The organism is Aliidiomarina quisquiliarum (genome assembly GCF_023922585.1).
Classification (GTDB): Bacteria; Pseudomonadota; Gammaproteobacteria; order Enterobacterales; family Alteromonadaceae; genus Aliidiomarina; species Aliidiomarina quisquiliarum.
In genome coordinates, this window is sequence record NZ_JAMFTN010000014.1 from 228,254 (window position 1) to 285,924 (window position 57,671).

At 47.8% G+C, this 57,671-nt stretch carries 52 protein-coding genes and 1 pseudogene (2 of these 53 running past the window's edge); 30 read left to right on the top strand and 23 right to left on the bottom strand.

Annotation, left to right across the window (positions count from 1 at the left end):
* Positions 1–2,186 carry the 5' portion of a DNA mismatch repair protein MutS gene (gene mutS, locus M1L23_RS03790; protein ID WP_252625790.1) on the bottom strand. It extends 364 nt beyond the left edge of the window, so the window shows 2,186 of its 2,550 coding nt (coding positions 1–2,186); the start codon lies at positions 2,184–2,186; its stop codon lies beyond the left edge, outside the window.
* Between the two features lie 111 nt (positions 2,187–2,297).
* Between mutS and M1L23_RS03795 the strand changes: the two genes are divergently transcribed.
* The 4 genes from M1L23_RS03795 (at position 2,298) to rssA (ending at position 6,913) form a co-directional block, all read left to right on the top strand.
* The gene (locus M1L23_RS03795) at positions 2,298–2,783 is read left to right on the top strand and encodes a CinA family protein (RefSeq protein ID WP_252625791.1); all 486 of its coding nucleotides are present in this window, start codon (positions 2,298–2,300) and stop codon (positions 2,781–2,783) included.
* Positions 2,784–2,920: 137 nt separating this feature from the next.
* Entirely contained in the window at positions 2,921–3,958 is a 1,038-nt protein-coding gene (gene recA / locus M1L23_RS03800; RefSeq protein ID WP_252625792.1) for a recombinase RecA, read from the top strand.
* A gap of 166 nt (positions 3,959–4,124) precedes the next feature.
* Entirely contained in the window at positions 4,125–5,909 is a 1,785-nt protein-coding gene (locus tag M1L23_RS03805) for a DUF885 domain-containing protein (protein WP_252625793.1), read from the top strand.
* 8 nt (positions 5,910–5,917) lie between these two features.
* A complete protein-coding gene (rssA, locus tag M1L23_RS03810; RefSeq protein WP_252625794.1) occupies positions 5,918–6,913 on the top strand; it encodes a patatin-like phospholipase RssA in 996 nt (331 codons plus the stop codon).
* A gap of 85 nt (positions 6,914–6,998) precedes the next feature.
* Here rssA and putP read toward each other — a convergent pair whose 3' ends face one another.
* The 7 genes from putP to pspF all read right to left on the bottom strand — a co-directional run bounded on the left by putP (position 6,999) and on the right by pspF (position 15,107).
* Positions 6,999–8,540, bottom strand: coding sequence for a sodium/proline symporter PutP (putP, locus tag M1L23_RS03815; protein WP_256473585.1), 1,542 nt, complete (start codon positions 8,538–8,540; stop codon positions 6,999–7,001).
* 145 nt (positions 8,541–8,685) lie between these two features.
* A complete protein-coding gene (locus M1L23_RS03820) occupies positions 8,686–9,408 on the bottom strand; it encodes an ATP-binding cassette domain-containing protein (RefSeq protein WP_252625795.1) in 723 nt (240 codons plus the stop codon).
* Positions 9,405–10,445, bottom strand: coding sequence for an oligopeptide/dipeptide ABC transporter ATP-binding protein (locus M1L23_RS03825; RefSeq protein WP_252625796.1), 1,041 nt, complete (start codon positions 10,443–10,445; stop codon positions 9,405–9,407). Before M1L23_RS03825 ends, M1L23_RS03820 begins: the two co-directional genes overlap by 4 nt.
* Before the next feature lie 2 nt (positions 10,446–10,447).
* The gene (locus M1L23_RS03830) at positions 10,448–11,341 is read right to left on the bottom strand and encodes an ABC transporter permease subunit (protein WP_252625797.1); all 894 of its coding nucleotides are present in this window, start codon (positions 11,339–11,341) and stop codon (positions 10,448–10,450) included.
* Positions 11,331–12,356 carry an ABC transporter permease gene (locus tag M1L23_RS03835; RefSeq protein ID WP_252625798.1) on the bottom strand — a complete coding sequence of 342 codons (1,026 nt, stop codon included), beginning with the start codon at positions 12,354–12,356 and terminating at the stop codon, positions 11,331–11,333. The genes M1L23_RS03830 and M1L23_RS03835 overlap by 11 nt, the downstream gene beginning before the upstream one ends.
* Positions 12,353–14,029 (bottom strand): ABC transporter substrate-binding protein, encoded by a 1,677-nt coding sequence (locus tag M1L23_RS03840; protein WP_252625799.1) that lies wholly within the window; start codon positions 14,027–14,029, stop codon positions 12,353–12,355. The genes M1L23_RS03835 and M1L23_RS03840 overlap by 4 nt, the downstream gene beginning before the upstream one ends.
* Complete coding sequence (pspF, locus tag M1L23_RS03845) at positions 14,022–15,107, bottom strand: phage shock protein operon transcriptional activator (RefSeq protein ID WP_252625800.1); 1,086 nt, start codon at positions 15,105–15,107, stop codon at positions 14,022–14,024. Before pspF ends, M1L23_RS03840 begins: the two co-directional genes overlap by 8 nt.
* 225 nt (positions 15,108–15,332) lie before the next feature.
* On the opposite strand from pspF, the gene pspA reads away from it, so the two are divergent.
* From pspA to M1L23_RS03915, 14 genes are all read left to right on the top strand, one after another.
* The gene (pspA, locus tag M1L23_RS03850) at positions 15,333–16,025 is read left to right on the top strand and encodes a phage shock protein PspA (protein WP_252625801.1); all 693 of its coding nucleotides are present in this window, start codon (positions 15,333–15,335) and stop codon (positions 16,023–16,025) included.
* An 11-nt stretch (positions 16,026–16,036) separates the two neighbouring features.
* Positions 16,037–16,276, top strand: a complete 240-nt coding sequence (pspB, locus tag M1L23_RS03855; RefSeq protein ID WP_252625802.1) for an envelope stress response membrane protein PspB — start codon at positions 16,037–16,039, stop codon at positions 16,274–16,276.
* Between the two features lie 12 nt (positions 16,277–16,288).
* On the top strand, positions 16,289–16,723 hold the full coding sequence (pspC, locus tag M1L23_RS03860; RefSeq protein ID WP_252625803.1) for an envelope stress response membrane protein PspC: 435 nt from the start codon (positions 16,289–16,291) through the stop codon (positions 16,721–16,723).
* Positions 16,724–16,861: 138 nt separating this feature from the next.
* The gene (gene megL, locus M1L23_RS03865) at positions 16,862–18,058 is read left to right on the top strand and encodes a methionine gamma-lyase (protein ID WP_252625804.1); all 1,197 of its coding nucleotides are present in this window, start codon (positions 16,862–16,864) and stop codon (positions 18,056–18,058) included.
* Between the two features lie 39 nt (positions 18,059–18,097).
* The gene (gene phhA, locus M1L23_RS03870; RefSeq protein WP_252625805.1) at positions 18,098–18,916 is read left to right on the top strand and encodes a phenylalanine 4-monooxygenase; all 819 of its coding nucleotides are present in this window, start codon (positions 18,098–18,100) and stop codon (positions 18,914–18,916) included.
* Between the two features lie 29 nt (positions 18,917–18,945).
* Positions 18,946–19,287 (top strand): 4a-hydroxytetrahydrobiopterin dehydratase, encoded by a 342-nt coding sequence (locus M1L23_RS03875; protein ID WP_252625806.1) that lies wholly within the window; start codon positions 18,946–18,948, stop codon positions 19,285–19,287.
* 176 nt (positions 19,288–19,463) lie between these two features.
* On the top strand, positions 19,464–21,050 hold the full coding sequence (gene tyrR, locus M1L23_RS03880; protein WP_252625807.1) for a transcriptional regulator TyrR: 1,587 nt from the start codon (positions 19,464–19,466) through the stop codon (positions 21,048–21,050).
* A gap of 251 nt (positions 21,051–21,301) precedes the next feature.
* Entirely contained in the window at positions 21,302–22,378 is a 1,077-nt protein-coding gene (gene hppD / locus M1L23_RS03885) for a 4-hydroxyphenylpyruvate dioxygenase (protein WP_252625808.1), read from the top strand.
* Positions 22,371–23,504: a homogentisate 1,2-dioxygenase gene (locus tag M1L23_RS03890; RefSeq protein ID WP_252625809.1), complete on the top strand. Its 1,134-nt coding sequence runs from the start codon at positions 22,371–22,373 to the stop codon at positions 23,502–23,504. The genes hppD and M1L23_RS03890 overlap by 8 nt, the downstream gene beginning before the upstream one ends.
* Positions 23,504–24,529, top strand: a complete 1,026-nt coding sequence (locus M1L23_RS03895) for a fumarylacetoacetate hydrolase family protein (RefSeq protein ID WP_252625810.1) — start codon at positions 23,504–23,506, stop codon at positions 24,527–24,529. Before M1L23_RS03890 ends, M1L23_RS03895 begins: the two co-directional genes overlap by 1 nt.
* The gene (maiA, locus tag M1L23_RS03900) at positions 24,526–25,179 is read left to right on the top strand and encodes a maleylacetoacetate isomerase (RefSeq protein WP_252625811.1); all 654 of its coding nucleotides are present in this window, start codon (positions 24,526–24,528) and stop codon (positions 25,177–25,179) included. Before M1L23_RS03895 ends, maiA begins: the two co-directional genes overlap by 4 nt.
* Positions 25,180–25,272: 93 nt before the next feature.
* Positions 25,273–27,804: a S9 family peptidase gene (locus M1L23_RS03905; RefSeq protein ID WP_252625812.1), complete on the top strand. Its 2,532-nt coding sequence runs from the start codon at positions 25,273–25,275 to the stop codon at positions 27,802–27,804.
* Positions 27,805–27,918: 114 nt separating this feature from the next.
* Positions 27,919–28,248, top strand: a complete 330-nt coding sequence (locus M1L23_RS03910) for a type II toxin-antitoxin system PrlF family antitoxin (RefSeq protein ID WP_252625813.1) — start codon at positions 27,919–27,921, stop codon at positions 28,246–28,248.
* A 20-nt stretch (positions 28,249–28,268) separates the two neighbouring features.
* Positions 28,269–28,721 carry a type II toxin-antitoxin system YhaV family toxin gene (locus tag M1L23_RS03915; protein ID WP_420840627.1) on the top strand — a complete coding sequence of 151 codons (453 nt, stop codon included), beginning with the start codon at positions 28,269–28,271 and terminating at the stop codon, positions 28,719–28,721.
* Positions 28,722–28,843: 122 nt separating this feature from the next.
* On the opposite strand, the gene asnS is transcribed toward M1L23_RS03915, so the two are convergent.
* Positions 28,844–30,244 carry an asparagine--tRNA ligase gene (gene asnS, locus M1L23_RS03920; protein WP_252625815.1) on the bottom strand — a complete coding sequence of 467 codons (1,401 nt, stop codon included), beginning with the start codon at positions 30,242–30,244 and terminating at the stop codon, positions 28,844–28,846.
* 90 nt (positions 30,245–30,334) lie between these two features.
* Entirely contained in the window at positions 30,335–31,627 is a 1,293-nt protein-coding gene (gene bioA, locus M1L23_RS03925) for an adenosylmethionine--8-amino-7-oxononanoate transaminase (RefSeq protein ID WP_252626153.1), read from the bottom strand.
* Between the two features lie 87 nt (positions 31,628–31,714).
* On the opposite strand from bioA, the pseudogene bioB reads away from it, so the two are divergent.
* From bioB to bioD, 4 genes and pseudogenes are all read left to right on the top strand, one after another.
* Positions 31,715–32,653: pseudogene (bioB, locus tag M1L23_RS03930) on the top strand (biotin synthase BioB); the annotation flags it as partial.
* A gap of 138 nt (positions 32,654–32,791) precedes the next feature.
* The gene (locus tag M1L23_RS03935; RefSeq protein ID WP_252625817.1) at positions 32,792–33,988 is read left to right on the top strand and encodes an aminotransferase class I/II-fold pyridoxal phosphate-dependent enzyme; all 1,197 of its coding nucleotides are present in this window, start codon (positions 32,792–32,794) and stop codon (positions 33,986–33,988) included.
* Positions 33,985–34,860 carry a methyltransferase domain-containing protein gene (locus M1L23_RS03940; RefSeq protein ID WP_252625818.1) on the top strand — a complete coding sequence of 292 codons (876 nt, stop codon included), beginning with the start codon at positions 33,985–33,987 and terminating at the stop codon, positions 34,858–34,860. The genes M1L23_RS03935 and M1L23_RS03940 overlap by 4 nt, the downstream gene beginning before the upstream one ends.
* Before the next feature lie 14 nt (positions 34,861–34,874).
* Positions 34,875–35,588: a dethiobiotin synthase gene (gene bioD, locus M1L23_RS03945; RefSeq protein WP_252625819.1), complete on the top strand. Its 714-nt coding sequence runs from the start codon at positions 34,875–34,877 to the stop codon at positions 35,586–35,588.
* Between the two features lie 11 nt (positions 35,589–35,599).
* Here the strand turns inward: bioD and pepE are convergent, their stop codons facing one another.
* The gene (pepE, locus tag M1L23_RS03950) at positions 35,600–36,298 is read right to left on the bottom strand and encodes a dipeptidase PepE (protein WP_252625820.1); all 699 of its coding nucleotides are present in this window, start codon (positions 36,296–36,298) and stop codon (positions 35,600–35,602) included.
* Positions 36,299–36,439: 141 nt separating this feature from the next.
* Here pepE and htpX point away from each other — a divergent pair, with 141 nt between their 5' ends.
* The 3 genes from htpX (at position 36,440) to M1L23_RS03965 (ending at position 39,456) form a co-directional block, all read left to right on the top strand.
* A complete protein-coding gene (gene htpX, locus M1L23_RS03955; RefSeq protein ID WP_252625821.1) occupies positions 36,440–37,333 on the top strand; it encodes a protease HtpX in 894 nt (297 codons plus the stop codon).
* Positions 37,333–37,971 (top strand): flavin reductase family protein, encoded by a 639-nt coding sequence (locus M1L23_RS03960; protein ID WP_252625822.1) that lies wholly within the window; start codon positions 37,333–37,335, stop codon positions 37,969–37,971. The genes htpX and M1L23_RS03960 overlap by 1 nt, the downstream gene beginning before the upstream one ends.
* Positions 37,972–38,079: 108 nt before the next feature.
* Positions 38,080–39,456, top strand: coding sequence for a class II 3-deoxy-7-phosphoheptulonate synthase (locus M1L23_RS03965; RefSeq protein WP_252625823.1), 1,377 nt, complete (start codon positions 38,080–38,082; stop codon positions 39,454–39,456).
* Positions 39,457–39,482: 26 nt separating this feature from the next.
* Here the strand turns inward: M1L23_RS03965 and ppsR are convergent, their stop codons facing one another.
* Positions 39,483–40,289, bottom strand: coding sequence for a posphoenolpyruvate synthetase regulatory kinase/phosphorylase PpsR (ppsR, locus tag M1L23_RS03970; protein ID WP_252625824.1), 807 nt, complete (start codon positions 40,287–40,289; stop codon positions 39,483–39,485).
* A 120-nt stretch (positions 40,290–40,409) separates the two neighbouring features.
* Between ppsR and ppsA the strand changes: the two genes are divergently transcribed.
* Together ppsA and ydiJ are read left to right on the top strand one after the other, a co-directional pair.
* Positions 40,410–42,788, top strand: coding sequence for a phosphoenolpyruvate synthase (ppsA, locus tag M1L23_RS03975; RefSeq protein WP_252625825.1), 2,379 nt, complete (start codon positions 40,410–40,412; stop codon positions 42,786–42,788).
* A 19-nt stretch (positions 42,789–42,807) separates the two neighbouring features.
* Entirely contained in the window at positions 42,808–45,858 is a 3,051-nt protein-coding gene (gene ydiJ, locus M1L23_RS03980) for a D-2-hydroxyglutarate dehydrogenase YdiJ (RefSeq protein WP_252625826.1), read from the top strand.
* 76 nt (positions 45,859–45,934) lie between these two features.
* On the opposite strand, the gene M1L23_RS03985 is transcribed toward ydiJ, so the two are convergent.
* Positions 45,935–46,984 (bottom strand): Glu/Leu/Phe/Val dehydrogenase dimerization domain-containing protein, encoded by a 1,050-nt coding sequence (locus M1L23_RS03985; protein WP_252625827.1) that lies wholly within the window; start codon positions 46,982–46,984, stop codon positions 45,935–45,937.
* Positions 46,985–47,269: 285 nt separating this feature from the next.
* Between M1L23_RS03985 and M1L23_RS03990 the strand changes: the two genes are divergently transcribed.
* Positions 47,270–47,680: a DUF4826 family protein gene (locus M1L23_RS03990; RefSeq protein ID WP_252625828.1), complete on the top strand. Its 411-nt coding sequence runs from the start codon at positions 47,270–47,272 to the stop codon at positions 47,678–47,680.
* Between the two features lie 40 nt (positions 47,681–47,720).
* Here the strand turns inward: M1L23_RS03990 and M1L23_RS03995 are convergent, their stop codons facing one another.
* The 5 genes from M1L23_RS03995 to M1L23_RS04015 are packed head-to-tail and all read right to left on the bottom strand — an operon-like array spanning position 47,721 to position 52,930.
* Positions 47,721–48,932: a cupin domain-containing protein gene (locus M1L23_RS03995; protein WP_252625829.1), complete on the bottom strand. Its 1,212-nt coding sequence runs from the start codon at positions 48,930–48,932 to the stop codon at positions 47,721–47,723.
* 2 nt (positions 48,933–48,934) lie between these two features.
* Positions 48,935–50,323, bottom strand: a complete 1,389-nt coding sequence (gene purB / locus M1L23_RS04000; RefSeq protein ID WP_252625830.1) for an adenylosuccinate lyase — start codon at positions 50,321–50,323, stop codon at positions 48,935–48,937.
* Between the two features lie 21 nt (positions 50,324–50,344).
* Positions 50,345–51,031 carry a lysogenization protein HflD gene (locus M1L23_RS04005; RefSeq protein ID WP_252625831.1) on the bottom strand — a complete coding sequence of 229 codons (687 nt, stop codon included), beginning with the start codon at positions 51,029–51,031 and terminating at the stop codon, positions 50,345–50,347.
* Positions 51,028–52,146, bottom strand: coding sequence for a tRNA 2-thiouridine(34) synthase MnmA (gene mnmA, locus M1L23_RS04010; RefSeq protein ID WP_252625832.1), 1,119 nt, complete (start codon positions 52,144–52,146; stop codon positions 51,028–51,030). Before mnmA ends, M1L23_RS04005 begins: the two co-directional genes overlap by 4 nt.
* A 46-nt stretch (positions 52,147–52,192) precedes the next feature.
* The gene (locus M1L23_RS04015) at positions 52,193–52,930 is read right to left on the bottom strand and encodes a pseudouridine synthase (protein WP_252625833.1); all 738 of its coding nucleotides are present in this window, start codon (positions 52,928–52,930) and stop codon (positions 52,193–52,195) included.
* Positions 52,931–53,070: 140 nt separating this feature from the next.
* Here M1L23_RS04015 and M1L23_RS04020 point away from each other — a divergent pair, with 140 nt between their 5' ends.
* The gene (locus M1L23_RS04020; protein ID WP_252625834.1) at positions 53,071–53,901 is read left to right on the top strand and encodes a DUF2189 domain-containing protein; all 831 of its coding nucleotides are present in this window, start codon (positions 53,071–53,073) and stop codon (positions 53,899–53,901) included.
* Between the two features lie 32 nt (positions 53,902–53,933).
* On the top strand, positions 53,934–54,809 hold the full coding sequence (locus tag M1L23_RS04025; RefSeq protein WP_252625835.1) for a glucosaminidase domain-containing protein: 876 nt from the start codon (positions 53,934–53,936) through the stop codon (positions 54,807–54,809).
* Positions 54,810–54,868: 59 nt separating this feature from the next.
* Here M1L23_RS04025 and uspE read toward each other — a convergent pair whose 3' ends face one another.
* From uspE to M1L23_RS04050, 5 genes are all read right to left on the bottom strand, one after another.
* Positions 54,869–55,792, bottom strand: a complete 924-nt coding sequence (gene uspE, locus M1L23_RS04030) for a universal stress protein UspE (protein ID WP_420840621.1) — start codon at positions 55,790–55,792, stop codon at positions 54,869–54,871.
* 116 nt (positions 55,793–55,908) lie between these two features.
* On the bottom strand, positions 55,909–56,655 hold the full coding sequence (gene fnr / locus M1L23_RS04035; RefSeq protein ID WP_252625836.1) for a fumarate/nitrate reduction transcriptional regulator Fnr: 747 nt from the start codon (positions 56,653–56,655) through the stop codon (positions 55,909–55,911).
* A gap of 14 nt (positions 56,656–56,669) precedes the next feature.
* Positions 56,670–57,323 (bottom strand): sulfite exporter TauE/SafE family protein, encoded by a 654-nt coding sequence (locus M1L23_RS04040; RefSeq protein WP_252625837.1) that lies wholly within the window; start codon positions 57,321–57,323, stop codon positions 56,670–56,672.
* Positions 57,320–57,508 (bottom strand): cbb3-type cytochrome oxidase assembly protein CcoS, encoded by a 189-nt coding sequence (ccoS, locus tag M1L23_RS04045; protein WP_252625838.1) that lies wholly within the window; start codon positions 57,506–57,508, stop codon positions 57,320–57,322. The genes M1L23_RS04040 and ccoS overlap by 4 nt, the downstream gene beginning before the upstream one ends.
* Before the next feature lie 9 nt (positions 57,509–57,517).
* A protein-coding gene (locus tag M1L23_RS04050) for a heavy metal translocating P-type ATPase (protein WP_252625839.1) crosses the window boundary here: on the bottom strand, positions 57,518–57,671 show its final stretch. 2,249 nt of this gene lie beyond the right edge of the window; the window shows 154 of its 2,403 coding nt (coding positions 2,250–2,403); the start codon falls outside the window, past its right edge; it ends in the stop codon at positions 57,518–57,520.

Genomic DNA, 57,671 nt, shown 5'->3' on the forward strand with positions numbered 1-57,671 from the left:
GTTAGCTCAAAATAATGGGTGGCAAAAAGGGTAAAGGCGCGTAACTTTGCTAGTTCATGGGCGCAGGCCCAAGCAAGGGCTAAACCGTCGTAGGTAGACGTTCCCCGACCAATTTCATCCATTAGCACCAAGCTGTTTTCAGTGGCATGGTGCAAAATGTTGGCAGTTTCCGACATTTCCACCATAAAGGTTGAACGGCCTGAAGCTAAGTCGTCAGACGCGCCAATACGAGTAAAAATACGATCGATAGGGCCAATAACCGCCGCTTGTGCAGGTACAAAGCAGCCCGTGTGCGCTAACAGTGTAATTAAAGCCACTTGGCGCATAAAGGTCGACTTACCACCCATGTTCGGGCCGGTAATAATTTGTAACCGTTGCTGTTGGTTAAAGTTTACATCGTTAGCAATAAAGGGCTCTTGCTGCGCTACTTCCACCACAGGGTGGCGGCCAGCGGTAATGTTTATATTACTTTGCTGCGAAAATTCTGGGCGTTGGTAATTTAAGGTTACCGCACGCTCGGCAAAACAGGTCAATACATCAAGCTCGGCCAGCGCTTTGGCCAATGCTTGTAGCTCTGCTAGGGGCGTTAATAACTGCTTGAGCAGGTCGGCATAAAGCGACTTTTCTAAGGCCAATGCTTCGCTTTGGCTTTTTAATACTTTGTCTTCGAACGCCTTTAGTTCGGGAATAATATAACGCTCGGCATTTTTAAGTGTTTGTCGGCGTTGGTAATCGGTAGGAACCAACTCAGCAGCTAAACGGCTTACTTCAATATAAAAACCGTGCACGCGGTTATAACCCACTTTAAGCTGGGCAATGCCTGTACGTTCACGTTCACGCAATTCAAAGGCTTCGAGCTCGGCGGTGCCACCATCGCTTAAGGCGCGTAATTCGTCTAGCTCTTGGTTGTACCCCGGCGCAATAACGCCGCCATCACGAATAATAACTGGCGGAGCTGCAATCACCGCAGTGTGCAACAGCTGTTGTATAGGCGCAGCACAGGCTGGCACCGGTACTAAGTTTGGTAAGTCGGCCGTGTTTAACACATCAATAATGGCAGCTAGTTGTTCTAAACCCACTTTCAGCCGAACGAGGTCGCGGGGGCGAGCGCTTTGTAAGGCCACGCGGCCTAAAATACGTTCTAAATCACCTACCTGGTGTAACAACGGGGCAAGCTCTAAATAGCTTTGGTGGTTAATAAAGGCTTCAACCACCTGCAGCCGTTGTTCTATCGTAGGCCGGTGGCGTAATGGGCGATGCAACCAACGTTGTAATAACCTGCTACCCATTGGGGTAGCAGTGCGATCAAGCACACTACTTAAAGTAAAGTCAGTGCCACCGGCTAAATTATGGGTAATTTCCAAGTTGCGGCGGGTAGCGCGGTCAAGATGAATACTGTCGCTGTTCGACTCCAGTAAAATAGCTCGTAAATGCGGTAGGGCGGTGCGTTGGGTGTCTTTCACATATTGTAAAATACAGCCAGCAGCACCTAATTCATGTTGGTTGGCATGAATACCAAAGCCAAGTAAGTCTTTGGTGCTAAACTGGCGGCATAAAGCGGTATAGGCGCTGTCATGATCAAATTCCCACTCAGGGCGACGTCGCGCACCCGCATGGCGAGCCAACATAGGGGGTAGCTGCCAACCCTCAGGGTATAAAACTTCAGCCGGCTGTAGGCGCTCTAATTCGCTTAGCAGCTGTGCTTCGCTTTTAACTTCATGCAGCAAAAACTCACCACTGGCTAATTCTAAGCTGGCCACTGAATAACCAGCTTTAGTTGGGCTTAAGGCCAAGAGTACATTTCGCTCATGGGCTTGTAACAGGGCTTCGTCGCTTATAGTACCAGGGGTAAGAATACGCACTACTTTGCGTTCTACCGGGCCTTTACTGGTGGCAGGGTCGCCAATTTGTTCACAAATGGCAACAGAATGGCCTAACTTTATTAAACGGGCTAAATGATTCTCAACCGCGTGGTAAGGTACTCCTGCCATCGGTATCGGTTCACCTGCCGACTGGCCCCGGTGGGTTAGCGATATATCAAGTAATTCAGAGCCACGTTTGGCATCGTCGAAAAAAAGTTCGTAAAAGTCACCCATTCGATAGAAAAGAATAATATCCTGATGCTCAGCTTTAATTTTTAAATACTGCTGCATCATGGGGGTGTGGGTATCCGTTTTTTTACTCATTATCTCTTTCTGTCATTATGCTTATGGTAATAATGTACCTATGATCACGGTTTCACAGCTAAAAGCCAAGTGAAGTTCAGGTTTTGCCTTGTATTCTAATGGAGTTATATCATGCTCACCTCAGATCGCATCCGAGTTGCTCAAATCGCCGAACAGCTATTATATCGGAAATGGCGCTTCGGTACTGCCGAATCGTGCACCGGTGGTGGCGTAGCGGCTATTTGCACCAGTTTGCCAGGTAGCTCTCGCTGGTTTGAAGGGGGGCTGGTTACCTATAGTAATGCCATGAAAGTTAATTTACTTAAAGTACCGGAAACAGTTTTAGAAACTGTTGGTGCCGTGTCAGAAGACTGTGCCGCTGCAATGGCGCGGGGGGCACAGCAGGCAATGAACTGCGACGTTACCCTAAGTGTTACGGGAATAGCAGGGCCCGACGGCGGCACCCGAGAAAAGCCTGTGGGTACAGTTTGTTTTGGTTGGGCCATTGGCAAACAATTGTGGACAGAAACCAAACGTTTTACCGGTAACCGTACCGACATAAGAACTAAAGCTGCCAGCTATGCACTGGTTAAATTAGCAGTCTATATTCAAAGCTAACTTTCCATGCGGTTTTTAAATATTAAAATTCAACAACTTGCATTTATTTCACAAAGAAATAGCTGAACCACCTTGATACTGTATGAATCACCAGTATACTAAGGGCATTGATAGATATCGAACTGGAGCGTTCACCAATGAATGACAACAAGCAAAAAGCATTAACCGCCGCGTTAGGTCAAATTGAACGTCAATTTGGTAAAGGCGCAATTATGCGATTGGGCGACAATCGTGCCATGGACATTGAGTCGATTTCAACGGGCTCATTAAGCTTAGACATTGCCTTAGGCATTGGCGGCTTGCCCACCGGCCGAGTGATTGAAGTTTATGGCCCAGAATCGAGTGGTAAAACCACACTAACCTTACAAGTTATTGCCGAAGCACAACGCAAAGGTAAAACCTGTGCCTTTATTGACGCCGAGCACGCCTTAGACCCTGTCTATGCTGAGCGTTTGGGCGTTAAAATTGACGAATTATTAATTTCACAACCAGATACCGGCGAGCAAGCACTAGAAATTTGCGACATGCTCGTACGCAGCGGTGCTGTCGACGTGGTTATTATTGACTCGGTAGCAGCACTAACACCGAAAGCTGAAATTGAAGGCGAAATGGGCGACACCCACGTTGGTCTACAAGCACGCTTAATGTCGCAAGCGCTACGTAAGCTAACGGCTAATATTAAAAAGTCGAACACTATGGTTATCTTTATTAACCAAATACGCATGAAAATAGGCGTTATGTTCGGTAGCCCTGAAACTACATCAGGTGGTAACGCACTGAAGTTTTATGCCTCAGTTCGGTTAGACATTCGTCGTATTGGCGCGGTAAAAGAAGGCGATGAAATTGTCGGTAACGAAACCCGCGTTAAAGTGGTGAAGAACAAAGTTGCTCCGCCCTTTAAAGAAGCCATGTTCCAAATTATGTATGGCGAAGGTATTTCAAAAGAAGGCGAGCTTATCGACTTAGGTGTAAAACATAATATCGTTGAAAAAGCGGGCTCTTGGTATAGTTATCAGGGCGAGAAAATCGGCCAGGGTCGCGCCAATTCAAGCAAGTACCTGAAAGAAAACACTGAAACATCAAATGAAATTGAAGCCAAGCTGCGTGAACTCTTGCTGTTAAAACCTGTTATCGCAGCAGACGAAGCAGAGCCAACACCCGCTGCTGAAAAGTGAACTGCTTATTAATATAAACGCTATTTAACCATAGCCCACACACTTAAACCGCCAGTCATTTATTTATATGACTGGCGGTTTTTTATTTTCAATGGTATTTAAAGCACGCTACGGTATCATTCTACAAGGCTTCCCAGTTAAGAGACGATAGCGAATGAAGGTGTTAGTGAAACTTGTTTTAACCTTGGTGTTGTTAGTGGCGTGTACGCCAGTTGAAAAAGCAAGTGAAGTAGAATTACAAAAGTCCCATGCTGCTATGTTGCAGCAAATATTCACCGACTACTTCTATGCCGACTTGGCATTGAACCCGCTTGAAGCCACCTATGTGGGCGAATATCAATTTAACCACTTGCTGGCGAATACCTTTAGCGACGAATATCGTGCCCGTCGCCAGTTATTAGAAGAAGAGTTTTTAATGACTCTCGAAACGGTAGACTACTCGCTACTAACGCAAGCAGACCAACTGAGTTACGACTTATTTAAACGCGACAGAACGATTGCACTAGGTCAGTTAGAATTCCCTAGCCACCTTCTTCCCTTAAACCAAATGTATAACTTTGCTAATCAGTTAGCACGGTTAGGCTCAGGGCAAGGTGCGCAGCCATTTAATAACTATAAAGACTACCAAAATTGGCTGGCTCGAATGCAGTCTATTCCTAGCATTTTTGCGCAAATTGAACGCAACTTAAACAAAGGCTTAGAACTGCAAGTTACTCAGCCGAAAGTGGTTATGGAACAGGTGCTAGCGCAAATAGAAGCCCACTTAGTAGACGAGCTTGAAGACAGTTTGTTTTACCAACCTATTTTAAATTTTCCAGCCGGCATAAACGACAAGCAGCAAGTTCAACTAGCGACGTTGTATACAGACCTACTAACGGAAAAAGTTTTACCTGCCTATCAACAGTTAGCTACCTATATTAAGCAAAGTTATATTCCACAAACCCGTACCAATAGCTATGGGCTAATTGACTTACCCGAAGGCAGTCAGTGGTATGCGTTTGAAGTACAACGTCAAACCACCACCACTATGACCCCAAATGAAATTCACCAACTTGGCTTAGCCGAGGTAGCACGTATTCATCAAGCCATTCATGCAATCATGGCCGAGGTTGGTTTTAACGGCAGCTTAAAGGAGTTTTTTGCCTTTACCCGCGACGATCCACAGTTCCATTATTCCAGCCCAGAAGAAATGCTCGCCGACTATCAAGCCTTTGCGCAGCAAGTTGAAAAACGGGTGCTCAAGCTGTTTCATGCAGACATGTTACCCAAAGCCGGCTATGAAATACGCCGAGTGGAAGCATTTCGTGAACAATCGGCCAGTTCGGCCAGTTATGAAGTGCCCTCCGAAGACGGCACCCGGCCTGGGGTATTCTATTTAAACACCTACGGCTTGTCGGCACGCCCCAAATGGGCGAAAGGGCCGTTAACCTTGCATGAAGCCATTCCAGGCCACCATTACCAAGTGGCACTACAGCGGGAAATGACACACTTACCACGTTTTCGTCGTTACAGTATTGCCGTAGCATTTGCGGAAGGCTGGGGGCTATATACAGAAACCTTAGGCGACGAATTTGAACTTTACGACAGCTACGATCGCTACGGCCAGCTAATTGCCGAATTGTGGCGCTCTATTCGTTTAGTGGTCGACACGGGTTTACATGCCAAAGGTTGGTCGCGAGAAGACGTACTGAACTATATGTATGCTAATGCGCCGGTTAAAGAAGCCCGCGCCGTGTCAGAGGCAGAACGCTTTATGGCTTTACCCGGTCAGGCCTTGGCGTATAAAATAGGCATGATAAAAATCACTGAATTACGCCAGCGGGCAGAACAACAACTAGGTGATAACTTCGATGTGCGCGACTTTCACCGCGAAGTGTTGCGGCATGGTTCGTTACCACTGTCTATTCTTGAACGTGAAATTGACCGCTGGTTAAACAACTCCCATGGGTAAGGGCTAACATGAAAAAAGTAAAGGTTGCACTTGCGTTAGGCTCTGGTGCCGCCCGTGGCTGGGCGCATATTGGTGTTATTCGAGCACTCGAAGAGCTAGGAATTGAAGTTGATATTGTTACAGGTACCTCAATTGGCTCTTTAGTTGGTGGCGCCTATGCAGCAGGGAAAATCGACGATATAGAAGAATGGGTGCTTAACATGGACCGCTGGAAAGTGTTCAACCTACTCGACTTTGGGTTAACCAATGGCGGTATTATTTCCGGTGAAAAAGTATTTAATTTTGCTCGGGAAAAATTTGGCACCTTGCAAATTGAAGAGCTACCAAAAAAGTTTGGCGCTATTGCCACCGATCTTTATACCGGTCGCGAAGTGTGGTTGAAAAAAGGGGACTTGTTTAAAATTGCGCGGGCTTCATGTGCCATGCCTGGGTTACTTTCTCCGAAAGCCTACGACGGTCGTTGGTTAGTCGACGGTGCGCTGGTGAACCCGGTACCGGTTTCTTTAGCCCGCGCACTCGACGCCGACTTTGTTATTGCGGTGCATTTGAATTCGCAAGTTCACATCGACGATGGCGACTTTCCAGCCCATGATCAAGGGCCTGCTACCTTAGAACAAGCTGACACTACTAACTATCGTTTAAAGCCCAGCGAGGGTACAAAATCAGCGGTAACGGCTTTTAATAAGTTTTTAAGCCGTAGCCAGAACTATTTTGAACAAGTAAAGGGCAAGTTAAGCCGCTCGCCATCGTCACCAGGGGTATTTGGGGTAATGGCAGGCTCTATCGATATCATGCAAGAGCGCATTACCCGCGCCCGTTTAGCTGGCGACCCGCCCGACATTCTGCTGCAGCCTAAACTAGGCGAAATTGGCTTGTTGGAATTTGAGCAAGGTGAGAAGGCTATACAAATTGGTTACGAGTCAACCATGCGCATGAAGCTAATTATTCAGGAAGAGATAGCCTTGCTTCAGCGCCGAAGCAATAATGGTCCCGCTGCGAAATAATCAAGCTACTCTATAAACTAAAAGGCCTGATTCCGAACATTTTTCGAAATCAGGCCTTGCTAACCGTTTAGAAGTGAACCCAAAGTTAGCTAGTTTTACTTTCCACCATACGTTGTTCCATTTCCTCGAACTCAGCAGCAACTTCGGCACTTGGTGCAGCGGTAAAGCGGCTTACTAAGAAAATAACCAACGTGGAAATAAGCACGCCAGGCACCATTTCATATAGCTCAGAACTTAAAGTTTTACCGTCAAGGGCAGCAATAGGTACGTATATCCAGAGCAATACGGTTAACGCACCCGCCACCATGCCCGCTAAAGCACCCCAGCGGTTCATGCCTTTCCAGTACAAGCTTAAAATAACCAAAGGCCCAAAGGCCGAGCCAAAGCCAGCCCAAGCATTACCCACCAAGCCAAGAATGGTGTCGCGCGGCACCCATGAAAGGGCACTAGCAACAACGGCAACTAATAACACTGAAATGCGCCCGGTCATAACTTGTACTTTATCGCTGGCATTTTTATGTAAAAAACTTTTATAAAAGTCTTGCGTTAAAGCACTCGAAGTCACCAACAACTGAGACGAAATAGTACTCATAATGGCGGCTAAAATAGCAGCCAGCAGAAAACCACTCACAAAGGGATGAAAGAGTATTTGCGACAGCACAATAAATATAGTTTCTGCGTTCGCTAAGCTGCCGTCGGCATTCATATACACGTTATCTACCAACTGCATACCATTGGCTTGAACATACTGCGCGCCAACAATACCGGTAAGCATGGCGCCGGTAATGGCCACAATCATCCAGGTCATGCCAATGCGGCGGGCTTTGGTAAAGTCTTTTACTGAACGAATGGCCATAAAGCGCACAATAATATGCGGTTGGCCAAAATAACCCAACCCCCATGCCAGTAATGAAATAGCCCCAATTAGCGTCACCCCATAAAATGGGTTAAACATTTCTGGGGCTAATTGAATGGCTTCACTGCTAACAGTAGGGTCGGCATTAAGAATGTAATAGCCAGTAACGGGCACAATGATTAAGGCAAGAAACATAATACAACCTTGCACAAAGTCGGTCATGCTCACGGCCAAAAACCCACCAATGAGGGTATAGGCAACCACCACGCCAGCAGTTAGCATCAGGCCGTAGTGATAATTCATACCAAAGGCGTTTTCGAATAACGTACCACCCGCCACTAACCCAGACGACGTATACAGGGTAAAGAAAATAATAATAACCACGGCTGAAACCAAACGTAGCAAACGCGAGTTGTCATGAAACCTGTTTTCGAAAAAGTCAGGAATAGTAATGGAATCTTTAGCCACGTAGGTATAAACCCGTAACCGCGGGGCCACTACTAAATAGTTTATGTAGGCACCAATGGTTAGGCCAACAGCCAGCCAAACTTCAGAAAAGCCCGACAAATAGAAGGCGCCGGGTAAACCCATCAGCATCCACCCACTCATATCGGAAGCACCCGCAGAAAGCGCCGTAACCCCAGGGCCTAGCCGCCGCCCCCCCAGCATGTAGTCCGACAAGTCGCTGGTTGACTTAAAGTAGCCATAAACGCCAATGCCAAGCATAGCGATAAAATAAATTGCAAGAGAAAGTAGCGTACCAGTTTCCAAAATAAGGCTCCTGTTGTGTAGCGCATTGTTAGTTAAGAATTAAGTGAAAAGCACCTAAACGAATTATTTATTATTCTAATTATATTAATTGGGCTAGCTAAACTGTTGTTATCAACAATAGTGGCACAAACTAACAAATCGACCTTTACTTCTCAATAGCAGTGGTCGTCAGGCTATAGCTCTCTACCGCACCGTCTTTCAAAACCAGCACATGATCAGCCATGTGATGAGCTATTTCTGGGCTGTGGGTAATAAAAATGTAACTCATCTTAAAGTCGTCTTGTAAGTCTAATAATAAGTTCAGTATTTGTGCTCGCACCGAGGTGTCGAGGTTGGCCAAAGCTTCGTCGGCCACCAGTACTTTAGGGTTTAAAATAATCGCTCGGGCAATACAGGCTCGTTGCCGTTGGCCGTTCGACATCATATACGGATAAAACACCCGATGCTCGTCAAGCAAGCCCACCCGCAGTAGGGTGCTGGTTATTAAGTCGTTGCGCTGGGTTAGGGTTAGCTTGGTGTTAAACCACAAGGCTTCGTGCAGCTGCTTACCAATGGTTTTATGGGGGTTTAACGAGGCTTCCGAGTCTTGAAAAACCATGCGAATGTTTTGCGCTCTATTTTTAAAGTCGCCGCTGAGCAGCTTGGTGCCTTGAAAAAACAGCTCGCCACTGGTGGGGGCAATAGCGCCAGCAATAATGGCTGCTAAGGTCGACTTGCCCGAGCCATTGTTACCCATTACCGCCAGCGACTTGCCTTCATGCAATTCGAACGACACATTATGCAACGCCACCTGCGAATGCTTGCGAAACCAACCCATGTGGGTGTCGTAGGTTTTACTAATGGCTTCGGCACGAAGTAAGCAGCTCATAGTATATTTTGCTCCTTATTGTTCGCCCGTTGGTTTTTCGCCACTGGCTTTTTTTCCGGTAGGTTAATGGGGTAGTGACAATAAAATTCACGCTTGCCTATGGTTTGCATGTCGGGCCGCTGTACACACTTGCGTTTAGCATAGGGGCAACGTGGCCCCATTCGGCAACCAATGGGCATGTGCTGAAGGTTAGGCTCTAACTCGGGCAAGGTTTGTAAGCGTTGTTTAGGAGCCAGCCGGTCGGGTCGAAATAACGAGGTATAACCTAAGGCGTCGGTATAAGGGTGGTGGGGCGTTTGCATTAGTTCATTGCAGCTTCCGGTTTCCATTATTTGCCCAGAATAAATAGTAGAAAGGTGCGTGGTTTCTTTCATTAAGTCGGAAAAATCTTGGGTAATGAGCAATATCGACATGTGATACTGGGCATGCAATTGGGCCAATAAGCGATAAATTTGCGCCCGAGTATTGGGCTCCATAGCAGTGGTGGGCTCGTCGGCAATTAACAACAACGGCCGGTGGGCTATGGCGGTGGCTATCATTACTTTTTGCGCTGCGCCTTCACTGAGTTCAAAAGGGTACGACTTTAAAATTTGCTGGTGGTTTTTAACCCCCATCCGAATCAACAGGTTGGTTGCATACTCGTCGCGTGCCTTGCGCCGCTGCCAAAAAGAAGCCTTTATATCGCGGTTTAAAATAGCTTCTCGTAATTGTTGTAACACCGTGGCATTGGGGTCGAGATAGTCGGTAGGATCTTGAAAAATCATGGCAATATCAACACCGATAATGTTGCGCCGTTGTTTGCTGGTAAGGCGAAGCAAGTCGATCCCCTGAAACCATAAGCGGTCGGCTTGCATGCGCCAGTCGGGGTTAATAAAGCCCATAATAGCGCGAGCCACCAAACTTTTACCCGAGCCAGACTCACCCACCAAGGTGTGAATTTCACCTTCGGCAATTTGCAGCGACACCCTATCGAGTATTTTCACTTCACCGTGTGGCGCGTCGGCATAAATACTTAGGTTACGAATATCTATAAGCATGCTTAGTGTTCCATTCGTGCTTGTAAGGTCGAACGCAAGGTTTCGCCCATTACATTCACACTAATTAAGGTGATAAACAATGCCAAGCCGGGTAACGCCATAACCCAAGGGGTGTTGTAGGCAAATTCCACACTTAATGCTAGCATTGCGCCCCATTCAGGCACCGGTGCCTGGGCGCCTAAACCAAGAAAACCAAGGGCAGCAATATCTAAAATAGCGGCCGAAAAAGCTAAGGTAAATTGGGTTACTAAAGGCTTCACTATGTTGGGAAGAATAACTGCAACAAATAAATAGCGTGAGCTTACACCGTTTAATTGGCTGGCAATCACATAGTCTTTGCCTAGCTCTTCCACAATGGCGTTACGGGTGGTTAATAAAAATTGCGGCACAAACACTAAGCCAATGGCAAGTGCTGCATTAGGTAGGCCAGGGCCAATCACCGCAATAATAATTAGTGCCAATAGCAGTGAGGGAATTGAAAACAGCACCCCAAGTAAATGTTTAACTGCGGAACTAGCCACACCTACGTTCATGGCCACCATTACCCCAGCGCTTATACCTAGCAAAGCAGCCATGCACACCATAAGTAGCGGTAAACCAAAGGTAAAGCGGGCGCCATGTAAAATACGCGACAGCATATCGCGGCCTAGCGAATCGGTACCTAGCAAAAAGCGTAAGTCGCCGTGGTTAGACCATGCCGGTGGCAACGATAATAACTCGCTAAACTGCTCATTAGCGCCAAAAGGGGCAAGCCACGAGCCAAACAACGCAATAAACAACAAAAAGCAAAGCGTATAAAGCGACGCTCGCGCTAAAGGTTTGGCATAAAAATCAAGCCAAGCTTGCTGCAATGGCGAAGGGTTGCGCTCTTCGTAATAAAGGTCGTTAGGTTGCATTTAGTTCACGCCTTACCCTAGGGAAACGCCATGCATGGAAAATAGTTGTGGCCACATTCACCAACAATATTAAACTGGCTAACAGCAACAACACACCTTGAATAACTGGGTAGTCGCGCTCGTAAATACTCCGCACTAACCAACGACCCAAACCCGGCCAAGAAAAAATCATTTCAATAATAAGGGTGTTGGTAATCAGCAAACTAAAGGCAGTACTAATGTGCAGGGTAACTTCTTGCATAGTATTGGGAATAACATGTTTAAACAGCACTTCTGGGGTAGACAACCCCCGCGCATAAGCCCCCTTCACAAAATTAAGCCGCAACACGTCTACACAGGCGTTACGGGTTAAGCGAATGAGTAACACTAAAGGAACGGTGGCTAGCACAATTACGGGCAAAATCATGTGCTGCAATGCATTTAACAAGGCAATGCCACGGTAGGGCTGCTCGGCTAGCCAAATGTCTACCAAAATAGAACCGCTTACCAAGGGAATATCAAACAACGGGTTTACTTGCCCAGCAATAGGTACCCAACCCAATGCCACGGCAAAAATAAGAATACTTAACTGCGCCATCCAAAACACGGGAATAGAGTAACCCGACAAACTAAAAAAGGTAATTATTTGGTCAATAGGCTTGTTGTGGTGCATGGCCGCTAAAATACCAAGGGGTGGGCCTAATAGTAAGGCCAGCGCCATGGCTAACAGGCTTAATTCGAGAGTTGCAGGAAAACGTAACTTAAATTCTTGCCATACCGAGGCACCGTCTTGTAGCGACACGCCCCAGTCAAAGGCAAAAAAGTGCGCCATATAGGCTAGGTATTGGCTAATAATATTTTTATCAAAAGCCCGGGCGGTGGCCACGGCTTGGTAATGTATATCGGTAACCAGTACCCCGCTGGCATTGGTTATAGCATTACCTGGAAACCAAAAAGCCAGTGAAAAGGCCAGTACAGTTAACACAAATAGCGTTAGCGCCAGTACCGTGAATTGGCGCAAAATAATACGAATCATGGCACGCCCCCGGTATTTTCAGTAACGGTGCTGGTAACAGGGCCAGGCTCACTGCGGTCGATATACACCGGGTGCAGGCGAATACCGCCAAAGGTAGGCGGTAAAATGCCCTGTACATTTTTCCGCGACACCTGATAACGAATAGAATGGGCCAGCGGTAGCACGGGAACTTCTTCGGCTAGTAATTGCTGGGCGGCACGATATAAACGCTGGCGTTCACTTATTTCAGTGGTACGAATGGCCGCCGTTACTAATTGATCAAAGCCTTCATGGCACCATAGGGCCCGATTATTCACCGACCGTTTGGCGGCACAGGTAAGCAAGGGCCGAAAAAAGTTATCCGGATCACTATGGTCTGCCGACCAGCCAATTAACACCGAGTCATGTTCACCTTGGGCTAACCGGCGGCGAAAGCTACGCCATTCATAACTTACAATATTGGCCCGAATACCAACGAAAGCTAAATCAGCTTGCATTTTTTCAGCCATCATGCGGGCACTTGGGTTATACGAACGCTGCACCGGCAAAGCCCATATGTCCATGCTAAAACCATTGGGGAAGCCAGCTGCAGTAAGTAAGTTGCGGGCTTTAACAGGGTCGTAGCTGTAGGCTTCGGGTAGCGCCACATGGGCCCAACTGGTGTCAGGCAAAATAGACTCGGCAATAACCGCATGGTCGTAATACACGCTGCGTATCAGCGCTTCGCGATTAATAGCATGGGCTAAAGCTTGGCGCACCAACGGCTGATTAAAAGGCGGCCGTTCCGTATTAAAGGCCCAAAACGCCGTGTTTGGGCTAAGCGACTGTTGCACATTCACATCGTCGCGTTGTTTTAACCAAGCAATATCACGGGCAGGTGGGTAGGGGCTAATGTCGCAGTCGCCGGTTAATAACATTAGCATGCGTTTATGGTCGCTAGGCGTAATGCGAAACACCAAACTTTCAGACGCCGCAGGCCCCCGCCAATAGGTGTCGTGGCGCAGGTAATTCACACTGACGTCTTGGCGAAAATCGCGAAATTTAAAGGGCCCAGTGCCAATGGGTTGTTGATCAATACGATGGGGCTCATGCGCTAATAACAGTTGCTGGCCATATTCGGCCGACAAAATAACAGCGAAGCTCGAACTTAAGGTCGACATAAACGAGCTGTCGGGCTCTCGTAATTCGATACGAACTGTGTAGGGGGTTGGCGCTGAAATTCGTTGAATCAGTTGATCCAGCTTGGTGGCGCGAAAAAAAGGATAATGGCCACCGGAAACAAAATGATAAGGGTGTTCTGGGTCGAGCCAGCGCTGGAAGGAAAAAATCACGTCGTCTGCAGTGAATGAACGGGTTGGGCTAAAGTAGGGGGTTTGGTGAAACTGCACATTTTCACGCAAGCTAAAGGTGTACACACGGCCGTCACTAGTTACCTTCCATTCGGTGGCAAGGGCGGGCCGAAACTCTTGCTGCTGCTCGTTGTATTCTATTAAGGTATCGTATAACTGTAACGAAGTCATGTCTAGGGTGGTGGCCGAAGTAACCATTTGCGGGTTAAACGATTCGGGATTCCCTTCGGAACAATAAAGCACGCCACTGCTATTGGGTGGTAAGGCGGGGCTACAGGCTATTAGGCTTGTTGCCAGCAAACCTCCAACAATAGTTTTAAGCACCTTATTGAATTGCTTATGCATCGCGTTGCATGCCTTCAAGTAAGCCATATTTTTTTAAGTAGCCCCGCAGCTGATGATAGGTTAACCCCACCAGTTCGGCAGTTCTTTTCTGGTTAAACTGTGCTTCAGCCAAGGCTTTTTCTAACAAAGTAGTTTCAAAGGCTTGACTAACGTCTTTAAAGTCAAAGCCTGCGCTAAAGTCTGGCAGGCTTATATGTTCGCCGGTTATGGCTGTTGTCGCTTCGGTGGGGCCAGTGGTGTGCACCGGTGCGCTGGTAACAGCCGTAAGGGTTTGTTTTATGCGCCGAGTTGGGCGCCAAGGGCTAGCGAAGGGGTCGAGCACCACTTCATGCACCGGTAATTGATCGTTATTTAACCGGTACACACTACGTTCAACCACATTTTTTAATTCGCGCACATTACCAGGCCAGTCATGGCCTTCTAAGGTAGCTCGAGCGCGGCTGGTAAAACCACCAAAACAAGACAACTCGAGTTCGCGGGCCATTTGAATGGCAAAGTGTTCGGCTAATAGCAAAATGTCTTCCGGGCGCTCACGTAAGGGGGGTAAGGTAATTACGTCGAAGGCTAAGCGGTCGAGTAAGTCGGGGCGAAACTTATGCTCGGCGGCTAATGAAGGTAAGTCGTCATTGGTGGCCGCAATTAAGCGTACATCGGTGCGCACGGTTTTATTGCCACCCACCCGTTCAAATTCACCGTATTCAATAACCCGCAGTAATTTTTCTTGCACTAAGGCCGAGGTGTTGGCCAGCTCGTCAAGAAACAGCGTACCACCATGGGCACGCTCAAAACGGCCTTCATGTTTTTTATTAGCGCCGGTAAAAGAGCCCGCTTCGTGACCAAACAACTCACTTTCCAGTAAGTTTTCATTTAAAGCCGCACAGTTCAGCTTTAAGTAGGGTTGCTCCCACCGTTTCGACAAATAGTGCAAGCGCTCAGCAATAAGCTCTTTACCGGTACCCCGTTCGCCAATAATCAACACCGGTTTGTTCATTGGCGCAGCCTGTGAAACATGCTCGAGCACACCCAAAAAGCTGTCAGACTGCCCAATTAAATTATCTTCGTAGCGAAAACGGCTCATGGTTATAACTCATTCTTAGTCGGTAGGTCGGTTAAATAATTCAAATTGCGTAAAAGTGGTTAAATTCACTACTTGTTAGTGTATTTGTTTAATGTACTGAAAGCACTCATTTCTTTAACTAAGCGCATAAAACAAGTAAATACAGTAACTTACATAAAAAATAAAAGTTGGCAAGCATATTGTATAGCTAGTGGCGTGAACGTTACTATTAATGAGGAAAACACCATGAGTATTTTTTCACGCTTTTCAGACATCATCAATGCCAACTTAAATGCATTACTCGACAAAGCCGAAGATCCACAAAAAATGGTTCGGCTTATTATTCAAGAAATGGAAGACACCTTAGTGCAAGTACGCTCGGTGGCAGCACGCACCTTGGCCGAGAAAAAAGAATTAACCCGTCAGCTTACCCGCATGGAAGACGACGTAGTAGAATGGGACAACCGTGCCGCTTTAGCTTTAAGTAAAGACCGAGAAGACTTAGCGCGCTCTGCCTTAATTGAAAAGTCGAAAGTGCAAGACACTGTCAACAGCTTGCTAGAAGACATTGCCCGTACCGACGACCAAGTGGACCGCTTATCAAGTGAAATAGGCCAGTTGCAAGAAAAACTAAGCGACGCCAAAGCACGCCAGGCCTCTATTTTAATGCGCGAGCGTACCGTTAGTTCACGGTTGAATGTAAAACGCACCCTCGACAGCTCAAAAGTAGACGAAGCATTGCAGAAGTTCGACCGCTACGAAGCTAAAATTGACAATTTAGAGTCGCAAGTAGACGCATACGACCTCGGTAAGCGTACCTTGGCCGATGAATTTCGCGCCTTAGAAAATGAAACCAAGGTAGACGCAGAACTAGAAGCTTTAAAAGCACGTATGCAAAAGCAGTCATCCACCACGACCGCTAGCGACGACAACGCTTAAGGACCAAGCTGATGGAAACAGCAATTGTAGCAGTTTTAGCCACTCCTATTATTATTTTCATGGTAATAGTGGCGCCTATTTGGCTGGTACTGCATTACCGTAGTAAAAACAAAATGAGCCAAGGGCTAAGCGAACAAGAAGCCATACAGTTTCGCGAGTTAGTGCAAAAAGCCGAGCAATTAAAAGAGCGGGTGCGCTCGCTAGAACGAATTTTAGACCAAGAGCACCCCGACTGGCGCAAGTACAACTAGAAGGTAGCGACCATGTTTAAAGACAAAAAAAGGCTATATCGCGACCATCGCAATGCAAAAGTTGCAGGCGTATGTGCCGGGTTAGCAGAATACTTTGGTTGGGAAGTGTGGATTATTCGGATTATTTTCGTGACCACACTTATTTTTTCATCGTCGGTTACTTTAGTGGCTTATATCGTTGCTTGGGTTGTGCTCGACAAGAAGCCCGCGGAAAAAACTTATGCTGGTGGCAGTGGCCCAATACGTGAAGAAACCCGTTTCGAGCGTAATTCTGAAGGCCATACCATTGAAATAAAAACCCGCGTGTGGGAATCGGGCAAAGCACCAAAAGATGCCCTACAAGACGTTGTCCAGGAATTTAGTGACCTAGAAGACAGCCTTCGCGACATGGAACGCTGTGTTACGTCGAAACAATACCAACTACGCCAAGAAATAAATCGTCTGTAATTCCTTACAGACGATTTTATGGCAAATATTCGTTACATCCCGCAACTGGTCTGAGCTGTATGAACATATTGCTCTCGGCCAGTTCCCTTCGTAAGCTGAGTTCCATTCACATAAATATAACAATGGAATACAACAGCAATGAGTCAGCTTAAACAATCATGGCATCCGGCCACTCTTAGTATTCATGGCGGCGAGCCCATAGCCGACCCCCACGGGGCGCTTGTGGCTCCTTTGTATCAAACATCTACCTTTGTGTTTCCAAGTACCCAAGAAGGGGGCGCTCGTTTTGCCGGCGACCAACCCGGTTATATTTATACCCGCTTAGGTAACCCCACGGTGCACCAGCTTGAACAACGTGTGGCCGCCCTTGAGGGTATGGCCGCTGCTGCTGCTTCAGCAACCGGTATGGGTGCTATAGCCGCCACCACCATGGCGTTTTTAAAAGCCGGCGACCACGTTATTTCCTCCGACTGTATTTATGGCTGTAGCTTTGCCTTGTTTAACGACTTATTTGCCCGTTATGGCATTGAAGTGACTTTTGTCGACATGACCAACGTGCAAAACATTAAAGATGCCTACCGCGACACTACCCGCATGGTGTTTTTAGAAACCCCAGCCAACCCGCATTTGCGTATTATCGATATGGCCCCGATCGGGGACTTTTGTAACCAGCACGATGTGAAGTTTATTGTCGACAATACCTTTATGACGCCATTATTACAGCGCCCAGGCGACTTTGGCGCCCACTTAGTGGTGCACAGTGCTACGAAGTACTTAAATGGCCATGGCGACGTGGTGGCGGGCATTGTTACCGGTAGCGAAGAAGACATTCATTTAATTAAGTACACCACGTTAAAAGACATGGGCGCCACCATTTCACCACACGACGCTTGGCTAATTACCCGCGGTTTAAAAACCCTTGCGCTACGTATGGAGCGCCACTGCGAAAATGCCAATAAAGTGGCGAGCTTTTTGAATGAACACAACGCCATTGATAAGGTTTACTTTCCAGGTTTAACAAATCACCCGGGCCATGAGTTGGTCGGCGCCAATAAACAAATGAAAGCGGCTGGCGCTATTATTGCTTTTGAAATGAAGGGCGGTTATCAAGCCGCCGTCACATTGCTAAATAGCCTTGAAATGATTCGCCTTGCGGTAAGCCTTGGCGACGCCGAAAGCCTTATTCAGCACCCAGCGTCAATGACCCATTCCCCCTTAACCCCAGAAGCCCGTGCCATCGCAAATATTGGCGAAGGCTTAGTGCGCTTGTCGGTTGGGCTAGAGCATAGCGACGACATTTTAGCCGACCTAGCCCAAGGGCTTAACGCACTATGAAGCAGCGAATAACAATAGAATGGATAATGGAGGATCAGCATGAAAGCTAAGAAGCACAGCCAGTATGTGTCTAAAGAGCCTGATGCCAATGGACACATTGCTTGGAGCGATGAGGAAAACTCAATATGGCATAACTTAGTTGCGCGCCAATTAAACATTATTACGGGTAAAGCCTGTGACGAATACATGGCCGGTTATGAATTATTAAACCTGCCCCATAATCGTATTCCCCAGCTTGCTGAAATAAATACCGTATTAGCGGCCACCACCGGCTGGCAAGTCGCCCCGGTGCCGGCACTCATTCCATTCGACGAGTTTTTTCGTTTGCTGGCCAATAAACAATTTCCGGTGGCTACCTTTATTCGTAGCCGAGAAGAGTTTGATTACCTGCAAGAGCCCGATATTTTTCATGAAGTATTTGGCCATTGCCCGCTGTTAACCAACCCCGCATTTGCGCATTTTACCCACCAGTATGGCCGCTTAGGCTATGCGGCTACGCCAAAAGAGCGCGTGTATTTGGCGCGTTTGTATTGGTTTACGGTAGAATTTGGTTTGCTCGACACGGCACAAGGGCTGCGCATTTATGGTGGTGGTATATTATCGTCACCCGGTGAAACCCTTTATGCACTGGAAAGCGACACCCCAGAGCGGGTGCCCTTAACACCGCTTGATGCCTTACGTACGCCATACCGAATTGATATTATGCAGCCCATTTATTACACCCTGAAAAGTGTGAATCAGCTGTTTGAAATTTCCGATATGGACATTATGGCCTTGGTGCATGAAGCAATGGAGCTTGGCTTATTCGAGCCGAAATTCCAGCCAAAAGAAAAAGTAGCAACCGAATCAACAATGTAAATTATTATTTTCAAACAAGGGCAGTAAAAATGAGCGAATTAAAAAACCAAGAATGTGAAGCATGCCAAGCAGACGCACCCCAAGTGTCAGGCGAAGAGCTAAAAGTACTGATCAAAGAAATTCCAGACTGGGTACCTGAAGTGCGTAACGGCGTTATGCAACTAGAGCGGGTGTATAAATTTAAAAACTTTAAACAAGCCTGGGCTTTCTCAAATAAGGTTGCGCAGCTAGCAGAAGACGAATTTCACCACCCGTCGTTATTGTTAGAGTGGGGTAAGCTAACAGTAACCTGGTGGACCCACGCTATTGGTGGCTTGCACCGCAACGATTTTATTATGGCAGCTAAAACCGACGGTTTGCTAGACAGTTAACGGCTAGTACGACTGTAATAACCCGTTCTCAAGGCCTGGCTTCGTTATTTTATCGAAGCCAGGCCTTTTGTTTTACAATGCCACCAAATTCATGGCGGCACGGATTAAGTTAATGCTGCAAAACCTCGCTGTTGGCTGTATAATTTTATTTACATAACGCTTGGAGGCCCTTTGCAATGCGCCTAGAAATTACCTGTAGTGATCGCCTTGGTATTTGCCAAGAGGTGCTTACTATATTGCGCGAGTACGAAATAGACTTACGCGGCATTGAAGTAGACCCTGTGGGTAAAATTTATTTAAGTTTTCCCTCGCTTGAGTTCGACGAATTACGCATGCTAATGCCTAAAATTAGGCTGATTCCGAATGTGGAAGACGTTAAAACTGTGTCGTACCTGCCTTTTGAGCGTGAACACTTCGAATTTAACTTATTACTGAATGCGCTGCCTAATCCGGTGTTAAGTATTGACGACAAAGGGCGTATTGATATTGCTAATGCGGCGGTTACGGCGTTGTTAAAGCAAAGCAAAGAGCAGCTGCGGGGCGAGCTTATTGCCGACTGGTCGACCGGTTTTCCACGGCGCTGGTTAGAGCAAAAGCCCACCGAGCCCTTGGCAGAAAAAATACAACTTGGCGGTACTTGGTATCAAGCCCAAGTATTACCTCTGTGGCTTAACGACAAACAAGGTGAGCCTGCTTTTGCTGGTGCTGTTATTCATTGCCAAGCCGAGCCCATTCCACCAAACGGCTTAAGTAACGAAGAAAGCTCGGCATTTAATACGGTGCTTACCCAACATGCGGGTATTCGCCGTATTCTGCGCGACGCCGCCCGCATGGCGCAATTAGGCGCACCCTTATTACTGGAAGGTGAAACCGGTGTAGGCAAAGAGTTAATTGCCCGCGCTTGCCACCAAGCCAGCAGCCGCGCCAACGAGCCGTTTTTGGCGGTAAACTGTGGCGCCTTACCCGACAATGTGGCGGAAAGTGAGCTGTTTGGTTATGGCCCTGGTATTTTTACCCACCACCCACAAGGTAAAAAAGGTATTTTTGAACAAGCGAACGGTGGCACGGTGTTGCTCGACTCTGTAGCCGACATGTCGCAAGAATTACAAGCCAAATTATTACGTTTTTTAGAAGACGGTTCGTTTCGACGTATTGGCGAAGAGCAAATGGTGAGCGTAGACATTCGGCTCATTTGTTTAGCCCGCGGTGAACTATTAGAAAAAGTAGAGCAGGGCAGCTTTCGTGAAGACTTGTATTACCGGCTAAATGTATTAAGCCTTTACTTGCCGCCACTACGCGAGCGGAAGGGCGACATTGAACTATTAACCGAGCATTTTGTGTATAAGTTTTGTTCGGCCTTACAACGGCCAATGGCCCAGGTGTCGAAGGCCTGTATGAAGCATTTAGTTCAATACAGCTGGCCGGGTAATGTGCGCCAATTGGAAAACACCTTATACCGAGCGGTGTCTATGCTTGAAGGCAACACCCTTGAGCCGGGCCATATTTTATTACCCGACACCACCCCGTCGTTTGATCCACTTGCCATCGACCTAGGTGAAGAAAGCCTTGAAACGGCGGTGAAGCGGTTTGAAAGCTCGCTATTAAAACGACTTTACCCAAGCTACCCAAGTACCCGCCAACTCGCGGCAAAGCTGGGCTTAAGCCACACGGCCATTGCCAATAAGCTACGGGAGTACGGCATTGGTAAACAACGCCGCACGGCAAAGCGTACAAAAAACGATACAGACGGCCAAGCCGAGTAAAGAAATATTTCCACATTAAAGGCTGCATGGCATTAAAAAGGGCGTTTGTAACAAATTGGTTACACATGCCCTTTTTTCATACACCCGTATGAACTTTGCGAAAAGCTAGCCAAACACCCCCCGTACGCGCTACAAGAGATACCAACAAAGAAGTAACAAAACCATAAATTAAGAAGCTTGTGGTCTACACGAGTACGCTTTTGTACAACAACATGACACACAGGCCATTTATTACAACAGGAGTTGAATTCATGTCTGATCAAAAAATTAATCCAATGGGTACCGACGGTTTCGAGTTTGTTGAATACACTGCACCAGACGAAAAAGGTATTCAGGCACTGAAAGACTTATTCAAGCAACTTGGCTTTACTGAAGTAGCGAAGCATCGCCGTAAAGAAGTATGGCTGTATAAGCAAAACGACATTAACTTTATTATAAATGCCCAGCCAAGCTCGCAAGCAGAAACCTTCGCTTCAGCTCACGGTGCAAGCGTATGCGGTATGGCATGGCGGGTAAAAGACGCCGAGCACGCCTTTAAACATGCATTAGCAAACGGCGCCAAAGAATTTAAAGCCGACGTTGGTGTAATGGAGCTGAATATTCCTGCCGTGTATGGCATTGGTGAAAGCGCACTGTATTTCGTTGACCGCTACGGCCAGCACAGCATTTACGACGTCGACTTCCAGTTTTACGACAACTGGGAAGCCGAAATGTTGAAGAATGAATCGGGCATGGACTTAGTCGACCACCTTACCCATAACGTGTTCCGTGGCAACATGGACGTTTGGGCTGGATTCTATGAGCGCATTGCCAACTTCCGCGAAGTGCGTTACTTCGACATTGAAGGCAAGCTAACGGGTTTAATTAGCCGCGCCATGACCTCGCCTTGCGGTAAAATTCGTATTCCTATTAACGAGTCGCACGACGACAAGTCACAAATTGAAGAATACTTACGCGAATATAAAGGTGAAGGTATTCAGCATATTGCCATGAACAGTAACGACATTTATCACACGGTGCGTACCCTACGCGACGGCGGTATGGAGTTTATGCCTACCCCAGATACTTATTACGAAATGATTGATGAGCGGGTAGAAGGGCACACGGAAAACGTGGAAGACTTAAAAGACTTACGGGTACTGATTGATGGTGCGCCCTTAAAAGACGGTATTTTGCTGCAAATATTTACCAAAACAGTAATTGGCCCTGTGTTCTTCGAAATTATTCAGCGTAAAGGCAATGAAGGCTTCGGCGAAGGTAACTTTAAAGCTTTGTTTGAATCGATTGAAGAGGACCAAATACGCCGCGGAGTATTAAGCGATGCGTAAACCTATCTCGTTTCCGAAACAAGTGGGTACGGCTTCGCGCCAAGCCCACGCTGATTTCCCACCAGAAGCTATTTATGAACGGGAGGCCGGCCGAAGTGGATTCTTCGGCCCAGCCACGCACTTTCATCATACCCATGCGCCTACGGGCTGGAGTAGCTGGGAAGGCCCATTGCGACCACGGGCTTTTAATTTTCACCAAATGCAAGAGCTCAATACGGCCTCGCCCTGGATGGCACCTCACTTATTGCATAACGCCCACTGCAAGTTTCGTATTTGGCACGTTAGTGAGCCCATGAAAAAGCTAGCCCGTAACTCCGATGGCGACGATTTGTTGTTTATCCACGAGGGTGGCGGTGAGTTTTTTTGCGACTATGGCCATTTAACCTTGCGCGACGGTGACTATTTAGTTATTCCACGCTCAACCAATTGGCGCTTAGAGCCTAGTTCGGCCATGCAAATTGTCATGATAGAAACCACCAATGGCTCGTATCAGTTGCCCGATAAAGGCTTGGTGGGGAATCATGCTATTTTTGATCCGGCCTGTTTAGACGTACCAGAAATCAACCAAGCCTTTAAAGATCAATACAGCAACGACAGCTGGCAAGTAGAGGTGAAACGGCACGGCGAAGTGTCGGTGATTACCTTTCCTTACAACCCCCTTGATGTGGTGGGTTGGCATGGCGACTTAGCCCCCGTGCGGGTAAATTGGCGCGACTTTAGACCGTTGATGAGCCACCGTTATCACTTACCACCTTCGGCCCATACCACTTTTGTGGCCGAACGGTTTGTGGTGTGTACCTTTGTACCACGGCCGATTGAAAGCGACCCAGGGGCGTCGAAAGTGCCTTTCTATCATAACAACGACGATTACGACGAAGTGTTGTTTTATCATGCGGGCGACTTCTTTAGCCGTGATAATATTGCCAAGGGCTCGGTAACTTTTCACCCCGCTGGCTTTACTCACGGGCCGCACCCGAAGGCCTTTCAAGCGGGTTTAGAATATAAAAAGAAATTCACCGACGAAGTGGCACTGATGCTCGACACGCGCGATGCGCTTAGTGTTGGCGAAGCGGCCCTAGCTGTTGAAAACCCAGACTATGTGAATAGCTGGCAGGAGAAGAAATAATGAAATTGGCAACCTACCGCAATGGTACCCGCGACGGCTATTTAGTTGTTGTAAGTAAAGACTTAACCCGCGCCGTGGCCGTACCTGAAATTGCGGCTACCTTGCAAGACGCCCTCGACCGCTGGCAAGACGTTGAGCCGCAATTACGCGAAGTATATATTGCGCTTAACAACAACAAATTAGCCGACGCTGTGGCTTTCGATGAAAGTGCCTGCGAGTCGCCCTTACCACGTGCATACCAATGGGCCGACGGTAGTGCCTATGTAAACCACGTGGAATTAGTGCGTAAAGCCCGTGGGGCAGAAATTCCAGAAAGCTTTTGGCATGATCCCCTCATGTACCAAGGTGGCTCCGACGCCTTTATAGGCCCGCGCCAAGACGTACCTTTACCTAGCGACGAGTGGGGTATCGACTTTGAGGCGGAAATCGCCGTTATTACCGACGACGTGCCAATGGCAGTGAACTCAGCCACAGCTGGTGAGCACATTAAGCTACTCATGCTGGTGAATGACGTGTCGCTGCGTGGCCTTATTCCGGGTGAACTGGCTAAAGGTTTTGGTTTTTTTCAGTCGAAACCCTCTTCGGTGTTTTCGCCGGTGGCAATTACTCCAGACGAGCTAGGGGAACATTGGCAAGACACCAAAGTGCATTTGCCGTTAATGTCGACCTATAACAAGGCCTTGTTTGGCAAACCTAATGCGGGCGAAGACATGACCTTCAACTTTGCTCAGTTAGTGGCCCACGCGGCAAAATCACGCCCTTTAAGTGCGGGTACTATTATTGGCTCAGGTACCGTGTCGAACAAGCAAGGCACTGAACATGGCAGTAGCATCGCGGAAGGCGGTGTGGGTTATAGCTGTATTGCTGAAATACGCATGATCGAAACCATTCGCGACGGCAAACCAAGTACGCCATTTATGAGCTTTGGCGACAGCATTCGTATTGAAATGTTAGATGAGCAGGGCGCTTCCATTTTTGGCGCAATTGACCAAAAAATGGTGAAGTATCAAGGGCCAAATTCGTGAAACTGTACGGTTACTGGCGCTCGTCGGCAAGTTACCGCACCCGTATAGCGCTGCACTTAAAAGAATTGGCTTTTGACTATGTGCCGGTGCATTTAGTGCGCGGCGGCGGTGAGCAAAAACAAGCCGACTATAAAAAGCTAAATCCAATAGGGCTGGTGCCTACCTTGGTGGATGGTGATTTTACCATTAACCAGTCGCTGGCCATTATTGAGTACCTAGACACTTTACACCCAGACGTACGCTTGATTCCAACCGATCCGCAACAAGCGGCAATTGTGCGTATGTTGGCGCTTGATATGGCGGCCGAGCTACAACCCATTACCAACTTACGGGTGCTGCAGTATTTAACGGGCACCTTAAAGGTTACTGATGAAACACGCTTGGCGTGGATTCATCATTGGGTGAACACTACCTTTAGTGCCTTCGAGCAGCGCCTACACCAACACGCAGGCAGTTGCTGTGTTGGCGACACGGTAAGCTTGGCCGACATTTGTTTAGTACCACAGGTATATAATGCCAAGCGCTTTAAGGTCGACTTAAGCCCTTATCCGAAAATTATGGCGGTATATAAACACTTAGAAAGCCTTGCTGCCTTTCAACGGGCACGACCCGAAGCTCAACCCGACGCTGAACCCGACGCTAAAGGATGACCATTAAACGCAATCGCGCTCGCCACCAGCGGGCGCTTTTGCTTTAATAGGGCACAACTTTCAGTAGCCTAGAAATTTATATAGGAACGAAGAATGAAAAAAACACTCGTGTTAGCCATTTCAGCTGCACTGTTTAGCACCTCGTGTGCCATGACAGACAGCACAACTGCTACGGCGGCAGTTATTGTGCCGGCCGCCAAACTTAGCACCGCAGTGCAGGTTAATAAGCCCAGCCTTAGCCAAACAGCAGCGCAAACCTTTACCCTTGAACAAATTATGGCCGACCCCGACTGGATGGGCCGCAGCCCAGAGCGGCCATTTTGGTCGGTAGACGGCAGCAGCGTATTGTTTCAGCAGAAGCAAGCCGGTAGCCCTGTACGCACCTTGCAACGGGTTTCTTTAGCAGCCGAGCAGCCCTTGGTGAATGAAGTGGCATTAAGTGCCCTGCACCAAGAAGCGACTGATTCGCGGGTGTATAGCGCTGATCGCAGCCAGGCTGCTTATGTTTTTGAGCGTAATATTTTTGTGATCAATACCGCCAATGGCCAGATTCAACAATTAACCCAAGATCACCAAAACCGTTCAAGCTTGCAGTTTTTAACCGATGGCCGCTTAAGCTTTCGCCAAGGTAACGACTTTTTCGCTATTGACCCAAGCAGTGGCCGTACCCAGTTATTAGTTAGCTTAGCAACGTCAGACGCCCCTGAGCCGGTGCAGGCGCCAGCCGACTACCTTGCTAAGGAAGAAGTAGAGTTAATGCTGTACAACCAAGTACAGCGCCAACAGCGCCAGCAAAACCACGATTACCGCACAGCCGTACAAACAAATAACGCCGCCACAGCACCGGCGCCGTTTTATTTAGGTAAAAACAAGCAAATAGCAGAAGCCAGCCTAGCGCCAACGGGCGACAAACTTATTGTGGCTATTACCGAGCCACAAAGCTGGCGGGCCGACGGCGACCACATGCCGCGCTTTGTCACCGAATCAGGCCGCGTTGAGTTACAAAATGTGCGTCGCCGTGTGGCCGATGCCAAACCTGTACATCAGGAGCTATTTTTACTTGACCTAAACACGGGCACCAAACATCAGCTGGGCTACCACACCTTGCCAGGCTTTGATGAAGACGTGCTAAAAAGTGTGCGTGAAGAAAACTACGCCGCTCGAGGCGAAAAATACGAAAGTAAAAAAGCTGCCCGTGCCATTGGCGTAATGCCTAATTGGTCTGCAGGCCAAGGCAATATAGTTTGGCAAACAAACGGTGAAGGCGCTGCAACAGGTGTTGCGACTGGGGTTGCAATAATGCTGCGCGCCTGGGACAACAAAGATCGCTGGATCGCCACTGTCGACTTTAATAACCACACTTTAGTGAACCAGCATCGCCTGCACGACGATGCCTGGATTAACCGCCACTTTAACGATATGGGCTGGTTACCGAACAGCAACAAGCTGTGGTATTCATCGGAAGAAAGTGGCTATGGCCATATTTATATTCGCGACCTAGCCAATAAAGGCCGTACCCAGCAAATTACCGCGGGCAACTATTTGGTTGACGAAGTGGTGCTCGATCAAACAGCGGAGAATTTTTACTTCCGTGCCAATAAAACCCACCCTGGCGTGTATGAAATTTACCGCGTGTCGGTGAATGGTGGTGACGTGGTGCAGTTAACCAACTTAGGCGGCATGACCAGCTATAGTTTAAGCCCAGACGAGTCGACGCTATTGTTGTCACACTCGAACGCGCTACAGCCAACCGAGCTTTATGTGCAAGCCAACCAAGTAGGGGCGCAAGCACAGCGCATTACCCATACCATTTCTGAGCAGTTTAGCGCCATGCCTTGGACCGCGCCCGACATTGTGGCGGTACCTTCAAGCCATGGTGAACACCCCATTTATAGCCGGGTGTACTTGCCGGAAGGTTACGACGCCAATGCCGCCGACAAATACCCAGCGGTGGTGTTTATACACGGAGCGGGTTACTTGCAGAACGCCCATGCGGGTTTCTCGGGTTACTTCCGCGAATTTATGTTCCACAACCTGCTGCTTGAACAGGGCTATGTGGTACTCGACTTAGACTTCCGTGGCTCGGCTGGCTACGGCCGCGACTGGCGTACGGCCGTGTACCGCCAAATGGGCACACCTGAAGTAGAAGACTTAGTTGACGTAGTGCAGTGGATGGGTGAAAACACCAATGTAGACACGGATAGGGTGGGTACTTACGGTGGTTCGTACGGTGGTTTCTTAACCTTTATGGCTTTGTTTAAAGAGCCAGGTTTGTTTAAAGCCGGTGCCGCATTACGCCCGGTAAGTGACTGGGCCCATTACAACACCGGTTACACGGCAAATATTTTGAACTTGCCACAAGACGACCCTATTGCCTACCGTCGTAGCTCGCCCATTTACTTTGCCGACGGGCTACAAGACGCCTTGCTCATTAACGCACCTATGGTAGACGACAACGTGTTCTTCCAAGACACGGTGCGTATTGTGCAGCGTTTTATAGAGCTGGAAAAAGACAATTTTGAAACAGCTATTTTCCCAGTTGAGCCGCATGGCTTCGTGCAACCGTCGAGTTGGTTAAATGAATACCGGAAAATGTTTAAGTTGTTTGAAGATAATTTAAAGTAATCGTTTAAGAAGTCAGCAAAACCCCCGACCTAGGTTGGGGGTAATGCAATTGCATTACCTCTTTGTTCATACTACAATAAAAATTAATGAAAGAAGTAAAAAATAGAGGTTGCTATGACACATGTTGCTTTAGAAGCTGAATCTACACTTACAGACCGTTTTCAAACGACAGTGCCTAGTCCTGTTCGTCAGGCATTGCACTTAGGTAAGAAAGACAAAATCAAATATGCTATTCAGTCTGATGGCAGCGTGGTTATCTCGCGTGTAGAAACAAATAAAAGCGATCCTGTGCTTGCCGAGTTTTTATCATTCATAGCGAGCGATATGCAGAATCATCCAGAAAAGTTAGATCAGATATCAGCAAGTATGCGTGAAAGTGTTGCTGCCTTGGTTGAAGGTGTTGAGATTGATTTAGATGCTCCGTTATTGGATGAGGACGAGTAAGTTTGCAAAAAACGCTACCAATGGTCGTAAATGGTTGGACACTTTACCTTCATCCATTGTTTAAAGAACAGTACCTTAACCTGAAAGCACAAGTTGAGGCTTTACGGAATAAAGATCCTAAGGGCTACCGTAAAAAGAATGCCACGAAACGATTAGCGGCGATTCAAAGGCTAATCTTCGAATTAATACCACATGATCCTACTAGCGTTGAGTTTCGACAGGGAACTACATTAGGGGGTGATAATAAGCATTGGTTTCGAGCAAAGTTCTTCCAACAGTACCGCTTGTTTTTTCGCTATCATTTAGAGTCAAAAATCATTGTTTATGTTTGGGTTAATGACGAGAAAAATAAACGAGCATACGGTAGCAAGACCGATGTTTACAAAGCGTTCGAAAAAAAATTAAAGTCAGGTTATCCTCCTGAGAATTGGGATGACCTTTTAAAAGCAGCCAAGGACGAAGTTGCGACGTAACAAACACCGTTCAAAGCAAAAGCCTCGCACTCTGAATTGCTCCCTGTAATTGGAATGTCCAACTATTAGGGAAGCAATTCAACTTGCGGGGCATTTTTTAATTCAAATAATGTACTGATACATTAAAAATCGGCGCTGTGTGGTGCCCGTGGGAAGGGGATAACATCACGAATGTTCGACATACCGGTTACATACGACACTAAGCGCTCAAAGCCTAAGCCAAAGCCGGCGTGAGGCACGGTACCATAACGGCGTAAATCGCGATACCAGCCGTATTCTTCTTTTGGCAGACCCATTTCATCAATACGCTTGTCGAGCAAGTCTAAACGCTCTTCACGGGCGCTACCGCCAATAATCTCACCAATACCTGGGGCTAATACGTCCATGGCGGCCACGGTTTTACCGTCTTCATTCTGGCGCATATAGAAGGCTTTAATATCACGCGGGTAGTTTTTCAAAATAACCGGCGCACCCACGTGCTCTTCAGCTAAATAACGCTCGTGCTCCGACTGTAAGTCGACGCCCCAAGCCACAGGGTATTTAAACTCTTTTCCGCTTTTCAACAAAATGTCGATCGCGTCGGTGTAGTCCATGTGCACGAAATCGTTGTTAATCACGTGTTCTAAACGCGTAATGGCTTCTTTGTCGATACGCTCGGCAAAAAATGCCATGTCGTCTGGCCGCTCGGCAAGCACCGCTTTAAACACATATTTGAGCATGTCTTCGGCAAGTTTGGCGACACCGTCTAAGTCGGCGAAGGCCACTTCCGGCTCAACCATCCAGAATTCCGCTAAGTGGCGGCTGGTGTTTGAATTCTCGGCACGGAAAGTGGGGCCAAAGGTGTACACCTTTGACAGGGCACACGCATAAGCTTCAGCGTTCAGCTGGCCCGATACGGTTAAGAAGGCTTCTTTACCGAAAAAGTCTTGTTTGTAATCAACACTGCCGTCTTCATTGCGCGGGATATTAGTCATATCCAGCGTCGACACATGAAACAGCTCACCGGCGCCTTCGGCGTCACTGGTGGTAATAATAGGGGTGCTGACCCAGAAGAAGTTTTCTTCATGGAAGAAACGATGAATGGCCTGGGCGAGCGTGTGGCGTACACGGGTTACTGCGCCGGTTACGTTGGTGCGAGGGCGTAGGTGTGCATACTCACGCAAATACTCCATGGTGTGCCGTTTAGGCGCCATTGGGTAGGTTTCAGGATCTTCTACCCAGCCTAATACCTCAAGCTCACTGGCAAGAAGCTCAAACTCTTGGCCTTTACCTTGCGACTCGGTCACGGTAGCGGTTATCGACACAGAACAACTGGTAGTTAGCTTCAGTACTTCGTTCTGATAATTCGACAGCGAATTGGGAACCACAGCCTGCACAGCGTCAAAGCACGAACCGTCGTGCAAATTTATAAAGGAAAAGCCTGCTTTTGAGTCACGGCGTGTGCGTACCCAACCACGAAGCACTATGGTGTCGCCCACAGCATGTTTTCCTGCCAAAATGTCTTTGACAACTGCAAAGGTCATTGATGTTCTCCAACTGCAAGTTAAAAATGATTCGATATATTACCTTGCCTGCTATGATACTCAAGCTAAAACGTCGGCTCTAGTATTTTTTCACTCAAGTAGGCAATAAGCCTGCATGGCGGTAGTCAGCTGTTTTATGTCGTCTTGGTTACAAATATACGGCGGCATAATGTAGATCAGTTTACCAAACGGGCGGATCCAAACGCCTTGCGCCACAAAAAAGGCTTGGGCCTTGGCTACATCCACGCTCGCCACCATTTCAATCACACCGATGGCACCAAACACCCGCACATCGGCCACACTGTTATAGGCGCGGCAGGGGGCGAGTTCGTTGATAAGTTGTTGCTCTATACGGGCGACATCGGCGCGCCAGCTGCCTTCTTCAATAAGGCTTAAGCTTTCATACGCGACAGCGCAGGCTAATGGATTCGCCATAAAAGTTGGCCCATGCATGAGTACGCCGGCTTCACCGTTACTTATGGTGGTGGCCACATGGCGCGTAGCTAACGTGGCCGCTAAAGTCATATAACCACCCGTAAGGGCTTTACCCACGCACATAATGTCGGGGCTAATGCCCGCATGGTTACAGGCAAACAATTCGCCGGTGCGGCCAAAGCCTGTGGCAATTTCGTCGGCTATAAGCAATACATCGTATTCATCGGCTAAGCGCCGCACGCCGGCTAAATAATTCTTATGGTAAAACCGCATTCCCCCAGCGCCTTGCACCATAGGCTCTAAAATAATGGCGGCAATACTATTGGCGTGCTGCTCTAACAGTTGCTGCATAGCATCGAGCTCGCTGTTATCCCATTCATCGTTTGGGGTAAGTTCGGGAGCCGGAGCAAATAGGTGTTGAGGTAATACTCCTTGAAAGAGCCCATGCATTCCATTGACCGGATCACACACGGCCATGGCGGCAAAGGTGTCGCCATGATACCCCTGGCGAATGGTGAGTAGCTTTGATTTTGCTGGCAAACCACGGCTGGCTTGAAACTGTAGCGCCATTTTTATTGCTACTTCCACCGCAATAGAGCCGGAATCAGCAAAGAATACCGTTTCTAAGGGCTCAGGTGCCATTGCTAGCAGCTTTCGAGCTAGGTGTACGGCAGGAGGGTGGCTAATACCGCCAAACATCACATGGCTCATTTGGCTGGCTTGATCAGCCAAAGCTTGGTTTAGCCGCGGGTGGTTATAACCATGTATGGCCGACCACCACGACGCCATACCGTCCACCAATTCGGTACCACAGGCTAATTTAAGTTTAGTACCCGCCGCAGAAACTACCGGATAGGTAGGTAAAGGCGTGGTTAACGACGTATAGGGGTGCCAAATGTGCTGGGCATCAAATAATAAGTCTGACTGGATTGATTGAAAAGTAAGCATAGGTAAACTTGGTTGTTGTAACAATATTGACAGTTTACCTTGTGCGGTTATTCTTATCGAGTTTATTCATGGGCAATGGAATTTATTATGACCACTTTATGGCCGCGAGAGCAAATTAAAGCCTTGTTTGATCTCCCTTTTAACGATTTACTATTTCAAGCGCAAACCGTGCATAGGCAGCACTTTAAACCCAACGAAGTGCAAGTGTCTACGTTGCTTTCTATTAAAACCGGGGCATGCCCGGAAGACTGTAAGTACTGCCCGCAGAGCGCGCGTTACGACACCGGCTTAGAAAAAGAACAGTTAATGGCAGTGCAGCAAGTGCTAGAGCAAGCCGAGCGGGCTAAAGCTACGGGCGCTACTCGTTTTTGTATGGGCGCCGCTTGGCGCGATCCGAAAACCCGCGATATGCCAAAGCTACAAGCCATGATTACTGGTGTAAGAGAACTTGGCTTAGAAACCTGTATGACCTTAGGCATGCTCGATACGGAAAAAGCACAGGCATTAGCTGCCGCAGGGCTCGACTATTACAACCATAATCTCGATACCTCACCTGAATATTACGGCGATATTATTACCACGCGTAGCTATGCCGACCGCTTAAATACACTAAACAATGTGCGAGAAGCCGGCATGAAAGTATGCTCGGGCGGTATTGTGGGTATGGGCGAGAAAGCGTCCGATCGGGTGGGGCTATTACAACAATTAGCCAATATGGAGCAGCCGCCGGAAAGTGTACCTATTAATATGCTGGTTAAAGTAGCCGGCACGCCCATGGCTGATTTGGATGATCTCGACCCCTTTGAATTTGTTCGTACCATTGCTGTAGCGCGTATTTTAATGCCTAAATCGCACGTGCGTTTATCGGCGGGGCGCGAAGACATGAGCGATGAATTACAAGCCTTGTGCTTTTTCGCTGGGGCGAACTCTATTTTCTATGGGGAAAAGTTACTTACTACTGCCAACCCGGTGGCCGAGTCGGATCAACGTTTATTTGAGCGCCTCGGCATTGTGCCAGAGCAGCGCCAACTTGAGCACACCGACCTTGCTCACGAAGTAGAGCAGGTTGAACTGGCGCAGCAAGCGCTTGAACCGAAGCCGCTGTTCTACAATGCCGCACCGAATGCCACAGCAAATGCCGCCCCTTAAACGAGGCCGCAAAGCATGAATAAACTGAATCAGGCACTACAGGCTTATAAACAGCAGCGCCAGGCCAGTAGCCTGTGGCGTGAACGTGCCCGTTATGATGCGGTGCCGCTATGCTATAACTTTTCTAGCAACGATTACTTAGCTTTAAGCCGTGATCCTGCTGTTATTGCCGCCTTTCAACAAGGGCTTGAACAATGGGGCACGGGCTCGGGCGGCAGCCCGCTTACCACTGGCTACCAAGCGCCACATCGTGCGTTGGAAGAGCAACTATGCGACTGGCTTGGCTTTGAGTCGGCGCTGTTGTTTAGCTCGGGCTATGCAGCTAACCAAGGCACACTGCAGGCGCTTGGCAAGTTAGGTATTACCCCGCTATTAGATAGGCTAAGCCATGCGTCGCTGTATGCAGGTGCCTTGCAGGCGTTACCCGCCCATAAGCCGCTGCTACGCTTTAAGCATAATGATATGGCACATTTGCGCCAGCAGCTTGCCAGCCTGAACAGCGATGCAGCCGCTGTGATTGTTTCCGAAGGATTGTTTAGTATGGACGGCGACAACGGCCCCTTTGACCAACTGATTGGGTTAAAACAGCAGCAATTGCAAGCGGGTATAGACACTTTGTTATTGATCGACGACGCCCATGGCTTGGGTAGTCAAGGTATCGCTGGCCAAGGCAGCCTGAGCCAAGCACAGCGGCAACAGGTTGATTTATTTAGCGCTACTTTTAGTAAGGCGCTGGGTTGCCAAGGTGCCTTTGTGGGCGGTAATAAAAGCTGGATCGAGTACCTTGTACAAACTGCAGGCGAGTACATTTACAGTACCGCCATGCCGGCGGCGCAAGCTTGCGCTGTGCTGGCGGCTATTCAACTGGTGCGCGAGCAAACGGCTGCTGATTCGCTACAGCAACGGTTAGCCAACCACATACAGCAGTTTCGTGCTTTGGCAGAACAACATGGCCTGCATTTTATGCCTTCAACCAGCGCCATTCAGCCCTTAGTGGTAGGCCGAGCAGAGCGGGCACTGTATTTAAGCCAAGGGCTACAACAGCAAGGCTTTACCTGTGTAGCTATTCGGCCGCCTACGGTAGCCCAAGGCCAAGCGCGGTTACGCTTTACCGTAACCTTGCACCAAACTCCGCAGTCGATGGCGCGATTATTTCAGGCCTTAGCCAGCTTAATGAGCCAAGGCACGGCTATGGGGGGCAGCGCCACATGACGATAGCTTCTACAGCGATGAACTCCAGGCCAACGCCGCAAAAGAATGTACAACGGGCATTTGATCGGGCGGCGCAGCGCTATTATGACCATTGCTACGCTTTGAATAGGGAATCTCTGCAGCAGCAAAGCGCAGGTTTATTGTTGCAACAGTTATATCGGCAGCACCAGCCTATGGCTGGCGGCGTTAAACAATTATTAGATCTTGGTTGTGGTATGGGCGTGCATTGGCCCAAATTGAAGGCACTGAGCGAATACTACACGGGAGTCGATTTATCGGCGCAAATGATCAGCCAAGCGCGTTTGCGCTATCCGGGCGAGCATAGCTGCACAAGATGGATTGTGGGCGACGCCCAAGCGATGCCGTTACAGTCTGGGTTTGCCGACCGGGTGTTTTCTAATTTGGCCTTGCAGTGGTGTGCTGATCGCCAAGCGGTGGCGAATGAATTATATCGGGTAAGTAAACCAGGCGGCGTAGTGCATTTTTCTACCTTGGTGGCGGGCAGTTTAACGCCGCTTGAACACTTAGTAGAGCTGGGTTTATTGCCCGTGCTGAATAACTACCCAGCTGCGGCCAAATGGCAGCAACACTTACTGCAAGCAGGCTTTACTCAGGTGCAATGGCAGCAGGTAGAAGTTGCTACTTTTCATAACAGCGGCACCGATTTGCTGCGCAGTATGAAAAACATTGGTGCCAGCCAGCGCCAAAAACACAGCCCCAATAGAGCGGCGCAAGGGTTACGTACCCCCCACTGGTTACAACAAGTTAACGCTGAACTAGAGCGTTACCGACAACCGCAAGGTATTCCGCTAAACTACCAAGTAGCACTAGTGTCAGCCACCAAAGGTAGCAGCAAGCACCTTCACTTATAAATGGATATTATTGTATGGCTAAGCGTATTTTTATTACCGGCACGGACACCGAAATAGGCAAAACAAAAGTAGCTAGCTTGGTGTTATCAACCTTTCCATTTCAAGCCGTTAACCATGGTTGGAAACCCATTGCAGCGGGCTGCGAGCGTGCTGGCGACGGCCCTTGGGTGAACGACGACGCGCTTATTCTGCAGGGCGCAAGTAATAGTAAGTTCGACTACCGGCTAGTAAACCCGATTGCCCTGAAAGCCGCTATTGCCCCACATATTGCCGCCCAGCGGGAAAGCGTTGAGCTTTCGGTGCACGTATTACAGCAGCATTATGACGCCTTACCTGAACGCATTGACCATTTAGTGATTGAAGGGGCAGGCGGGTGGTTATTACCATTGAACAATACAGAAACCCTAGCCGACTGGGTGGTGGCCAATAAGTTACCGGTATTGTTGGTGGTGGGTATGCGGTTAGGCTGTTTGAATCATGCGTTACTGACTTGGAGCGATATGCAAGCGCGGGGCGTTGACTGTGTTGGCTGGGTGGCTAATTCGCCACAAGCAAAGCAGATGTCTGAATATGACGCCAATTTGGCTTATTTAAAACAAGCCTTACCGATGCCTTTACTGGCTGAAATACCGTTTTTTAACTGCCCCGAGCAAGAGCACCAATGGTTGCAGCAGCATGCCCAATTTGGTGAGCAGCTGCTGCAAGCAACGAGTGCGGTAAAAGGCTAAAAGATAAAAGCTTACAGCCAGTGCGAACAGTTGCTACCGGCTTTTAGCGTTCTGCGTTGTTGATCGGCAAACACCACGCCGTCGCGGTCGCCAAGTAAGTGCATGTGCTGGCCTTGTACCTTTAACGCGGTGCCTTCCATAATGCCAATGACTGGGGTGTGGTTATCCACCACCATAAATTCTGCAATACGCTGGCTGCGGGTTTCACCACGGTGGCCTTCAGGCATAGCGTCGGTAAAATGTGGGTTTAGCTGAAAGGGAACCGCATTTATAGCGTTAAACGAGCGCGGCTGAATAATAGGCATGTCGTTGGTGGTACGAATACTTGGTCCTGCTATGTTTGAACCGGCACTCCAACCCGCATAGGGCATACCTTCGTTTATGCGGCGTTTAAGAATGTCTAAGCTACCGGTTTCATACAGTTTGTGCAGCAACATATAGGTGTTACCGCCACCCACAGCCACGGCTTCTGCTTCTTGCATGGCTTGGCGTGCATCTTCATATTCATGAATACCTGTTACTTTCACATCAATTTTAGCAAAGGCTTCTGCCACCATGGCGGTATAATCGGTTGCGCTAACAGTGACGCCCGCATAGGGAATAAAAAGTACCTGTTTGCCTGCAAAATGCTCGCTTAACCAAGCCAGGCCATGGTCTAAATAATCGGGGTTAGCGGCTCGTGAACTACTCATTAACAGCAGGTTACGCATAGTAAAGTCCTTTCAAAACATAAAAAAAGAGGCGATCAGCTTAACATTTACCGGGTCAACATTGAACTGAGCTGATATGCCCCCATATTATTAGCACTTACTAATTTTCAACCGTATTTATTTTGCAAGGTTAACGAACGAATGAAACGTATTGCCTTATTTTTAGCGACCAACCTGGCCATTTTGGTTGTGTTCAGTATTGTTATTAATATTTTAATGGCGGTGTTTGGCATTGACTATGGCAGCACCCAGGGCTTACTTCTATTTGCTGCCGTATTTGGCTTTGGTGGCGCTTTTATTTCACTTGCCATGTCGAAGTGGATGGCCAAACGCGCTACGGGCGCGCAGGTTATACAACAGCCACGCAACGACACGGAACGTTGGCTGTTTAATACGGTGGCTCGGCAAGCCCAACAAGTGGGCTTAACCATGCCTGAACTGGCTATTTATAACTCGCCCGAGCCAAATGCTTTTGCTACTGGGCCCAGCCGTAATAATTCTTTAATTGCTGTTTCAACCGGCTTATTACAAAGCATGACCCGCGATGAAGTAGAAGCGGTGCTGGCCCATGAAATGAGCCACGTGGCCAACGGCGATATGGTAACGCTGACGTTAATTCAGGGCGTGGTAAACACCTTCGTTATTTTTCTTGCCCGGCTTATTGCTGGCGCGGTAAACAACGTGTTGCGTGGTAATCAAGAAAACAGTCGCGGCCAAGGCGGCTTTGTTTACTTTGGGTTAGTCGTATTGTTTGAAATTATGTTTGGCTTTTTGGCTAGTATTATTGTGATGTATTTCTCGCGGCAGCGTGAATACCGAGCCGACGCTGGTGCCGCCAAGCTGGTTGGGGCGAATAAAATGATAGCTGCGTTACAACGCTTAGGGCAGGGCCGCATTCGAAATGACGAGTCGGCGCTGGAAGGGTCGCTTGCTGCCTTTGGTATTCGTGCGGGTAAAAAGTCGGCGAGCGAATTATTACTCACGCATCCGCCGCTTGAAAAACGCATTATGGCGTTACAACAAGGTCGTTTTTAATGATTTTAGAGTTTAAAAACTTAACCAAGAATGAAATTTACCACACGGTTACTCAAACCTTAGTGCCACGACCTATTGCTTGGGTGCTTTCAACCCATACCGACGGCCACTTTAATTTGGCACCGTTTTCGTATTTCACCGCCGTGTCGAGTACACCGCCATTGTTAATGTTTTCGGTAGACGCCAAAGCGCCAGGGCTTAGTAAAGACACTGCGGTAAATATTAAACAGTCGCCTTATTTTGTGGTGCATATTGCCAGTGCTAGCCAAGCCGAGGCGGTGAATGAAACCTCGCGTACTTTGCCAGCTGAAGAGTCGGAATTGAATAATATAGACATTCCACTAACGGACTTTGCCGGTTTTCCATTGCCCCGACTACGCGGTGTGCCCATTGCGTTTGGTTGTAAATTACATAGCACGCAGCAAATTGAAGGAACCTTGCAAACCCTTGTTTTTGGCGAAATTGAGCAGGTATATATTGACGACAAGTGTGCCACGGTAACGGAATATGTAGACAAAACCGGTCGCCAGCGTAGCCGTTTAACGGTGGATGCCACTCAACTAGACCCATTAAGTCGTTTAGGGGCTGGCGAATTTGGTACCTTAGGGCAGATTAAAACAGTAGCAAGGCCCCGATAAATAAGGATTCCGCCTTGCGTTCCAAAGCGCTAGTGGCTACTATTTGCTATTCTTTTGCATCGTATATTGATGCTGTAAAATCAATGTTGTAACGATTGTAGGTATGTCATGACCGCAAGTAAGACAGCGTGGAGCGCAAATAGCTGGCGCAAATTCCCAGCCCAACAGCAGCCAGACTATCAAGACTTGGCTCAACTTCAGGCTGTAGAAGCACAATTAAAGTCTTTTCCGCCATTAGTGTTTGCGGAAGAAATTCGTAGCTTAGAGCGCCACCTTGGTAATGTATGCCGAGGTAATGGTTTTCTCTTGCAAGGCGGTGACTGCGCCGAGTCGTTCCAAGATTTTACCGCACCTAAAATTCGTGACACCTTTAAAGTTATTCTACAAATGGCCATTGTGCTTACCTTTGCTGGCTCGTGCCCAGTTACCAAGGTGGCGCGCATGGCAGGGCAGTACGCTAAGCCACGCTCGGGCGACTTTGAAACCATCGACGGCTTAAGCTTACCAAGTTACCGCGGCGACATTATTAACGGTCCTGACTTTACTGCAGATGCCCGTATTCCTGATCCAAACCGCATGATTACCGCTTACCATCATTCGGCTGCTTGTTTAAACCTATTGCGGGCGTTTGCCCAAGGTGGGTTAGCCGATTTACATAAAGTGCATAAGTGGAACATGAGCTTTGTGGAGTCGAACCCCCATAAAGACAAATACCAAGAATTGGTGACCAAGCTAGAAGAAGCCCTGCGCTTTATGAAAGTGCTGGGTATAACCGCTGAAACCCACCCGACTATTCATGAAACCGAATTATTCACCTCGCATGAGGCGTTGTTATTGCCTTATGAAGAGGCGCTAACCCGCATAGATACTTTAACGGGCATGCCTTACAACTGTTCTGCACACATGGTGTGGATAGGCGAGCGCACCCGCCAACTTGATCATGCCCATGTGGAGTTTTTCCGCGGGCTGAACAATCCGTTAGGCGTGAAGTTAGGCCCAAACACGAAAGCAGACGACGCTATTGCGTTAATTGATGCCCTTAACCCAGAAAACAAACCGGGCCGATTAACCTTTATTACCCGCATGGGGGCCGACAAGCTGGCAGACCATTTGCCGCAGCTTATTCGCCGGGTGCAAGCAGAAGGGCGCCATGTGGTGTGGTCGAGCGACCCTATGCATGGCAATACGGTTAAAACCGACAATGGTTTTAAAACCCGTAATTTCGACGCCATTGTGCGCGAATTAGAACAGTTTTTTGCTATTCACCAGGCGGAAGGGTCTTATGCGGGCGGTATTCACTTAGAAATGACCGGCGAAGACGTTACCGAATGTACTGGCGGTGCCTATGCTATTTCCGAGTCTGATTTAGCCCAGCGTTACAAAAGCCAATGCGACCCGCGCTTAAATGCCGACCAAGTGATCGAGCTGGCTTTTTTGGTATCGAAGTCTTTAGCAAATGCACGCCAAGGCCAAACCAGCTCGTAACAGCTGGTTTGAGGTAAATAGTTGGCTTAGTAACGGTAGCGCTTTAATTTAGTAATACTCATTATTTTAGCCGCTATTTCCTCGACCGAGGCGTGAGTTGAATTCAAATAAGGAATGGCTTCCCGCCGATACATACTTTCGATATGTTCGACTTCTTTCCTACACTGCTCAAACGACGCATAACGGCTATTGGCCATGCGGTTATCGCGTATGTTTTGTAGCCGATCGGCATTGATAGTTAACCCAAACAACTTATGCCGATGCAATTTAAGCTCGTCTGGCAATGCTAAGTCGTGCATGTCTTCTTCTGTGAGCGGGTAATTCGCTGCTTTTACGCCATACTGCAAGGCTAAATATAAACAAGTGGGGGTTTTGCCCGTACGCGATGCCCCCACCAAAATAATATCCGCTTCATGGTAGTTTTTTGTGGTTACGCCGTCGTCATTGGCAAGGGTGTAGTCCACCGCATCTATTCTAAAGGTGTAGTCTTGGTGAATACCATGGGTGCGATTGGCCAAGGGCTGTGGGGCAACCCCAAGGGCCGCTTGCACTGGGGCTACAAAGTGAGCTAGGAAGTCGTAGGAAACCCCTTCACTACCGGTCATTATACTTTTAATGGTGCTGTCGATAATAGTATGAAAAACCAGTGGCTTCTCCCCCGATTCGGCATAGGCAGTATTTATTTCTTCAACGGCTTGGCGGGCTTTGTCTTCATCGTCTATGAAAGAAAGAGTGCGGTGCTTTACTTCTACAGGAAACATAGAAAGCATCGCGTGACCAAATGTTTCAGACGTTAATGCTGTGCCGTCGGAAATATAAAAGGCGGTACGCATAAAGTTGTTTATCTCGGCAATTGAAATGGACTTTCATGTTAACCTTTAGCCGAGTAATATGTAAAATGTTCTCATCTTCAAACGCTCCAGCAATTATGCGCAGATAACAAGGAAAAGACCGTGCAAGACTTTGTACTTTGGTATCAAGATTTAGGAATGGGTGATGTAAGCCGAGTAGGGGGCAAAAATGCCTCTTTGGGCGAAATGATTAGCAACCTTGCCGGGGCCGGTGTAACCGTTCCAGGCGGCTTTGCCACAACCTCGGAAGCTTTTAATCGCTTTCTAGAGCAAAGCGGTGTTAATGATAAAATTTATGCATTGCTCGACACATTGGACGTGGACGACGTCAAAGCACTTGCCGTGGCAGGTAAACAAATTCGGCAGTGGATTATTGAAACACCATTTCAGCCAGAATTTGAAGAGGCCATTCGGCAGTCTTACGAGCAGCTAAGTGCTGGCCAAAGCGACGCCAGTTTTGCCGTACGTAGCTCGGCTACTGCCGAAGACATGCCCGATGCTTCGTTTGCTGGCCAACAAGAAACCTTTTTGAACGTAAAAGGCCTAGACGCGGTAATGGAAGCCATGAAGCATGTGTTTGCTTCCTTGTTTAACGACCGTGCCATTTCTTACCGTGTACACCAAGGCTACGACCACCGCGGTGTGGCTCTTTCTGCTGGGGTACAACGCATGGTTCGTTCCGACTTAGGAACAGCTGGCGTGATGTTCTCCATCGACACCGAATCGGGTTTTGAGCAAGTGGTATTTATTACTTCTTCTTATGGCCTTGGTGAAATGGTGGTGCAGGGTGCTGTTAACCCCGATGAATTCTTTGTGCATAAACCAACCCTTGCAGCAGACCGACCGGCTATTTTACGCCGCACCATGGGTAGTAAAAAAATTGAAATGGTGTATTCCGACAGCACCGACCATGGCGAGCAAGTACAAGTTCAAGACGTAGACGAAGCCCGCCAACGACAATTTTCTTTAAGCGATGAAGAAATTCATGAGCTGGCCAAACAAGCCGTTATTATTGAACAGCATTATGGCCGTGCCATGGACATTGAATGGGCCAAAGACGGCCAAGACGGCAAGTTGTATATTGTGCAAGCGCGTCCTGAAACCGTTCGTTCAAACGAAAAAGGCCAAAGCATAGAACGTTTCGCTTTAAAAGAAACTTCGGAAGTGCTGGCCACTGGCCGTGCAATTGGCCAGCGTATTGGCCGTGGTGTGGCGCGGGTACTTGCTTCCATTGACGATATGGACCAAGTGCAACCAGGCGACATTTTAGTAACCGACATGACCGACCCAGATTGGGAGCCGATTATGAAACGGGCTTCAGCCATTGTAACCAACCGAGGTGGGCGTACTTGCCACGCGGCAATTATTGCCCGTGAACTGGGTATTCCAGCCGTGGTTGGTTGTGGTAATGCCACCGACCTGATTGCCGATGGCATTGACGTAACGGTTTCTTGCGCCGAAGGCGACACCGGTACCATTTACAGCGGCTTACTAGGCTTTGATATTACCGAGTCGGAAATTGGCAGTATGCCAAGCTTACCGCTTAAAATTATGATGAACGTGGGCAACCCCGATCGGGCCTTTGACTTCGCCACCTTGCCCCATGAAGGTGTGGGTTTAGCGCGGGTTGAATTTATTATTAACCGCATGATTGGTATTCACCCACGGGCCTTGCTTGAATTCGACGCGCAAACCGATGAAATGCAAGAAGCTATTCGCGATCATATTATTGGTTACCCTGATCCTATCGAGTTTTACATTCGCCGTTTAGTGGAAGGTATTTCAACCATTGCCGCTTCGTTCTCGCCTGAGCGTGTCATTGTGCGCATGTCTGACTTTAAGTCGAATGAATATGCTAACTTACTGGGCGGTAACCAATACGAGCCGGAAGAAGAAAACCCCATGCTTGGTTTCCGTGGTGCCTCGCGTTATTTGTCGGAAGAATTCGAGCCTTGTTTTGCCCTTGAATGTGAAGCCATTAAACGGGTGCGTAACGACATGGGCTTAACCAACGTGGAAATAATGATTCCATTTGTACGTACCTTAGAAGAAGGGCGTGGCGTTATTGAAGTGTTGGCGAAACATGGCCTACGCAAAGGCGAAAACGGTTTACGCGTAATTATGATGTGTGAATTACCGTCGAATGCCTTGTTAGCCGACAAATTCCTCGATATTTTCGATGGCTTCTCGATTGGCTCGAACGACTTAACCCAGCTAACTCTTGGTTTAGACCGCGATTCGGGTGTTATTGCGCACTTATTCGATGAGCGCGATGAAGCCGTGAAGGCGTTATTATCGATGGCCATACAAATAGCGAAAAAGCGTGGGAAGTATGTGGGTATTTGCGGCCAAGGGCCTTCTGATCACCCCGACTTTGCCCACTGGCTGGTTGAACAAGGAATTGATTCAGTGTCGTTAAACCCAGACACGGTGGTTGATACTTGGCAATATTTAGCGAAAGAACTTGCCACTAAACAGTAAGTAACTGAAAGGGAATAACATGACCACTGCGTTACCCACGCTAAATGATTTACCCCGCGTGGCTGAAGAAACGGAATATTTTCTAACAGCATTAGGTAGCGCAGGGTTTATAGGCGACATTGACGCCTCCTATGGGGGGCGTTTAATTGCTGCAACCGACAACAGTATTTATCAACAACTGCCGCAAGCGGTGGTTTACCCCAAAAGCTCGAACGACTTACAGTGCCTGCTACGGGTAGCCAACCGGCCTGCGCATCAGCATATTAGTTTTTCGCCGCGCGGTGGTGGTACTGGCACGAATGGCCAGTCGCTAACCCCAGGCGTGGTGATTGATTTAAGCCGCTACTTCACCAATATTCTTGAATTAAACCTTGCTGAAGGTTGGGTGCGGGTGGAAGCAGGGGTAGTAAAAGACGCCTTAAACGACTTCTTAGCGCCCCATGGTTACTTCTTTGCGCCTGATACGTCCACCAGTAACCGCGCCACCATTGGTGGTATGGTTGGCACCGACGCTTCAGGCCAAGGCTCTTTGGTGTATGGCAAAACCAGTAATCACGTGTTGGCTTTGCGGGCGTATTTAGCCAATGGCCAAGAATTAAATACGGCGCCCATAAGCCGAGCAAAAGCCACGGAATTGGCACAGTTACCGAACACCCTTGGTGCTATATATAAGCAAGTGCTGGCTAGTTGTGTAGACCAACGGGCGGCCATTGAAGCAAAGTTTCCGCCGTTGAACCGATTTTTAACCGGTTACGATTTGCAGCATACCTGGGATAAAGAAGCCGACACTATTGATGTGTCGCGCTTGATTACCGGAGCAGAAGGTACTTTAGCCTTGGTAACCGAAGCCAAGCTTACAATTACTCCCATTCCAAAGCACAAAGTATTGGTGAATGTTAAATACCAAAACTTCCAAGCGGCCTTGCGCCATGCTCCAAGCCTAGTAAAAGCGCGCGCCACTTCGGTAGAAACCGTTGACTCCACGGTATTTGATCTTGCCCGTAACGACATTATTTGGAACGAGGTAAAAGACCTATTAACCGACGTGCCAGGCTTTACCATGGACGGCATTAATATGGTGGAATTTACCGCCATTAACCAAGCCGATATAAACGATAAGGTAGCTTCTTTGTGTGCCACGCTGGATCAGCTCGACCCAACCGAAAGCGGGGTTATTGGCTATCAGGTGTGTGCCGACTTACCTAGTATTCAGCGCATTTACGCCATGCGTAAAAAAGCCGTAGGTTTACTTGGCGCCACCAAGGGCCGCAGAAAACCAGTGGCTTTTGTGGAAGACACGGCCGTACCACCGGAGCATTTAGCCGACTATATTGATGAATTTCGCGCCTTACTTGACGCGGAAAATTTACGTTATGGCATGTTTGGGCATGTCGACGCAGGCGTGTTGCATGTGCGCCCCGCGCTCGACTTAATAGACGAAGAAGACGAAGCCGTGGTGCGCCGGGTGAGCGATCAAGTAATGCACCTTACGGCCAAGTACGGTGGCTTAATGTGGGGCGAGCACGGTAAAGGGTATCGTTCTGAATATGGCCCAGAGTTTTTTGGGCTAGAGCTATTTTATGAATTACGTTGCTTAAAGGCTGTATTTGACCCACTAAATAGGCTAAACCCAGGTAAAATTTGCACGCCGGTTGATTCCGAAGCCTCGCTGGTGTCGGTGGATGATCGCAAACGGGGTTGGTTTGATCGGCAAATACCGCTCGATGTGCGCGAAACCTGGCAAAGTGCCATGGACTGTAATGGCAATGGCTTATGTTTTAACTACGACGTTAAAACGCCCATGTGTCCGTCGTATCGGGGCAGTCAAGATCGGCGCTTTTCACCGAAAGGGCGGGCCACCTTACTACGGGAATGGCTGCGTTTAACCCATGCCAATGGCAATGAACTGGGCCAACCGAAAAAACGTTTTTGGTTACAACGGCTGCTAAATAGCTGGCAACAAAAGCCAGACTTTAACCATGAAGTGCGCGAGGCAATGGACACCTGCTTGTCGTGTAAAGCTTGTACCACTCAATGTCCAGTAAGTGTTGATATTCCAACCCACAAGTCGCGTTTTTATAACTATTACTTTAGCCAGTATGCCCGGCCCGTAAAAGACTACTTAGTGCGCGATGCTGAAAAATTATTACCCCGTATGGCACGTGTGCCGCGGCTAGCTAATGCCTTATTGAATAACCGCTTAAGCCGATTAGCACAAGCTAAGCTGACAGGTTATACGGACACCCCAGTTTTTGCTGTGCCCAGCTTGCAAAAACGGTTAAAAGTACGCCGTAATTTAATTAGCTGGGATAATTTTACCAAAGTGGCGGCCACGGAATATTTCACCCCCACCGACTATGTGGTGGTGGTACAAGACGTATTTACTTCGTGTTATGAGCCCGAGCTGCTAGAAGCGTTTTTAACCGTGGCCGAACAATGTGGTAAAACCCCGGTGGTTATGCCCTTTATGGCCAACGGTAAAGGCCTGCATGTAAAAGGTTTTTTAACTGAATTTGCGCAGCAAGCAAAGCTTACCGCGGCGGCTTTAAATGAACTGCATAACAAGGGCATACCCTTAGTTGGCCTTGATGCGGCAACTACCTTGTGCTTTCGCGACGAGTACCAGCAAGCGTTAGGTAACGAGCGGGGCGACTTTCAAGTATTGTTAGCCCATGAATGGTTGCTGAAGTTTATGCCGAAAGACATTGCCGTAACACCAACTAATACCGCTTATAACTTATTAAGCCATTGTACCGAGCAAACCGCATTACCTATGGTGAAGTCTGCTTGGGCGGCTATTTTTAACGTGTTAGGGCTTTCTTTAGCCACGCCAGCAACCGGCTGCTGTGGTATGGCGGGCAGCTTTGGCCATGAAGTGAGCCAAAAGGCTTTAAGTGAAAAAATATTTAGCCTGAACTGGCAACACGAATTGCAAAAGAAGGGTGTACAACCTTTAGCAACAGGCTTTTCGTGCCGCTGCCAAAGCGACCGTTTTGGCAAGCCTAACAACCCAAGTTACGCTAAGCCGGTGCACCCATTAACGGTGTTGGCCGAGCTGTTAGCTAACTAAAACTTATTAGCAACCATAAAAAAAGCCTAACGACTGGGTCGTTAGGCTTTAACTGCAAGTTCAGCAAGCGAGTTAACTATAGTTTATGCTCTGCCGCTTTCGCTGCCAATATTTCACGTGCCATTTCGTCGGCAATTTCGCCCGTAGGACGGTTTTCTTCTTTCGCGCGAGTGAATATTTTGTCGAGCGTATTGTAAATGTTACGAACTCGAGCCGCCGTTTCTTCATTGCTAAAGCTTGCCGCTTCAGAACAAACGTGAATAACACCACCGGCATTAATCACATAGTCAGGGGCGTACAAAATACCCATGTCTTTGACGATTTTGTCGTGAGCCGCGGTAGCTAACTGGTTGTTGGCACTACCTGCAATAACTTTGGCTTTAATACGCTTTAAGGTGTCGTCGTTAATGGTGGCACCTAAGGCACAAGGCGAGTACACGTCAACGTCTTGGTCGTAGATGTCGTCAATACTAACGGCTGTAGCACCTAATTTGCTTACGGCACGGTCAACCGCTTCTTGGTTTACGTCGCTTACAAACAATATGGCACCGTCTTTTGCACAATATTCTGCTAAGCCATAACCAACTGCACCGAGTCCTTGTAAGGCAATTTTAACGCCTGTTAAGTCTTCGCTACCTAGGGCATGTTTAACCGCTGCTTTTAAACCTAAGTAAGCACCTAGCGCCGTATGTGGTGAAGGGTCGCCAGCTTTTTCAGCGGTACCAGCTACATAACGAGTTTGGGTGCTAATAACAGCAATATCCGTGGTGCGAATGTTCACGTCTTCGGCAGTAATGTACTTACCACCTAAAGAGTCGATAAAACGGCCATAGGCTTTAAATAGCGGGTCGCTTTTATCGGTTTTCGCATCGCCAATAATAACCGCTTTGCCGCCACCTAGTGGCAAACCAGCTAAAGCGCTTTTATAGGTCATGCCGCGCGACAAACGTAGTACGTCGGTTAGTGCTTCGGCAGACGATGCATAATTCCACATACGGGTACCACCTAACGATGGACCCATAGTAGTGTCGTGCACCGCAATAATTGCTTTTAAACCTGATTCTTGATCGTGACAGAAAACCACTTGTTCGTGATTATCAAATTCTTTATGTTCAAACAGGGACATGAAGTTTACCCTTATTTAGTTGTCTTAAAACGCAGCGTAAATTACCACTTTGCGTGCTTAAGCGCTAGTCGCTAGCTTAATATAAATAGTACATGAAAAGGTTATTTTGTAAGAGTTCTTTACAGCAAACAGGTCGAACCAGAGCGACGCCTTTGTTATTACTACCACCGTTAGAATGACCTTAAAGGAGAGCGGTAATATAAGCCGTGGGAAGTTATTCCCTGTTTTGATGGTAAATGATAAGCTTCAGCCTAACCAAAAAAGCAGTTGATAAAGAGTATTAACATGACCGCAATGACCGAACAAGAAATGCAAGAGTGGGTACGCGCCCAGTTTCAACGGGCGAATGCTTATCTTGCCGAGCGTGGCTTAATTACCAATGTTATTTTAACCAAAGAAAGCCGCTATTTTGCCCCCCACTTGGCCGTATGGAAATTTACCCTGCAAGGGTTAACGGAAAAAGTGTGGGCCATTACCGGTAACGACTTACCGACTGACCACATTGATGCAAGTTTTGCGGCCACCCCACAAGACGCGTTGCGTTATTTTTCGTATCGTTGGCAGTTAAAAGCCGACAAAATATTGGCCAGCGAATTACCTAGCGATGCCAAGCAACAAGAGTTTGCCCAAATATTAATTCGTAGTGCGGAAAAAATATACCCGCTCAGCGAAAACCCGTCTCTTTGGCAGGAATAAAAACCTTAACGATGAAGAAAAGGGTAATGAAGAAGAGGGTTTAGCTCTCTTCTTCGCTCTCGTCTTGGTAATCTTCTTCGTTGTATTCTGGCACTAAATACCCTTCATTTACTAACCACAGCACTAGGGCAGAAGCCGCTGCCGACGCTTTTACCCGGGCGGCGATAAAGTTACTGTTCAACGATTCATGCGCTTTAAACAGGGCTAATAACTGTTCTGTGTCGCTGTCGGCTAAGAAGCGTTGCCCTTGCACGTACAGCGCTAGTTCAACTTCAGCCGTGTTTGCCGACTTTTCGTGCACCGTTAACCAGCGCAAACCAGGTGCCGTTAAATACTGTGGGTTGGTGCTTAACCAAGCCAGTAGCTGTTCGCTCGTAATGCTTTGTTCAGGCCAAAACTGTAAGGGTGGCCGTGGATTTTGTGACAAGTACACCGCACACAGGCGTTGCATTAGTGCTTCGTTTGCCACGGCTGAGGTAACAAGATCTTTAAAGGCAGTAACTGCACTGGCCGGCAAGTACCACGAAGGCTGGTTTGCTTGTGCTGCTAACGAGCCGCTAGTGTCTTTAAACCGTGTTGTTAATAGGTCTTCGTCTAAGGCTTTATCGGCTAATGCCGACAGCAGCTCGGCTTGGCTAGGGGCTCTAAAACCAACGGAATAATTTACCGAGGCTTCAATGCTTACTCCTTCATGGGGGAAACCCGCCGGAATATAAATCATGTCGCCGGGCTCGAGCACCACGTCAATAATGGGGGTAAAGCCTTTTACTTGTTTTAGTTCAGGGTGTGGGGTTATGGTTTCTAAACCACCGGGCTGGCCAATTTGCCATTGGCGGCGGCCACTGCCTTGAATAATAAACACGTCGTATTGGTCCACATGGGGGCCAACACCACCTTTAGGCGTGGCAAAGCTAACCATTAAGTCGTCGATACGCCAGTCGGGTAGCCATTCAAAATGGCGTAACAAGTGGCGGGCAGGTGGGTAATGTTCATTCACCGCCTGCACCAGTAAGGTCCAATGGGAATCGCCCAGCTTGGCATAGTTGTCGAAAGGACCATGTTCAAGCTGCCACCGACCTCGTTCACACCAAATAACCCGTGAATCGACCCCTGGCTCTAGCGCTAAGCCAGCCAGCTCGTCTGGCGACAAGGGCTCAACCAGATCAGGCATAACTTGACGAAATACCCCAGGTTGCTGTTGCCAATAACGGCGCTTAAAGTCTTCGGTGTCGAAGTCACGGAGTTGTTTCATGGTTACAGGTTTTCCAAGTGCTTGGTAACGTCTTTCGCTAGCCGTACCGCGTCGCCAATATAGTTTGCAGGGCTTAATTTTTTCAATTCGGCCTTGGCGGTAGCGGGCATGTCTAGGCTGTCAATAAAGGCGGCCATATCGGCGGCTGACAAACGCTTACCACGGGTGAGGTCTTTCAGCTTTTCGTATGGTTTTTCAATGCCATAACGACGCATTACGGTTTGCACCGGCTCAGCCAGTAATTCCCAGTTTTGGTCGAGTTCGGCAGCTAGTACAGCGGTGTTAATTTCTAACTTGCTGAGGCCCTTTAAGGTGGCCTGCCAGCCAATGAAACTATAGCCTAAACCAACGCCCAGGTTACGTAACACGGTAGAGTCGGTTAGGTCGCGCTGCCAGCGTGATACGGGTAATTTTTCGGCCAAATGGCCTAAAATAGCATTGGCCAAACCAAGGTTACCTTCCGAGTTTTCAAAATCGATAGGGTTTACTTTATGGGGCATAGTAGACGAGCCAACTTCGCCTTCAACGGTGCGCTGCTTAAAGTGATTAAGGGCAATGTAGCCCCAAACGTCGCGGTTTAGGTCGATTAAAATAGTATTTAAGCGGGCTACGGCGTTAAACCACTCGGCAATGTAGTCGTGGGGTTCTATTTGCGTGGTGTAGGGGTTCCAACGAATACCTAGCGAGCCAACAAATTCTTCTGAAACCTGGTGCCAATCTACTTCTGGGTAGGCGGAAAGGTGGGCGTTATAGTTACCTACTGCGCCATTTAGTTTGCCTAAAAATTCAATGTCTTTTATTTGCGACAGTTGGCGATCAACCCGAATTGCCACGTTAGCAAATTCTTTGCCGAAGGTAGAAGGGCTAGCCGGCTGGCCATGGGTGCGCGACATCATTGGAATGTCGGCGTATTCAACGGCTAACGCTGCTAGTTTTTGCAGTAGTTCGGTAACCGCCGGAATAACCACTTCGTCGCGGGCGTTGTGTAGCATAAGGGCGTGGGAAAGGTTGTTAATGTCTTCCGATGTACAAGCAAAGTGAATAAACTCGCTCACCGCTGCTAATTCGGCATGGCTCGCCACTTTTTCTTTTAAAAAGTATTCAACCGCTTTTACGTCGTGGTTAGTAGTGCGTTCTATTTCTTTTACGCGGGCGGCGTCTTGTTCTGAAAATTCGCTAATAATTTGGTTTAAAAACAAATTAGCTTCCGGCGACAAGGGCGGTACTTCAGCAATAGCGTCGATTTGAGCAAGTTTTTGTAGCCACCGTACTTCAACAATAACACGTTGATGAATAAGGCCGAATTCGCTGACATAAGGCCGTAGGCTAGCTGTTCTGCTGCCGTAACGACCGTCGACAGGACTAATTGCACTTAAACTGGAAAGGTCCATTATAATTGGCTCCGCTGATTGCTAAGAAGTTAAAAGAAGTGAGTTCGCCGCCTGCACCATGGTGCCGCGATGAAATAAAACATGGCGTTTTTTGCCGCCTACTTGGCGCCATAATACAGCGCTACGAATACCCGCTAACAGTAAGGTACGTATTTGGTTTTGAATAGCCTGCTGTTTTAGCAGTGCGGGCTTGCCTTTTACCAGAATAGGGCGGGCTAAAGGGCCAACAATGCCACTGTATAAGCCTGCCAAGTTTTCCATAATACGGTAGTTATCGACGTTAAAGTCGTATTTTTGTCGCGCCACTTGGGTTAAGCCAGCGGCTAATTCACTCACTGCTTTGCTGTTACCGTTAAGCACTCGTTCTAACCTAAGCATATTTATAACCAGCTCTACTTGTTGCTGGTCTTTCGCACCTTTACCGGCAAATTGGTTAATAAATATTTGTAAACCAATGTGCAGCGGGTTGTGGCCAGGGTTAGTGCTGTGCTGATCCGTGTTGTGGTCGGCGTTGGCCGCAATAGAATAATGGGTGTCGGTGACGTATATGTCTTCAATAGACGCTGCATTAACAGCTAACACCGAGTTAACCAATGGGTTAATTGCTTCTGCTGGGGTTACCTGCCCACGGTGGGCCAGCTGTTGTACACAGGCTGCGGCTTGGCATAAACCGGCTAAGGCAAACACACGTTGTTGCCACTCGGTCACAATGCAACCTCGAAATCAGTAATGCGCGACTCAATAATAGCGCCACCTAAACATACTTCATCAAGATAGAATACCGCCGACTGGCCCGGTGTAACGGCGGCTACAGGGGCGTTGAACATGACTTCTAAGTCGCCGTTTTCAAGGGGCGTAACCACACAAGGAATGTCTTCTTGGCGATAGCGGGTTTTAACCATACAGTGCAAAGGCTGGGTAAGCGTTTCGCGATTTACCCAATGTACTTGGCCAGCAATTAAACCTTTGGAAAACAGCCGTGGGTGTTGATTACCTTGGGCAACAATAAGTTCGTTGCTGGCAACGTTTTTGTCCACCACATACCAAGGGTCGTTGCCTGCATTGGCTAAACCACCAATAAGCAGACCTTTGCGCTGACCAATGGTGTGATACATTAAGCCTTCGTGTTGGCCTAGTTCAGTGCCGTCAACGGCAACAATGGGGCCTGGCTGGGCTGGCAAGTACTGCTGGAGGAAGTCTTTAAATTTACGCTCGCCAATAAAGCAAATGCCGGTGGAGTCTTTTTTATCAAAGGTAATTAAGTTTTGCTCTTCAGCAATACGGCGTACTTCGGTTTTTTCAATGTTACCCACAGGAAATAGGGTACGGGCCACATGCTCATGGCTAAGAGTGTACAAAAAGTAGCTTTGATCTTTGCTTTGATCAACACCACGTAATAATTGAAATTTACCGTTATGTTCACGGCGCTGGCAATAATGCCCGGTAGCAATGTAGTCGGCATTCAACACTTCGGCAGCAAAGTCTAAAAAGGCTTTAAACTTAATTTCTTTGTTGCACATAATGTCAGGGTTGGGGGTGCGGCCTGCTTTATATTCTGACAAGAAGTGCTCGAACACCGTGTCCCAATATTCTGCGGCGAAATTCACCGTATGCAATTCAATGCCTAGCTTTTCACACACCGCTTGGGCGTCTTTTAAATCGTCGGCAGCGGCACAATATTCATTGGTGTCGTCTTCTTCCCAGTTTTTCATAAAAAGCCCCTCAACTTGGTAGCCTTGTTGCTGCAATAACCAAGCTGAAACCGACGAGTCGACACCGCCGGACATACCTACGATAACGCGAGGGGACGTTGTTTTAGTCATGACAAACCTTTAATTACAAACACCAGTATTTGGGCGCTGAATTCTATCACTTTTTCTGTTGTGGTAGAAGCTCGGTAGGTATCTCGGCGGTGGTTAGCTCGCGGTATTCGCCAGGCTGAAGGTTTTCAAGGTTAAAATTACCAATACAATGACGCACCAAGCGTAATGTGGGGTGGCCAATGGCGGCTGTCATTCGGCGCACTTGGCGGTTACGGCCTTCGGTAATGGTTAAATTAAGCCAGGTGTCTTTAATTACTTTACGTACCCGCACTGGTGGGTTGCGCTGCCAAAGTGTAGGTGGTGCAATTATTTCCACTTGAGCAGGTAAGGTTTTGCCGTCGTTTAACAGCACACCTTGTTTAAGTTGCTGTAAGGCTTCGGCGGTTGGTTCGCCTTCCACCAGTACCCAATACGACTTGCGCATTTTTTGTTTCGGGTCGGTAATGCGCGCTTGAATAATGCCGTCGTTGGTTAATAACAATAGGCCTTCGCTGTCTTTATCGAGCCGCCCCGCTGGGTATACGTTGGCCACTGGAATGAAGTGTTTTAATAAGCTGTCGCTAGGCTCGCCACTAAACTGGCAAAGGGTATTAAAGGGCTTGTTAAATAAAAGCACCCGTGGCGTAGCTGGGCGAGGGCGGCGGGGCTTGGTTTTCCACGCCGCGGACTTGTTACTAGCAAAAGCCTTGGGGTTAGCGCTAGCACTAGGCTTAGGGCGTGGTGAACGAGTTGTTGGGCTGCGTTTTACAGCAGTGGCTTTGCCTGTAGTAGGTTTTTTATTCACGAATTACTCATTTGGGTAGAACAACAAAATCGCCGCTTGTTGTAGGGGTAGTTGCTGATTTGCTTTCAAATTACCAGTGAAAGTGCGGTACAATGCGAACTGTCATGTCATAAGCATAACAGCAGAATTGGAAAATACGAATGAATGAAGTGAATAATGGCCCCCTAGTAAAACGCATTGGCGGCAGCCCAGGGAACGCCTTGTCGAACAATTTCAAGTTAGACAACAACAAAGTTTTACAAGAGGCCTGGGAATTAACTAAAACCACCAAGCCACCTTTTTTATTAGGGGCAATTATTATTTATTTAATTGCTATTGCTGGCAGTGTTATTTTAGAGCCATTACAAGTTGATTTAGCCACCATAGAAGAAACCGGTGTTATTCCTTTCGGCATGCTGGTAAGCCAGCTGGTATTACAAGTAGTAGTGGCGGTGCTGTTAGCTGGGCTAATAAGCATGGGCCTACGCAATGCCGTGCGCCACGTTAAAAGCAGCGAAGGCGAAACTACTCTAGTGCCTGAGAATTCTCCGAAAATGGTGTTTAGTCATTTCGCTGGGGCATGGCCTATTGCGGCTATCGAAGTGGTTAAAATGGTTGGTATGTTAGCGCTGGTAACACTGGGTATTATGTTAGCTAGCCCATTGGGACTGGCTGTAAATACATTACTTGGTATTTTTATGCTAATATCTTTAACCTTTGCTGTAGGTTTAAGCTTAGCGGTGCCACTGGTTATTAAAGATCAGCTCGGCCCGTTGAAAGCCATTCGTATATCACTAACCGTGGTGTTTCGGCAATTTTTTGCCTTCCTTTCTATTTATGCGGTTTTAACTATTCTTTTTATGCTGTCTATTTTTACTTTGGGTATTGGCCTTATTTGGGTGATACCGTTGTTTTATAATGTAAAAGGCATTTTATACCGAGAGATCTTTGGCATTGAAACGCACGTAATAGCAAAGAACAACATCCTATAGTAGTAAGTAAGGTGGTGTAAAAGGATACCAAAATGATAAATAAGATCATGACAAATAAAAAAACATTAGGGCTTATTGCGCTGATAACCACTGCATTTGTGGCCATATTGCTTATATTTGCGTTTCAGTCAGATAGCTCTCATCAAGGTGAAGCAGGCGGCATTCCATTTTCTAAAACCCAGCGTATGCTGCCGCCGGTGAATGCTAAAATTAGCCATGGCACGAAAGAAGTGCCCGACTTTGGCAATATTAACCAAGTGCTTGAACGTAAAGTGGCTTTTTTCAGCTATTTATTGCCGGCTATACAATCTGAAAATCAACACATACTTGCTCAGCGCGACACTCTTTTGCGCTTGCACGAAAAAGTATTACAAGGTAAAGCCCTAACCAGCAGAGAAACGAAATGGTTAGACGACTTAAGTGAGTATTATCGAGTTGATGCTAATGATCGCACCCGTCGCTTTAACTTGCTACTACGCCGTGTTGATATTGTGCCGGAAACCTTAGTGCTGATTCAAGCTGCCAACGAAAGCGGTTGGGGCACGTCGCGTTTTGCCCAAAGTGCCTTGAACTTTTTTGGCCAGTGGTGCTGGACCGAGGGTTGCGGCATTGTACCCGACCAACGCCCAAGTGGTGAAAGCTATGAAGTACGTTTGTTTAATTCTATGGAAGCGTCGGTAAAAAGCTACATTAGAAATTTAAACACCCATGCAGCGTACCAAGAGCTACGCTCAATTCGTTATGGCTTGCGCACTAATGAACAGCCTATTACAGCGGTGCCATTAACGGCAGGCTTAATGAGCTATTCCACCCGCGGGGAAGACTACATACACGAGCTGCAGCAAATGATTCGTGTAAACCGACCTATTATTGAAGTGGTACGCGACGAATTAGAAGATAATCACTAACCATAAACAAAGCAGGCGTAATTAGCCTGCTTTGTTAGCTGATTGTAGTTCGCAACACCTTATTCAAAGGGGCATTTAAAGCCGTCGGGCTTCAAGGCCAGTAAATCGCAATTTAATTGACCTATTACGTGTTCGGCCGTATTACCAAGCAGCGCTGCTGAAATGCCAGTACGGCCAATGGTACCTAATACCACTAAACCCGCATCTATTTCCTTCGCTAACTTCGGAATGGCGTCTTCTGGCATGCCTTCCACTAAATGAGTTTTATGAATAGTAGCAGCGGCTGCGGCAACTAGCTTAGTAAGTTCGTTTTCATGGAATGCTTTTACGCTGGTTTGGTACTGGAAAGTGTCGAACTCTGGTATTTCAATGGCTATCGCCGAAGGGGCCGACGGATAGCAGTTTACTAAATGTAATCTTGCCTTGAGCTTTTCGCTCATGGCGTTGGCGCTTTGAATAACCTTCTTGTTCAGCGCTTGGTGGGTGTCGCTTTCCGCTGCGGCATGCACAGCAGCAAGTATTTGGCCACCTTCTTCAGGCCAAGCATGCTCTTTTACCAACAATACTTGGCAGGGGGCTTTGCGTAATAAATGCCAGTCGGTAGGGGTAAAAATAACGCTTTGCAAGGCACCATGTTTTTTGGCGCCTTTAATTATAAGGTCGTGGCCATGTTTAAGAGCACTGCGAATAATGGCTTCAAAGGGCCTATGGTGCCATACCACTTCTATGTTAATTGCTAAGTCAGTGGCGTTTGCTTCAGCTAATAGGCTATTTACCCATTGGTGCCTATCTTCAATCAGCGAGCTACGCATTTGTTCACGTTCTTCACCCGACAGCATGGTGGTCATTTCATAAGCGAAGTCGTAAATAGAAACAAACAATGTAAGTTGAACAGGCATGATACGAGCTAAATGAAGGGCGCGTGACAGCGCTTTTTGCTCGTCGCTTTCAGCGTCAAGTACAACAAGAATATTTTGATACATAAGCAACCTTCCTTGTGGGTGGAAAAGTGACTTCATTATAAGCAAGCTTAGTTCATGTGGCTTAACCCGTACAACTTTTCTAGTTATGTATTCTAGCTAGGTAATTCAGTGAACGGTTAGGCTTGTTTTTTTTGGCAAGGAATGGGCGACAAACCTGCTATTTCACCAATACGGTTAATATCGCAAAGCTTGACCAAACGGCCACTTACTTTAATTATATGTTCACGCTGAAATTTGCCTAGCAAGCGGCTTACGGTTTCAACGGTTAAGCCCAAATAATTGCCAATTTCAGCACGGGTCATGCTTAGGCGGTATTCTGAAGATGACAAACCACGCTTTTGAAAACGCGACGATAGTTCAAGTAAGAAGGTGGCCACCCGAGCTTCGGCATTGCGTGACGTAACCAAGCCAAGCATGCGCTTGTCGGCATTTATTTCGTCGCTCATTAGGCGCATTATTTGCCGCCGCAAGGTTGGTACCTGGCCACTTAACAATTCAAGGTTGTCGTAAGGAATTTCGCATATCATGCTGGTTTCTAAGGCTTCAGAAAAGCCTTGGTAACGTTGGTCGGAAATAGAAGAAAAGCCAATTAAATCGCCTGGCAAATGAAACGCAGTAATTTGCATTTCGCCATTATCATTTAATATGTAACTTTTTAAGCTGCCAGAACGAACCGCATATAACGAGGTAAGGGGCTCGCCGGCCCGAAATAAGGTGTCGCCACGTTGGTAAGGGCGTTTGCGTTCAATTATAGAGTCGAGCTTAGTTAAGGAACTATCGTCTAAGGTGTAAGGCAAACACAACTGGTTGATGCCGCAATTTTGACAATTAATATAGTTTGCTGAACGATTCTCAGTGGACATCTAAACTCCTAGAACTAACGCAGCTGCATTAACCCAATAATGATTGTTGTTACGCCGTAACCTGCTAAAAGAATTGAAGAAGCCCAACGAAATTTGGCTGACTTTAACAGATGCTGCATGCGATGACTAACCATACCTAAGAATAACATGCTTGGCAAAGTACCTACACCAAATAACAGCATAAAAAAACCACCCGATACCGGCGAAGCAGACAGGGCGGCCCACGACAAGGCGCTATAAACCAAGCCGCAAGGAAGCCAGCCCCACAACATGCCGGCGGCGAAAATATGGCTGGTTTGGCTATTACGGTTAAATTTTTTCGACCAAGGTTGTAGGCGCCGCCATAATACTGCACCTAGGCGTTCTAACCAGAGCAGGGCAACATTTATGCGCAGTAAATAGGCGGCTAATAATACCATCATTATTCCTGCCGCAATACGCATCCAAATTAAAAATGAAGGCTGTAATTGCGCTAGGCCAAAAAATGCCGAGCCAACCAAAACGCCGGCAATCATATAGCTGGTTATACGGCCAAGGTTATAAAGTACAATACGTGTTTTACTTTGCTGCAAGCCCATAGCGCCGGCAAGGCCACCACACATAGCAATGCAATGCCCACTACCGGCAATACCCATTAATAAAGCAGCCCAGTAGTCGATAACATTCATGGCTTGGGCTGCTTTTTGCCGGTTGCTTTATGCTGTTCTTTTGGTGCTTCGTCGTCGAGTAGAATGTTGTAGCCTTGACGCTCTAAGTCGTCGAATTGCCCGGTGCGCACAGCCCAAAAAAGCAGGCCAATAATAGCAACAACTATAAGCACCGCAACGGGCACCATAATATGTAAGTATTCCATTGGGCCTCCTTAATAGCGTTGCCGGCGCAGTAAGCGCAGCGAGTTACTAATAACAATCAATGAGCTGGTTGACATACCCAACATGGCCCAAAGCGGGCCAATAAAACCCGCTACCGCCAGTGGCAAGATAATGCCATTATAACCTAACGCCCAAGCGAAGTTT

Bases quoted from the DNA above. Each gene is read 5' to 3' on its own strand.
- M1L23_RS03795 (WP_252625791.1), top strand. From the start codon at position 2,298: ATGCTCACCTCAGATCGCATCCGAGTTGCTCAAATCGCCGAACAGCTA.
- recA (WP_252625792.1), top strand. From the start codon at position 2,921: ATGAATGACAACAAGCAAAAAGCATTAACCGCCGCGTTAGGTCAAATT.
- rssA (WP_252625794.1), top strand. From the start codon at position 5,918: ATGAAAAAAGTAAAGGTTGCACTTGCGTTAGGCTCTGGTGCCGCCCGT.
- M1L23_RS03820 (WP_252625795.1), bottom strand. From the start codon at position 9,408: ATGAGCTGCTTACTTCGTGCCGAAGCCATTAGTAAAACCTACGACACC.
- M1L23_RS03825 (WP_252625796.1), bottom strand. From the start codon at position 10,445: ATGCTTATAGATATTCGTAACCTAAGTATTTATGCCGACGCGCCACAC.
- M1L23_RS03830 (WP_252625797.1), bottom strand. From the start codon at position 11,341: ATGCAACCTAACGACCTTTATTACGAAGAGCGCAACCCTTCGCCATTG.
- M1L23_RS03835 (WP_252625798.1), bottom strand. From the start codon at position 12,356: ATGATTCGTATTATTTTGCGCCAATTCACGGTACTGGCGCTAACGCTA.
- M1L23_RS03840 (WP_252625799.1), bottom strand. From the start codon at position 14,029: ATGCATAAGCAATTCAATAAGGTGCTTAAAACTATTGTTGGAGGTTTG.
- pspF (WP_252625800.1), bottom strand. From the start codon at position 15,107: ATGAGCCGTTTTCGCTACGAAGATAATTTAATTGGGCAGTCTGACAGC.
- pspA (WP_252625801.1), top strand. From the start codon at position 15,333: ATGAGTATTTTTTCACGCTTTTCAGACATCATCAATGCCAACTTAAAT.
- pspB (WP_252625802.1), top strand. From the start codon at position 16,037: ATGGAAACAGCAATTGTAGCAGTTTTAGCCACTCCTATTATTATTTTC.
- pspC (WP_252625803.1), top strand. From the start codon at position 16,289: ATGTTTAAAGACAAAAAAAGGCTATATCGCGACCATCGCAATGCAAAA.
- megL (WP_252625804.1), top strand. From the start codon at position 16,862: ATGAGTCAGCTTAAACAATCATGGCATCCGGCCACTCTTAGTATTCAT.
- phhA (WP_252625805.1), top strand. From the start codon at position 18,098: ATGAAAGCTAAGAAGCACAGCCAGTATGTGTCTAAAGAGCCTGATGCC.
- M1L23_RS03875 (WP_252625806.1), top strand. From the start codon at position 18,946: ATGAGCGAATTAAAAAACCAAGAATGTGAAGCATGCCAAGCAGACGCA.
- tyrR (WP_252625807.1), top strand. From the start codon at position 19,464: ATGCGCCTAGAAATTACCTGTAGTGATCGCCTTGGTATTTGCCAAGAG.
- hppD (WP_252625808.1), top strand. From the start codon at position 21,302: ATGTCTGATCAAAAAATTAATCCAATGGGTACCGACGGTTTCGAGTTT.
- M1L23_RS03890 (WP_252625809.1), top strand. From the start codon at position 22,371: ATGCGTAAACCTATCTCGTTTCCGAAACAAGTGGGTACGGCTTCGCGC.
- M1L23_RS03895 (WP_252625810.1), top strand. From the start codon at position 23,504: ATGAAATTGGCAACCTACCGCAATGGTACCCGCGACGGCTATTTAGTT.
- M1L23_RS03905 (WP_252625812.1), top strand. From the start codon at position 25,273: ATGAAAAAAACACTCGTGTTAGCCATTTCAGCTGCACTGTTTAGCACC.
- M1L23_RS03910 (WP_252625813.1), top strand. From the start codon at position 27,919: ATGACACATGTTGCTTTAGAAGCTGAATCTACACTTACAGACCGTTTT.
- M1L23_RS03915 (WP_420840627.1), top strand. From the start codon at position 28,269: ATGGTCGTAAATGGTTGGACACTTTACCTTCATCCATTGTTTAAAGAA.
- asnS (WP_252625815.1), bottom strand. From the start codon at position 30,244: ATGACCTTTGCAGTTGTCAAAGACATTTTGGCAGGAAAACATGCTGTG.
- bioA (WP_252626153.1), bottom strand. From the start codon at position 31,627: ATGCTTACTTTTCAATCAATCCAGTCAGACTTATTATTTGATGCCCAG.
- M1L23_RS03935 (WP_252625817.1), top strand. From the start codon at position 32,792: ATGAATAAACTGAATCAGGCACTACAGGCTTATAAACAGCAGCGCCAG.
- M1L23_RS03940 (WP_252625818.1), top strand. From the start codon at position 33,985: ATGACGATAGCTTCTACAGCGATGAACTCCAGGCCAACGCCGCAAAAG.
- bioD (WP_252625819.1), top strand. From the start codon at position 34,875: ATGGCTAAGCGTATTTTTATTACCGGCACGGACACCGAAATAGGCAAA.
- pepE (WP_252625820.1), bottom strand. From the start codon at position 36,298: ATGCGTAACCTGCTGTTAATGAGTAGTTCACGAGCCGCTAACCCCGAT.
- htpX (WP_252625821.1), top strand. From the start codon at position 36,440: ATGAAACGTATTGCCTTATTTTTAGCGACCAACCTGGCCATTTTGGTT.
- M1L23_RS03960 (WP_252625822.1), top strand. From the start codon at position 37,333: ATGATTTTAGAGTTTAAAAACTTAACCAAGAATGAAATTTACCACACG.
- M1L23_RS03965 (WP_252625823.1), top strand. From the start codon at position 38,080: ATGACCGCAAGTAAGACAGCGTGGAGCGCAAATAGCTGGCGCAAATTC.
- ppsR (WP_252625824.1), bottom strand. From the start codon at position 40,289: ATGCGTACCGCCTTTTATATTTCCGACGGCACAGCATTAACGTCTGAA.
- ydiJ (WP_252625826.1), top strand. From the start codon at position 42,808: ATGACCACTGCGTTACCCACGCTAAATGATTTACCCCGCGTGGCTGAA.
- M1L23_RS03985 (WP_252625827.1), bottom strand. From the start codon at position 46,984: ATGTCCCTGTTTGAACATAAAGAATTTGATAATCACGAACAAGTGGTT.
- M1L23_RS03990 (WP_252625828.1), top strand. From the start codon at position 47,270: ATGACCGCAATGACCGAACAAGAAATGCAAGAGTGGGTACGCGCCCAG.
- M1L23_RS03995 (WP_252625829.1), bottom strand. From the start codon at position 48,932: ATGAAACAACTCCGTGACTTCGACACCGAAGACTTTAAGCGCCGTTAT.
- purB (WP_252625830.1), bottom strand. From the start codon at position 50,323: ATGGACCTTTCCAGTTTAAGTGCAATTAGTCCTGTCGACGGTCGTTAC.
- mnmA (WP_252625832.1), bottom strand. From the start codon at position 52,146: ATGACTAAAACAACGTCCCCTCGCGTTATCGTAGGTATGTCCGGCGGT.
- M1L23_RS04020 (WP_252625834.1), top strand. From the start codon at position 53,071: ATGAATGAAGTGAATAATGGCCCCCTAGTAAAACGCATTGGCGGCAGC.
- M1L23_RS04025 (WP_252625835.1), top strand. From the start codon at position 53,934: ATGATAAATAAGATCATGACAAATAAAAAAACATTAGGGCTTATTGCG.
- uspE (WP_420840621.1), bottom strand. From the start codon at position 55,792: ATGTATCAAAATATTCTTGTTGTACTTGACGCTGAAAGCGACGAGCAA.
- fnr (WP_252625836.1), bottom strand. From the start codon at position 56,655: ATGTCCACTGAGAATCGTTCAGCAAACTATATTAATTGTCAAAATTGC.
- M1L23_RS04040 (WP_252625837.1), bottom strand. From the start codon at position 57,323: ATGAATGTTATCGACTACTGGGCTGCTTTATTAATGGGTATTGCCGGT.
- ccoS (WP_252625838.1), bottom strand. From the start codon at position 57,508: ATGGAATACTTACATATTATGGTGCCCGTTGCGGTGCTTATAGTTGTT.